Raw genomic sequence first — 57,671 nt, forward strand, 5'->3', positions numbered from 1 at the left:
AAGAGGTAGTATCTGTCTTACCGTTCATAAGTCCTCGTAAAAAGTTAATATAACGCACAGCACAGATGTAGGTAAGCGGATTATCCACGATGTCCGCTTTGCAACCCGTATTCCCCATAGCTTTTACAACCTGCACACGGATGTGCAGAAAAGCCGTTAGTAATGAGTTTTGGGCAAAGCCCAAAACTTGAAGCATAAAATCACACACGGATGTGTGATTTTATGCCCATGGATGCCGGTAAAAGCTGCAAATACCCGATGTTTTAGGCGGTAAAATGCCGCACATAAAACATCTTGTTTCAAGTCCCGGCACGGAGGTCGGAAAAGCCGTTAATAATCAGTTTTGAGCTATGCTCAAAACTGGAGTTCAAAACCGCACAGGACGTGCGGTTTTGAAACAAACTCGAAGCATAAAACCGAGCAGGAAGCACGGTTTTATGCCATGTTCCCGTCCGGTTCACCTTTTCCCATACACTTTCCGACCCGTACACGGATGTGCAGCTTTATGTCCGCCATGGACGGCGGAAAGGCCGATTATCCGCGATGTTTTGCAAAGCAAAACTCGTCGCATAAAACCGAGCAGGAAGCACGGTTTTATGCCATGTTCCCTTTTTAAACATTATATCCCATTTCTTCTAAAAAAACAAAGTTTTGGGGAAAGTTTTTTTAATTTCTTTTAAGGAAGGGAAGAAGCGCTAGGGGGCGAAGTGCCGCCGAAGGCGTACCGCCGTGCGCTTGGAGCTTGGGCTTTCGGCGGTATGGAGCGGATGCGGAAGCACGCAGCACCCGGCGGGGCGCTCGCCCCGCAGCGCCCTTAAAAATCGGCATAATAAAATGACATATGCACAATCCGGTATACAGCCGGGTGTCGGTAATGCGAGTTTGCGGGCGGTATCAGCGGAAAATATAGCCCGAATAGCGGTAGAATCTAAAGTTTTGCGTATCTTCGTCATATTGGCAGTTTGCTTCAAGAATGTAGAGGCGGGCGTCCCCTGCGGGAATGATAAAGGGTTCATCGTTATTCGGCATATTGAGCATAAAATCGGTAAGGTTGTATTTTTTTTCGTCCAAAACGTGGATGAGCTTTTCGCATTCAACGCCCGAATATTCGTAAAGCCGCTCTAAAGACGAATAGGAGGATATGTCGATTTTTGTGTTTCGGGCGATGTATTCAAAGGTTTTATAGCCGGAATCGGAAGGAGATGGGGTTTGAAACCCGAATTTTTCCTTAAAGTTTTTTTTGTGCGGCGCATATTCTTTTTGCATTTCGGAAGGAAGGGCGTTATAGGCGCTTTTTATGGCTTCTTTTTTTTCGTCGGGAATTTTGTCTATGACGGCTGCCGCGGGTACGGCAAAAACGCCGTCCGTATAATAGCCATAGCTGTGAAGGAGTTTTTCGAGCCTTCGGTGCTGTTCAAGGTCGGGAATGCGTTTTATGTGAAGGGGCGTGAGGGTTGAAACAAGGCAGAGGGCTGCAATCAGGATAAAAAATGTCGGCGCATATTTTCCGTCTTTTATAAAGGTGAGGACGATAAAATACAAAACCGAAGCTATGTACAGCATTCCGGCTAAGCGCGCGCTTGTTAATCCGTACGCGTGGAAGCGTATGGCGACTGCGATAATTTGCGCGATTATGCAGGGTATGAGGACAAAGTTTGCGATTTTATAAAAAAGCGAAACCGCGCGGTTTTCGCGGCTTTGGAGCAAAAAATAAAAGGCGATGTAAAAAAAGCTTGCAAAGGATACAAAGGGGTTTATTTGGCCTGAAGGCATTTTTTGTTGTATGAGGATTTTCAGTAAATATGCATATAAAATGAGCATAAGAAGGGCATAGAGGGGAAAAAGCGCATACAAAACGATTGCCCGAAACGAGCGCGGAACGGTGATGTTTTTTTCGTCGAGCTGCAATAGGGATAAAAAAACGGTAACCGCAACGACGGATTGCGAAAAGGTAAAAGAGATTATAAAATATTCGTCAAGGTTTATGGAAAAAATCAAAGTGTTGAAAGCAAAGCCGCAAAGGATAAGGCCTGCAAAAACGGCGAAGGCGGTAACTTCGGCAAAAAAGAAGGATGCAAAAATATGGGGAAAAATTACCTTTTTGTTCGATTCGCTTATGCACAAAAAAATGCAGAGGGCAAAGAGGGCGAATGAAAGCCCCCAAAAGGCGTAAAAGGTGTTTGGCGCGGGCGTATCGTTGAAGTTTTTCGTGAGGAAAAAAAAGGGAATCCACAAAAGAGCGGCGGCCGAAGCTGAAAAATCCGATATTTTTTTAGGCAGAGAAAAACGCAGGGCGGCAAGGTTTACCGCGCTTGTTGCAAAAAAACACAGGACGGAGGCTAACAGCGCTTGGAGGGGTATTGTTGAAGAACGGTATACAAGGGTGCCGTCGTCTGCAATATAGTTTTGTCTGAGAACAAAAACCGCTGTGTTTATAAAAATCAAAAAACCGAAAGAAACGGGATGAGGAAATCGTTTTACGCCGGACAGGATGTTTTTGAATCGGCGGGTAAGGGAGGCGGCAAAATCGGCTCTCGGCCTTTGGGGTGTACTCATGATTTTATTGTATGCGCTTTTATAAGCTTTGTCAAAGGATGTTCGGCACGTGTGTTCGGTTTATGCGGCCGGCGGATATGTTTGACCGGCGACGTTCGACGGCTGTTTGCCGCGTGCTGCCGCTTGTCCGGTGCTGCCGATTTTTCCTGCTGTGTGCACTTTTACTCGGTACTTTTATTATTCGGTGCTGCCTTTGCCGCCGATGAACGTTTTTTAACATTTTTTTATTTAATTAGCGGCTGTAATATTGACTGCCGTCGATTTTTTACATATTATGTCGGAATATTACAGTCGGAACAACTAAGGAGTTTATATGCTGGTAAATATGAGCACAATACTTCGCACGGCTCAAAAAAAGCATTTTGCCGTGCCTGCTTTTAATGTAAGCAGCAGTATGCTTTTAAGAGGAGTTATGGACGCATGTGAAGAAAAACAAGCGCCCGTAATCATTGCAATTCATCCCGATGAGCTTTCTTTTGTGGGCGGCAGTTTTATTGCCTGCGTTCGCGAAGAGGCGCATAAAGCTTCGATTCCCGTGTGCATTCACCTTGACCACGGCGCTTCGTTCGAGCAGATTATGTACGCGATCGGCTGCGGCTTTACGTCGGTAATGATAGATTCGTCCACTACGTCTTTTGAAGACAATATTGCCGTAACGAAAAAGGTTGTGGAAGCCGCCCGTGCGGTAAACGTATCCGTTGAAGCCGAATTGGGAACAATCGGTGCGACCGGCAACGGCGGCGAGGCGGGAACCGAAAATATTATCTATACGAATCCTGCTGACGTTGTTGCTTTTGTAAAGGCAACAAAGGTTGATACCCTTGCAATTGCAATCGGTACCGCCCACGGTTTATATCCCAAAAGCAAAAAACCGAAACTCCGCCTCGATTTGTTAAAAGAAATTACCGCAAAAACGTCGATTCCCCTGGTTTTGCACGGCGGTTCGGACAATCCCGACGAAGAAATCGCCGAAGCGGTGCGTTTAGGTGTTGCCAAAATCAATATATCGAGCGATATAAAGTCGGCTTTTTACAAAAAATGCAGAGAAGTACTCGAAGATAAAACCCTTAGAGAACCGAATGCAATTTACCCGCCCTGTATCGAAGCGATGAAAAAAGTGATTTATCATAAAATCGAACTTTTTAACGCCGGCGATAAGGCGAAATATTATAAATAAAAAATATTATACATAAAAATGCGGGGAATAGGCGGTGGCTATCCGTATGGCCTCTATCATACTGATCTCGCTTGCCTTTCCCGTTCCCGCTATATCGAATGCGGTTCCGTGGTCTACGGATGTGCGTAAAATCGGCATACCGCCGGTTACGGATACGGTGCGCTCAAAATCCAGTGTCTTTGCCGCAATGTGCCCCTGGTCATGGTACAGAGAAAGCACGCTGTTGAATTTTCCCTGCAATGCCAAATGGAATACCGAGTCTGCTCCTATAGGCCCGCATACTTTATAGCCTTCGGCGGTCAATTCATTTACGGCAGGTTCAACCTCGGTTACTTCTTCATTTCCGAAAAGACCGTGTTCCCCGCTGTGCGGATTTAAGCCTGCAACCGCCATGGTTCCCTCGGTTACGCCGAGACTGTTCAGCATCGCATAGCAGCGTTTAACGTAATCTTTTATGCGTTCTTTTTTTACCATATCGCAGGCGCATCGAAGCGATACGTGGCGCGTCAAAAAGAAAATCCGTAAACCGCGTACTTCAAACATCGTAAGCGGGTCTTTCGTCCCCGTAAGGTCTCCGAAAATTTCGGTATGTCCGATAAAGTTCACTCCGCCTGCCTTTAATGCTTCTTTGTTAATCGGCGTTGTTGCAACGGCAGCAACCTTTTTTTGCATGGCAAGCTCAATGCTTTTTTCTATATATTCAAAGGCGGCTTTTCCGCACATGCCGCTTACCTTGCCGAAAGCGAATTTACTCATATCGATATTATCGATAGGAAACAAATTCAGTATACCCTGTTCATAGCGGCCGTCTTGGGGATTTTGTACTGTGTGAATGTGTAAGGGTAGTCCCGTAATGCGTATTGCCTGTTCCATAACGGCCGTGTCTCCGATTGCAAGGCAGCGCGCCGCACTTTGTGTTTGGGAATCGGCAAATGCTTTTGCAGCGATTTCAGGTCCTATTCCTGCGGGATCTCCTATCGGAACGGCTATAATCGGTTTTGTCATATATTTCTCCTTGATTTCCCGTTCGTTCAAATACATTCAATATTATTTTTTTGTACGATTATGTTCAGTTTAAGTTTTTTCCTTTTGAGCGTCAAGTTTTTTAATGAGCGGATATTATACAGTGTAGTGAAAAAAGCAAAAAAAAAGGACTGCCCTTAAAGCTTTTGCTTTCCGGACAATCCCGTTTGAAAAAAAGAAGCGCTTAGCGCGAGTAGTATTCAACCACGCTCTGGATGTGTCCGACGGGCTGAATATCGCCTGCTAAGGGCAGGGCATTTACCGTCGCCGAAAGGGCTTCGGTATCGACGGTGAGCCAGGAGCCTTTTGCACCCTGATTAACCGTCAAATTATGCCGGATAAGGTTTTGAATACCTTTTTTTTCTTTTGTCGTGATAACGTCGTTTACACTTACGCACATTGAGGGAATGTTCACGGGTTTACCGTTTATAAAAAAGTACGCATGTGAAACCATTTGTCTTGCTTGTGCACGGCTGACGGCGAAACCCATTCTGTAAATCGTGTTATCCAAGCGCTGTTCCATTAAAGAAATCATGTTGTCGCTTGTAACGCCGTGCAGTCTGTTTGCCTTTTTAAACAAATTTCTAAACTGACGTTCCGAAATACCGTAAGCAAAGCGGAATTTCTGCTTTTCTTTTAATTGCTCTCCATAAACAGACGTTTTGCCCCGTTTTTTAAGGCCGCGTTCTTTTCCGGGACCGTTCGGCTTGCGGCTTAACAATTTATCGTACTTGGGGTTTCCGTAAATGTTTAAACCGAGCCTTCTGACTGTTTTTCCTTTAGGCTGTCTAATCGCCATGTTTCACCTCATAAAAAGATAGACTTTGATTATACGGTAATGCGTTTTTTTTGTCAAGCAAGCGATTGACGGTGAGTGATTGTGAACAAGTGCCGATTGTATTTTATGTTTTACCCTAATAATCGAATTGCAGTTTTAAAACAATTTCTCCACTTATTTTTTGTAAAGCGGTATTTTTCAGTATGCATTCGATATGGGTATCAGCACTTGTATGGAGTCTACAATTTTTCGGTGTAAAAACGAGGGTGGGGCTTACCTTTAGTTTAAAAGTATGTGTAAAAAATGCCGGGCTTTTTTGTTTTGCGGGCGTATAGGTACAAGACGCATACACAGTACTTTTGCAGCGAACCGTATCGGAAAACATAAGGGCTATTGCAGCGCTATGGGTCGTTTCGATTTTTGTAAGTACGGCCCTTGATTTTAAGTCCAATACACAAGCTGCGCTGCCCTTCCATCGGCAGTTTACATTTGTAAAAAGGGGATAGGTGCAGTCTATACGGAATTCCGGTGTTAAAAAACCGTATTTTTGCGGACTGTAAATATCGACAGGCGAATACGATATGTGCAATGTACATACCGACATGTCCGTTTTTAGCGCCGCTTCCGTTTTTATCGACATTTTCCATGCGTTTTTTTTAAAAGGAAATGTTCCGCTTTCTTCATACCGCAGCCCGATTGAAGTTCCCGCGCGTAAGAATTTTACGGCTGAATCGGAAACAGGGATAGTAACGGCGGGATTAAAAAAAAGTTTTATACGGTCCGTTTCAAACGTTCCGTTTTGTTTTAAAAACCTGTGCGAACAAAAAAAAGCGCCGCCGGTATACGACAAAAGATTAAATTGCAGTGCCGTATGGGTTTTTACAAAATAAGCGGGTTTTCCGTAGGGACTTTCCGCAATGCCGCTTGTAAGAGAAAACCGATTTTGCAAGAATTTTACCGCCAATTCCTGTATAATGCCGTTTGTATAAAAAGAAGCAAAGGGAGGGTACGGATAAAACCATGTGTTATTGTGCTTTGCTTCAATCCGCGTTCTTTTCCATAAACATGTCCATTGCAATTGAATGTCGGATTTAAAATACCGGTGTGAGGTACGAACTTTAAACGGGAATATACATCCTGCTCCGCTCGATAAAATAAAGGGCGGCTTTTTTGGGTTTATGCCGTCAAATTCCGTAAAAAATAAAAGTTTTCCTCCGGGAAATGCACATTCGAATGCAAGTGCCGCAGGTAAAAGGTTTTTTGTATGCGTTTTTGCCGTAAACACGGGCTTCGTTTCGGTGTATTTTGCTAAGGGCTGAGGAAACGCCGGTGCCGGTGTTATAAAATCGCCCCATAAACCGCCCGCCGATACATTGCCCGCCCGGATTGTCAGCGTATCGAAAAAACTGCATGTGCATGCAAAAACGCTGTTTTTAGGCGAACATGCGGGTATCCGCATTTTTACCGAAAAGCGGATGTCCCGTACCGCCGGTTTTTGCACCGGTTTTCCGCATATGTGCATGCACAGGGTACAAAAAATAAAAAAAGAGAGTATGTGTTTCATACTCTCTCTTATAGGCTTAATTTATGAATTTTTAAGACTTTTTTAGGGTTTTTCTTAAAATATTTTCAACCCTTTCCAAAATGTTACCGTAAGGGTTTTGAAGAATTGGTAACATAGCTTTGGGTGGTGCTGAAATGATCGATCAATTTTATTCTGCTGTTCCAATATTCGGCTTCGCTTTCGGTGGTATAGGGACCCACTCTCAAGCGGTAATAGGTTTTTCCGCTTTTATCCTGATGAGTAAATACTTCTGCCGGAATTTTTTCGTCGGCTAAAATGCTGCGGGCATGTTCGGCATTATCTTTATGTGTAAAAGATGCGGCTTGTACCCAATAACGATCCGCCGGTGCTGCCGGTTTTACCGGTTTTGTCTGTACCGGTGTTTTTGCAGCGGTCTTTTTTGTTTGGGCGGCAGGCTTTTTGGGAGGAGCGGCTTGAACCGCAGGTTTTTTAGGAGCGGGCGTTTCAATCGGAACCACCGTTTTTACGTCCTGTGCGGCTTCCGTTCCCGGCGGTGTTTCGATAGGGCGTTGTTCGGGAAATTTTGAAGCACCGGTAATATCGATTGTCGTAACCGTATCCTTTGTATATACGGTGGTATTATTACTGATAACCGTAAGGTCGCTGCTTTGCAAGGGTACGGAAGCTGCGCCTGTCGATGTTCCCGTATCGGCAATTAGGGGTTGCGGCGGCACGGGGGATATCGGGTTTTCTGCCGGCTGTGCCTGTGTTTCTTTTTTAGGAGCTTCCGTAAAAACCGACCCTGCGGCTTGGGGGGTAAGAATCCATGTGTTTTCGTTTTGTGCTTGGATGGGACCCGATGCCGAATTCAAAGGTTTTTGCGGCTGATACAAAAAAACGGCGGTGCCTATAACAATCAATAAAAAGATACCTACCGCAGCGCTTACCCATAATATTCGTTTTTCTTCCATAAAAATACTATCCTTTATATATAGAGGATTGCAAAACGGCTTCTATTTTTTCTTGTAACCGTTTTTTTGTTCCGCAGTTTCCTACTCTATATATATCGGCATTTTGTTTTTTACATTTAGTAAAGATTTGCCTTTGTGCATAAAAACGTTCGATAATATATTTAAAATGCAGGTTGTCGCGTTTTTTTACCCGCATAAAACGTATAAAAAAAGGGGCGCTGATATACAGTATACAATCGCAGTCGCGTACAATAGGAATCTTATACAAAAGGGCAGCATTGACTATAAAGCTTGTATCGGGTTTTTCCGCAACGGCTTTTCTGATTTCAGCTTCTACAAGCGGGTGTACAAAATGTTCAAGTTTTATAAGTTTTTGCCTGTCGTGAAAAACGATTTGTCCCAAATGCTTTCTGTGAATGCTGCCGTCCGTATGGGTAAGACCGATGCCCGCCTCTTGTGCGTCGTTTTCAAAAAGAGCAATAATTTGTTTTTTGTGAGAATCCAAGATTTCGTGAGCGATACGGTCGGCATCTAAAATCTTAAATCCTTTTGATTCTAAAATATCCGCAGCGACATTTTTACCGGCGGCGATGGGACCGGTGAGTCCGATAATATATCTTTTTTTTTGTTCGCAGTTACCGCTTGTATCGTTTATCAATGAAAACCGCCCCAATTCGAACCGTATTCAACGCTGACTTTCAGCGGAACCGAAAGCAAAACGGCCGCTTCCATTTCTTTTTTTAACAACGCTGCCGTTTGTTCCGCCTGCGATTCGGCGCATTCGACGATAAGTTCGTCGTGTACTTGCAGCAAAAGTTTTGCACTCGGAATTTCGTTTTTCAGCGCCCTGTCGACTGCAATCATTGCCGTTTTTACAATATCGGCAGCCGAGCCTTGAATGGGTGTATTGACGGCAATCCGTTCGGCGCCCGCTTTTTCGGTTTTATTTTTACTGGTAATGCCTGCAATTAAGCGCCGGCGTCCCATAATGGTTTCCACATAGCCGGTTTGCTCGGCTTTTTCTATCGTTGTGTGTATAAATTCGCGGATACCCGAATATGTAGCGAAGTAAGAATCTATAAATTCCTGTGCCTTTGAACGCGGAATACCCAATTGATTTGCCAACCTAAAGGCGCTCATACCGTACATTACACCGAAGTTAATGGTTTTAGCGGTGCGCCGTTGTTCCGCGCTTACCTGTTCCGGTTCGACGCCGAATATAAGAGATGCGGTTTCGCGGTGAACGTCTTTTCCCTGTTTAAATGCCGCACACAGATTCGAGTCTTGCGATAAATGCGCCAATACAACCAATTCTATTTGTGCGTAGTCGGCCGATACAAGACAGCGCCCTTGCGGGGCGGAAAAAGCTTCGCGGATACGCCTGCCCGACTCTTCCCGTATGGGAATGTTTTGCAAATTCGGATCCCGGCTTGAAAGTCTGCCGGTTGCGGTACCGGTTTGAATAAAGGAAGTATGTATTCTGCCGTTTTCATCGGCAAGCAGGGGAAGGGCGTCTACATAGGTCGATTTTAATTTGGTCATCATTCTGTATTCGAGGATTTTTTGGGGGACCGGATCCCATGCGGCGAGTTCTTCCAAAACGGCGGTATCGGTTGAAAAACCCGTTTTTGTTTTTTTTGTCGGCTTGAGTTTTCGTTCGACAAAGAGAACTTCCTGCAATTGTTTTGTGCTGGCAATATTGAATTCATGGCCGACCAGGGTATAAATATCCCGTTCGACTTTTTCAATTTGATTTTTTAGTTCTATCGAAAAATCGGCGAGTTTTTCTTTTTCGATTCTGATACCCTCGATTTCCATCGCGGTTAAAATCGGTAAAACGGGGGTTTCAAGCGAGTAAAATAAAGTGCTTAAACCCGATTCGTCGAGTCTGGGTTTAAAAAATGCCCATAGCTGCAAGGTAAGGTCCGCATCTTCGGCGGCATAAGAACAAGCTATGTCGAGAGGGACATCCGCAAAGGTTGCCCCCTTTGATACGATATCGGAAAACTCTATGCCTTTGAGTCCCAGTTTGCGCTCGGCGAGGGCTTCAAGCTTAAAAGATTCTCTGTCGGGCTGTAAAAGCCATGCGGCAAGCATAGTGTCGTATATTTTGCATAAGGGGATTTTTCCCTTACCCATGCCGTTCGAAAGTAAAACTTCCGCATCATATTTTCCGTTATGCATAATAAGCACTATATCCGGATTATAAAAAAGACGCTCAAGTTCGGATAAAGCGCTTTGTTTTGCTATCATTTCACCGGCCAAAAGCATATCCGAAGTTTCAAGCGGGATATAATAAGCTTTACCGGCTTCAAGTGCAAGGGAAAATCCGACTAAACGCGCTTTGTGGGCATTTAGACTGTCGGTTTCGCAGTCAAAGGCAGCCGTTTTTATGCTGAGAATAGTGTCTATAATTGTCGCCAATTCTTCATCCGTACGCACAAGACGGTAATCGCCCGAATTTTTTACAACCGTTTGCGCTTCCGGTTCATCGAAAACAACCGTACTTTCGGCATTCGGCAGGCTGTTATGTGCCGCAGTATTTTGCGCCGCACCGTCGTGCGGCATATTAAGAGCGGAGGGTGTATCGGGAATGTCCGCAGTCTTTGCTGCAGCGGTTGCATATTGCTTTGCAACGGAAAAGGCTCCGTGTTCGTTGAGCATGCGCGCGGCTTCGGCATAGTCTATGTGCTTTAGTTGTAAGCTTTCAAATGATATGTCAAGGGGAACGTCCGTGCGCAGCCGAATTAAACTTTTTGAAAAAAATGCGCTTTCTTTACCCTTTCGTATTTTATCTCCTACGGAACCGGTCAGTTTTTCGGCTTGTGCATAAATACCGTCCAAACTTCCGTATTCGGTTAAGAGTTTTTGTGCCGTTTTTTGTCCGATGCCCGGAACGCCGGGTATATTGTCCGCCGAGTCGCCGGTTAAAGACAGTATATCAAGCATGGCCGCCGGAGGTACGCCCCATTCATCCAGTACTTGTTTTTCACCGATAAGTTCCCAGCCCCCCGTTTTGTCGCTTTTCATCATAAGGGTGGTGTCATCGATGAGCTGCATTAAATCCTTATCGCCGGATAAAATACGGCAACTGCGTTTTTCCGCTTTGCATCGGGCGGCAAGCGTTGCGATAATATCGTCCGCTTCAAAACCGTCGCAGCGTAAAACGGGAACGCCGAGTACGTGTAAAATTTCTTCGATGAGCGGAATTTGTGCGTGCAAATCTTCCGGCGTTTTGGCGCGGGTTGCTTTATATTCGTCATATATTGCATGTCTGAAAGTCGGAGTTCTCGAATCGAAGGCCGCTGCGACAAAGGCGGGGTTACAATTTTGTAACATATTAAAAAAATTACGGAAAAAGCCGAATACGGCGGATATGTTTTGTTTTTTGTCGTTTATAAGCGGCCGGTTTATAAAGGCAAAGTACGATCGGTAAATAAGGGCATAAGAATCTAAAATATACAAGGTGTTGTCTGACATCATATTCTCCGACTACAGACTAGCACGGATCGGGATGAAAGACAATAAGCTTTTATCCGTGTATATTGATTAAAGATGCCGTTTGTCCCGTAGACGCATAAATGGATTGCTTTTTTTTATACGGATTTTGCAAACCTTGTATTTTTGAACGTACCGAGTTTATATGCATACGCAGTGCCGTGCGGTTTTTTTCGTTTTGCAAAAGAATTTGTGATTGTAATTTTGATAAATCCGCTTGCAAAACGGGAATGTCTCCTTCATTTTCGCTGCGGATATCTTTATACAAAGCTTCCATAGGTTTAATAACTTTTTGCAAATCGGAAATATTGCCGATTATTTTTTGTTCGAGTTCGGTATGTGCAAGGAGTTTTTCCATATCTTCTCCGGCAATGCTCGATTCCTGTTTTTCAAGGACGGTTAAGTATTCGCGAAATTTTGCACGCTGCTCTATAAGCAATTCTTTTAACCTGCGCAGTATTGCAACTCGTTCGTTTAATTCTTTTTCATCTATATGTGTGTTCATAATATTTATCCGTTTATATCCAATGCGGGGTGTGCGCTCGGATCTGCCGAAGGCGTTTCCGTTACCGCTATCGACCACGAACCGAACAGTTCGTTCATCATAGTACGGACGGAATGCAGCTTTTCGCGGCTGTGATTTATACATATATCCATCAATTCGCGGTTAAAAAAACTGTATAAGGCCATGAGGTTGCGTGCAATTTCGCCGCCCTTTTCCATATCGAGAGAAACCATCAATTCCGTAATGATTTCCTGTGCTTTTACCAAATTGTTATGAAATTTTTCAATTGAAGCGGCTTCAATCTTTTCTTCATTTGTGAATAAGGATATGGCGGTATCAAGCCGGCGCAAAGCTTCTTCATAGAGCATCAGGAGCAGCTTGCCTTGACTTGCTGTCTTTACCCCCGTTTCTTTGTATGCGCTATATGCTTGTGTATATGCCATTACATCCCCTCCGCGATTTGACGGTACATTACTCTGGTATATTATCGGCATTTTAGTTTTTCATCTTTACACTATTATATCAAATTCCGTAAGAATTCACTCGACTAAAGTGCCGGAATTGCGTATATTTAAGGAAACGTTGGTTACACAATGAGGGTGTAATCCGTATTTTTTTTTGCAAATGAGGTTGCCATGAACGATAATAATGATCAAGACGATAAAAAAAACGGCAAAGATCCCTTTGATTTTTTTAAACTGTCTACCGATCCCGATCGGAATGATAAAGATCATAACGATAAGCGCCCCCGTATTCCTATTTGGCTTATTTTGTTGGCTTTTTTTATCGGCGTAAGCCTTTTTAATTGGTTTTTTGTTTTAAGAAACGATTCGGCTATAGATTTTTCCGAATTTAAACGTTTGATACAAAACGGACAAATAGTTCGTGTCGAAATCGGGGAAACCTATTTTTTGGGCTTTACTAAAGATTCGGCGGCGGCTTCGGGGGCGGAACGCAACAATCTTCCGTCTTTTTTATTCGCTCCCGGCAGTACTTCGGGAACCGTGTATAAAACGGTCGGTATTCTTACCGAAGATTTTTTAACCTTGCTTGATGAAAAAGGTATTGCTTATAAGGCGGTAAAAAATCAGCGCAGCATTATTTTGCAGCTGTTGTTTAATTTGATTATTCCCGTCGGTATTTTATTTTTAATGTACCGTTTTATTTTTAAGCGTATGGGCGGCTTGGGCGGAAGTATTTTTTCTGCAGGCCAAAGCCGTGCCGCCGCAGTTGAAGAGGGGAAGGTTACAACCCGTTTCAGCGACGTTGCCGGCGTGGATGAAGCAAAAGAAGAATTGGTTGAAGTGGTAGACTTTTTGAAATCTCCGCAAAAATATACCGAAATAGGCGGAAAAATTCCCAGAGGCGTCCTTTTGGTAGGTCCGCCGGGTACGGGTAAAACCTTATTGGCGCGCGCCGTAGCGGGCGAAGCCGGTGTTCCCTTTTTCCGCATTTCGGGTTCGGACTTTGTTGAAATGTTTGTCGGCGTCGGTGCTAGCCGCGTGCGCGACCTTTTTAAGCAGGCGCGCGAAAAAGCACCCTGTATTGTTTTTATCGACGAATTGGACGCTATCGGTAAAAGCCGTATTAATTCCATCAGCGGAGGCAACGACGAACGCGAACAAACGCTCAATCAGCTTTTGGTTGAAATGGACGGTTTCGATAACACAACCGGGTTGATTCTTTTGGGTGCGACAAACCGCCCCGATGTCCTTGACCCCGCTCTTTTGCGCCCCGGCCGTTTTGACCGGCAGGTTGTGGTTGACCGCCCCGACGTGCAGGGACGCGAAGCGATATTAAAAATCCACGCTAAAAACGTAAAGTTGGACGATTCGGCCGACCTTTCGGCAATAGCAAAGATTACAAGCGGCTGTTCGGGCGCCGACCTTGCCAATATAATAAACGAAGCGGCTTTATTGGCCGTTCGCTGCGGGCGGAAAAAAGTTAGCATGACCGATTTAAGCGAAGCTGTAGAAAAGGCGACAATCGGTCTTCAAAAAAAGTCAAAGGTTATAAGAGAAGAAGAGCGCAGAGTCATTGCCTATCATGAAACCGGACATGCCATTGCCGCCAATTATACCGAAGGCGCCGATAAAGTTCATAAGGTAACCATTATTCCGCGCGGAACTTCAACTTTAGGCTATACGTTTCATATACCCGAAGACGATAAACACATTATAACCGAAAAGCAGCTTTTAGCCGAAATCGATGTTTTATTGGGCGGAAGAGCCGCCGAACAAGTTGCCTTCGGAGTGGTTTCGACCGGTGCTTCTAACGACTTAATGAGGGCGGCCGATATTGCACGCAGTATGATAGCCGACTACGGAATGAGTTCCAAGTTTAAAAACGTCGCTTTAAGTAAACGCGGAGCCGGTTATTTGGGACATTCGGATCCGCAATTGGTACGCGAATATGCCGAATCGACTCAGCAATATATCGATGAAGAAATTGCACGAATTATCGATACGCGGTATGAAGTTATTGTTGCGATGCTTACGGAAAAAAAGACCTTATTGGAATATATTGCAAACAGACTCTTGGAAAAAGAAACGATAGAACAGCAGGAGTTTGACGATATTATAAAGGCCGAAAACGAACTTGTAGCAAAAACCGCTGCCGCAAAAAAATCGTCCGGCACAAAAAAGGATTCAAAAACCGTAAAAACGGCAAAACCGCGTTCAAAAACAACTGGGGCATAATATATGGATTTTATTCCCGAATCCCTTGTTGCGCGCGTAAAAAATTTTGTACGGCGTTATGCAATCGCTTGTATCCTGTGCTTGTGTATTGTTGTTTTTGCTTTAGCGGATTCAAGTTTAATTTCCGTGCGTAATATACGTAATATTTTGTCCAACGCCGCGCCTCTTTTACTTTCTTCTGCCGCAATGGCACTGTGCTTATTTGAAGGGTATATAGATCTTTGCGCAGGCTCTTGCGCCGTTTTTGCGGCGGTTATTGCAGGTTCGTTTATGCAATCGGCGGATACCGCCGGCAGGTTTTTTTCCGCTCTTCCGCCGATGCCTTTGTTTATTGCACTGCCTGCCGTTCTTGTCCTTTTTTTTGTAATCGGTATGTGCAACGGGTTTTTTATAAAACGCCTTTTTTTGCCTCCTTGGGCTGCAACTTTGGGAACGGGTGCTTTGCTGTCCGCTTTAACCCGTGTATATTTGTATGACACGAATTCATCGTTAAAAGTTTTGGAAGGTTTTACTCGCAGTTACAATCTTTTCGGAACCGGATACATAGGGGCGAGTCCCGTATATTCGATTCCGCTCCCACTTATTTTTTCTTTTGCGGTTTTTACAGCCCTGCTTGTTGTGTTAAAAATATTTTTGCCCGATTTAGACCTTCCGCCGCTGCATAAGGACAGGCCGCTTTTATGGCCTGCCCAGCCTAAAAGTTTAACATTAAAGCAAACGATGCTTTTATACGGTATTGTATCTTCACTTTTTGCCTTAAGCGGGTTGATGGTTTCGGCGCGCAGCGGCAGTGCGTCCGCTTTTTCGGGAACGGAATTTATTATGCCCGCTCTTACCGTTTGTGTTATTGCTTCTTTATCGTTTTTCGGCGGCACGGGTAATTGGACAGCCCTTGTCGTTTCCGTTTTTATTTTCAGCGGTTTTACTTATGCGGCGGATTTTATCGGCGTAAACCGCTTTTTGTCTTCCGCCTTTTGTGCTCTTATTCTTTTGATTTCGACGGCGGCCGATGTACGCACAAGGAGAAAAAATGCACTTTAAACTTCCCGAAACCCTTTTACTGGGAGCGGCGACGGCCGCAACTCAAATCGAAGGCGGCGACACAAATAACAGTTGGTACGATTGGGCGCTTTTACCCGGCCGGATTGCCGACGGTACAAGTCCTCTTCGCGCCGACGACCACTACAACCGCGTAGATGAAGATATTGAACTGATGAAACGCTTAAGCCTTCAAACCTACCGTTTCGGTTTGGAATGGAGCCGTATCGAGCCGGAGCAGGGCAGGTTTGACGAAAAAGCGATAGAGCATTACCGCAGTGAATTACAAAAACTGAAGGCCGCCGGCATAAAGCCCTTGGTAACCCTGCACCACTTTACAAATCCGCGCTGGTTTGAAAAAATCGGCGCTTTTGAACACCCCGATTCGCCGCGCATTTTTTTGAACTTTGTCCGCTATACGGTTGAAAAGCTTGCAGATTCGGCCGATGAATGGATAACGATAAACGAACCGAATGTATATGCGGTAAACGGGTATTTTTTCGGAACCTGGCCGCCGGGCAAAAAAAACGATATCAAAGCGTTGTCTGCCGTATACACGAATATGGCGGCCTGTCACATCGCATCTTACCGCGAAATACACCGCATAAGACAAAAAGCCGGTTTTGCCCGCGATACGACGCGGGTCGGCTTTGCCAACCACTTGCGGATTTTTACGCCGCGCTGCCGTTTTAATCCCCTGCACCGCATATCGGCCGCCTTTATGGAGCACTCTTTTCAAAACGCTTTAACCGCTGCCGCAATGACCGGGAAGACCTCATGGCCGGTAAAAAAACTTCCCGCCTCGGTTGACGGCGTTGCGCTCGGAGGCGGCCGCTTTTACGATTTTATCGGTATCAATTACTACAGCCGCGACGCGGTAAGTACGGGCAAAAACGGCGTATTTAAAAACGTGCCGCACAACGACTTGGGCTGGGAAATATATCCTGAAGGCTTGCGCCTTTTATGTGAGCGCATGTACCGCCTGTATAAGGCCCCGATTTACATTACCGAAAACGGCACCTGCGATGAGGCCGACTCGTTCAGAAGCCGCTTTATTTACGAGCACTTAAAGATCCTGTGCGAATCGGCTTTGCCTGTGGAACGTTATTATCATTGGTCGCTTATGGATAACTTTGAATGGGCTGAAGGAGAACGGATCCGCTTCGGTTTAATCGCCGTAGATTACGAAACACAAAAGCGCACTGTCCGCAAAAGCGGCGATTTTTACGCACACATCATTCAAAACCGCGGCGTAACCGGGGATATGTATAAGACTTACGTGGAAAACTCGCAGTATCGGGTGTAACTAAAGCTTTAGTCGGGTTTCTGGCATATTTTTTCTTCTTATTTCATCCAAATAACTGTATACGGTAACAGCGGATATACCCATCTTTTCGGCAACTTTTTCAACAGCACCCTTTACTAAAAATACGCCTTTAGTGTCCATAAATTCAATAAGATTAAGACGCTCTTTTTTTGTTACCCGCTTTTCTCCGGACATACTGATAATCCGATCAAGTAAATCATTAAAAACATCGCTAACGCCGGAAATATCCTCTATGTCCACGCCCGATTCAAAAAGATCCGATTCAGGTTTTATAAAACTGTAAAGCAGATCCATAGATGCTTCTATTGCTGTGATATCTATATTTATACACAAAGCCCCTATTGCTTTATCTGCATTATTGCGTATTAATACGGTACTTGATTTTATTTTTTTCCCATTTTCCAAGGTAAATGTATAATTACATCTTTGGTCATTTTTTAAAGACGGAGATAATAGAACTTCTGTAATTAAGTGATCAAACGATTGCCCAATTTGCCTTCCTGTAACATGATTGTTCATTACAAAAACAACGGAACTTTTTGGCATAGTGAGGTCGTGTAATACGACTTCACAATTTTTTCCGAAAGTTTGCCCAATCATTTTTGCTATCGGTAAAAACCGTTTAAGTTCATCGTTTTTCATTTTTCCCTTTGTCATTTAAGTGATGATAACAAACGATGGAATTGATGTAAAGAGGTTTTATTGTGATTTTCCTCGACATGCAACATCAATTTCTTCTACAATTCGGTTGTTTTTTACGAGAATTGCTTTATCGTAAAGATTGACGGTCGGACAAATATGGCTTGGGATAACTTCAACTTTGTCACCGATTTTGACTTGCTCATTAAAAGCTCGATTGATTATAACACCGTGTTCATCAAAAAGAGCTGCAATGGTTACGTTTTTGGAATTTTTGATGCGTCCAAAACCGTTTGTTGCACAAATACCAATGTCGCGGTTTTGACTTACCAATGCTTTTGCACCTGCATCAATAACTACTCTTTCTTTATTGGGTTTTGATATAACAGTGGCGAGAACTGTTGCCGCGCAATGCGAAAAATCCTCTATGGCAGAGGCCTGACCTACGTCAAAAAAAATATAGGTTCCTATGCGCAGTTCTGTAATGCCTTCTGTAAAAGCACCATTTAAAATCGAAGGAGTTGCTCCGACGCTTATAGTTTCAACTTCAACGCCCATGTCACGCATCAGCTTTGCCGCATGTAACGTACGAAGATATGCATTTTCTGCAAGTGAAAGACATTCGGTTCTGTTTGCTGCTTTATATGTATGACCTTCGTGTGAAAAAATACCTTTAATTATAACGTGCTTTTTTTTCATCGTATATTTAACTAAATGGATGAGGTCTGTGTCTTCTATAATTCCTGAACGATTTTCACCTACCTCATATTCTATAAGTACTTCTAAAGGTTCTTTTTCCGTAGAAAAAACTTGCTCGATTTGATCGACCTGAGCTGTATTGTCAATACCGATTCGTAATTTTTTCACCAGTGGCCGTAAAGCTTTCAGTCGCTCATATTTAAGAACACCGACAATTTCATTTGCAATAAAAATATCTTGGATACCGTATTTTGCCATAACTTCCGCTTCACCTATTTTTGCACATGCAATACCCGTTGCTCCATATTTCATTTGCAATTTTGCAAAGTAAGGCATTCTGTGTGTTTTAATATGAGGACGCAGCGATACACCTTTAGAATCGGCTAGTGCTTGTGTGCTTTTTATGTTGTCAAGTACAATTCTTTCATCAATAATTAATGACGGAGTGTCTATTATGTCGTATAATTTATTATTCATAAAATTCTCCTTTTGTATAATAAATTCTATATATTGTCAATAATATGCTATAAATTAAAAAAAATCAACATAATTTTATATATAATTAAGAAAAAATTATATTTTTTGATTGACTTTTGGATAATGTGATATATAATAAAAATGGGGTGAAAATTATGAATTATCAGTCTGTTATTAATTCTGTAATTAAACCATATGAGCAGCGAATTATCGAAATAAGTGATGAAATTTGGAAACTTGCTGAAACAAAATTTGAGGAATATAAATCCCAAAAATTGTATTGTAGTTTTTTGGAAGAGTTGGGTTTTTCAGTTGAAATGGGGATCGGAAATCTTCCTACGGCTTTTCGTGCCAAATACGGGACGCAGGGGCCGACCATCGGTTTTTTGGGAGAATTTGATGCACTGCCGAATTTAGATCAAAAAGCTTTTTCAATTAAAAAAGAATCCTCTGGTGGAATGACTACGAATGGACACGGCTGCGGACATAATTTACTGGGAACGGGAACCCTTGCTGCGGCAATTGCTATAAAAGAGCAAATTGAAACAAAAAAAATCAAAGGCCAAGTAATTTATTACGGATGCCCGGCGGAAGAGGGCGGTTCAGGGAAAGCTTGGATGGTGAGAGAACATTGTTTTGATGATGCTGATGTTATTTTAACTTGGCATCCTTATCCGCATAACATGATATTAGGCGAGGTCTTTCTTGCTTCAATTCAGGCTGTCTTTAAATTCGATGGTATTGCGGCACATGCAGCTGCATGTCCTCATCTGGGGCGGAGCGCACTTGATGCCGTTGAATTGATGAATGTGGGGGTCAACTTTTTAAGAGAGCATGTTATTCCTGAAGCAAGAATACATTATGCAATTATTGATTCCGGCGGTAAATTTGCCAATGTTGTTCAGCCTCATGCAGAAGTTCTTTATCAGTTACGGGCTCCAAAGATGAAAGATGTTAACGATATATATCAAAGAGTACAAAGGATTGCAAGGGGAGCCGCTTTAATGACGGATACAAAAGTTTCGGTTCAATTTGACAGATGCTGTAGTGAAATTCGTCCGAATAAAGTTTTAAATGAATTGCTCTATGAACAAATGGAATTAGCCGGTATTTGTCCGATTGATGAACGGGACATTTCATTTGCAAATAGAATACGGAGTGCTTTAAAACCGGAAATGATTGGGACTGATGAAAGGGATTTATGTAAGTATTATGGAGAAAAAGGAACTGTGTTGGCTGCGCGGCTTGAAAAAAAAGCGATATGTGATTTTTTATATCCGCTAAATCCTATTTCAAACGCATGTTTCGGTTCAACGGATGTAGGTGATGTTAGTCAAATAAAACCGGTCGGTCAGATCAGCATTGTTTCTTATGCAAAAGATACGCCTGCCCATTCTTGGCAGCTTGTTTCTCAGGGGAAAGCTCCTCTTGCGCATAAAGCGTTATTACATGCAGGAAAGGTATTGGCCGGCACTGCCATGAAACTATTGTGTGAGCCTATGGAATTGGACAGGGTCATTAAAGAATTTAATGCCAGTAGTTCAAAAGAACCTTATCTATGGCCTATTCCTAAAACAGCAAAACCGCCAATTCCTAAAAAAAACATAAAAAAGGTATAAAAAACATGAAAGTTATTAAGCAAGTTGAAGGATTAAAACCGAATGGACATTATGCTTTAGCCATAGTTGATGGGGAGTGTATTTATGTTTCCGGTCAGTTTTCCGTTAGTTTGGAAAATGGAGAAAAAGTTTTTGGAACAGTTGAAGATGAGGCCAAGCGCGTTTTATCAAATATTGATAAAATTTTGAAAGCTGCCGGTTCTTCTGCTGCAAAAATTTTAAAATCTACTGTTTACGTAGATGATTTAAAAAATTGGGACAAAATTAATGATATTTACAGCAGTTTTTTTAAGAATCACATTCATGCACGAACTATTATTTGTGTTAAAGAGCTTCATTATGGATTTAAATTAGAAATGGATGTTATTGCCGGTTTCTAATTTCAATTCAATAATAAGAATAAATAGGAGGAATATTTTGGAAGCTAAAAAGAAAAAAATTGTGGTTCCACATACGCTGGCGATTATTGTGGTTGTTATGTTTATGGCATCGATATTAACTTATATCATTCCTGCCGGTAGTTATGATCGCACTAAAAATGAAGCCGGACAAACGATTGTACTTCCTGAAAGTTTTCATTATGTTGACAGAACTCCGGTTAATCCCCTTTCTATTTTTTCTCATGTATTTACCGGATTAAACAAAGCAAAAAATGTTATATTTGTTTTACTTTGTGCCGGCGGAGGAATGGGGGTACTGCTTTCTACCGGAATGTTCCAGGGTATTGCAGGTTCTGCATGCCGGAAAGCTCGAGGTAAAAATAAAGAATGGCTTGTAATTTCTCTTCTTATGTCTGTTTTTGCTTTACTCTGCATTCCGATAAATTTAAATTTTTTTATACCATTTGCTTCGTTAGGGGTGTTGGTTGCACTTAGTTTAGGATTGGATGCCATTGTCGGCGTATCAATAGTTATGTTAGGCGGTGCTGTCGGATTTTCTTGCGGTGCAATGAATATATCCAATACGGGAACAGCACAACAAATTGCAGAACTCTCTTTATTTTCAGGTATGTGGTTCCGTCTTGTTTCGATGATTCCTTTTTTGCTGGTCAGTATTCTGTATGTACTCAAATATGCAAAGGAAATCAAAAAAATGCCCGAAAAAAGTGTAATCTATAATGTTAAAATAGATTTTGCTTTTGAAGAAAATGATGAAACCCGATTTATAAAACGACATATTCCGGTTGCAGTTGTTGCTTTAATAGGAATCGGTTATATCATTTATGTTTCCATTTTTGGAAAATTGTCAAATGAAATAGTTGCAACAACATTTATTTACATGGGCTTTGCTGCAGGGCTTGTATACAGGATGCCGATCAATACAATCTGTAAAGAATTTATGAATGGTGTTAAAAGTATGGCGGCTACATCAATGATGATCGGATTTGCATATGTTATCGGTGTTATCCTAACAAAAGGAAATGTTATAGATACTGTTGTTCACGGGTTGGCCAATGTCCTTTCGTATGTACCGAATATACTTAAAGCTCCGGCAATGTTTATTATGCATATTATTATTAATCTGTTCATTACTTCAGGTAGCGGACAGGCCGCCGTATCTATGCCGATTTTCGTACCGGTGGCTGATTTGGTCGGTATTTCTCGACAAACAGCCGTATTGGCATTTAATTTTGGGGATGGATTTTGTAATAATATTCTTCCGCATGCTGCAGCGACAATGGGATTTGTCGGTGCTATCGGAATCCCATTTACAAAATGGTTTAAATATGCAATTAAACTTTTTGTTGTTTGGGTTATAGTAGGAATAATTCTATTAATGATTGCTTCATTAATTAATTATGTCTGAGTAAAATATTTATTTACAGAATATAATATTCAAAATACCCCCTCTCGAATTTTTTGCTTTAATTTTTTATATGAATTCGAGGGGGATTTTTCTTGATTGTTTAATTCGGTATTACAGACAAGTGATAACCAGCTTGTTTTCCTCCATATTTCCCTTCACATTTTATAAAATAACAGGTTTCCGGTCTATTGCCGTACGGATGCAAATGTTGACCGGTTACAACACGAATACCTTTATAAGAATATAAACTATAAAACAAAAGAAGGGCAGGGTAACGGTTCCTGCAATAATTCCGCTTATAAGCAATTTTTTATTTGTTTCCGGTTTTTTTATTTTAGGATTTTCAAATTTTTCCAAACCGATTAAAATTAATTTTACGGATAAAAATAAATAATAGATAAGAAAACAGAGTAACACTAACATACCGAAAGTTGTTTTTTCATTCTACCTTCCTCGGCGTTTGCCCTATGCCGGCAGCAAACTAGCGGTATAAAAGGCACAAATAAAAACAATCCCGTGCCCGTTCCAAAACATATAATTTCCCTATGGAAATCATTTTTCGTCCGTTTTCCGCATTTTTTAAATCATCTTTCGTCCATTATTGAAGATTGCGGTTTACAAGTTGACCGTAAAAAACGGACTGGGCATATCGGGATGTATCCGGTAAGCCGTATTTTTATATAAACCCTTCCGGTTCGGACGCTTCTTTAAAGTACAGGTATTTAAAAGGATGTATGTTAAGCGAATTGGAAAACCAGCCGCCTAAAACGCCCGTATCGACGGCATTCAAAGACACCGGATGCGATACGGGGAGCACAATTCCATCATCCAATAAAAATTGTTCGGCTTCGGCAAGCTTTTTATACCGCTCCTTTGCATCGTCTGTAAGCGCCGCTTTTTCCAGCAATGCGTCAAAATAATCGCTGTGCCATTCGGTTTCGCGTAAAGAAGAGCCTCCTCTGAATAATTCCAAAAAAGCAAGGGGGTCTGCAAAATCTCCTATCCACGTATAGATAAACAAATCCGCCGTACTTTCACGAATGCTTTCCAAATACCGCGCCGGATCTGCCGTTTCGATTGTAACATCAATGCCGATATCTTTAAGAGAATCGCAAATAAGGAACGCTTGTTTTTTAACGTATTCAAAGTCGGGCACCGCCAGTTTAAGAACGGGCTTTTTTTTATTTTTTGCGCTACTGTCAAAAGCAAGCGCTTCGGCAAGCAAAAGTTTTGCCTCATCCGTATCGTAATCCGTAATGCCGTATATATGAGGATAGTTTTCCAAAGGTAAAATCAAGGTTTCGGCAGGTACAAGATTGTTTTGCCGCAGTTTTTCCCACGGAATAGCCGAAAGAACAGCTTTGCGCATAAGCGGTATATTCCACGGATATTGCGATGCTTTGAAAAAAAAGAATTCGGTTCCGAACTGCGGATATACGAGAACATGTTCTTTATCGTATATTTTTTCCGTATTAAGGAAGCCGCTTATCCACGGAGCCTCTCCCGTATTAAAGGCAAGCGTGTTTTCGTTTTTATCGCTGCTGTTTATAATTCGTATGGAGGGGATGGCGACGTTTTCAGCGTCAAAATAAAAGGGATTTTTTTCAAGCAGCAACATAGCCGTCCCCTGTGCTTTTACTATAAACGCGCCGCTGAATACGTTTTTATCGGTATGTGTAACGGCAAAAGCATGGTGGCATAAAATCTTCGAAAAATGTTTTGTCGGTGTATTCATATACACTGTAAGAGTTTTTGCATCTTTAACTTGTATACCGACTTCTTCCGCTTGCCCCTTGCCGTTTCGGTATAATGCAGCTCCCTTTATACAATCCAAAAGCGATGCAAACGGGGCCTTTGTTTTCGGATTCAAAAGCGTAAGCCAAGAACGCTTAAAATCCTGCGCTTCTATAGGCTCGCCGTTACTGAAATATATGTCGTCGCGGAGTATAAAAGTCCATTTTTTTTGATCGCGTGATATACGGAACGTTTTTACCGCTGCGGGAACCGGCTCCAGTGTCAACGGGTCATACGAAAACAATCCTTCATATAGACCGTTTAAAATTTGCGCTTCGGAACTGTAATTGGCCTTGTGCGGGTTTAAATTATAGGCATGTACGGAATCTATAATCACCAATTCTTTTTGTACGGCCGGATTAAAGTTCGTTTGAGGAAAAAGATTGTTTGGAGTAAAAAAGCACAAAAAGAGCGGCAATGCGCCCGCATAAAAAAGCGGTTTTGCTTTTTTATACATGTTGTATTCCCAGTTTTTCCATTTGTGTTTGTTCCGACATATACGCACTGTATTCGGCTTTACGCTGATTTATTTTTATAAGCGTATTTTTTACCGATGTCAATTCTATTTGAATCCCCTTTATTTTGTTCCGATTTTCCGCGTGTACGGCCGTTTTAAAAAACTCGTCAAAACCTTCCAATGTCATTTGGAGTATATTACACTCCGAAAGCTGACGCTGTACATATTCAAAAATTGCATGTTCTTCCATGTTTTCTATTTTTTGAATATTTACCGATTGTTTTATGCCGAAAGAAGCGTATAAACGGCTTCGTTTAAGTAAATTGTCCATAAACGAAGAATAGTCGATACTTTGCGTTTTTGCCGTATGAGTAAAAGCGTCATTGACTTTTAGTTTGTATTCGATAGGTTTTTCCGGAATATTAAATGCTTTCCTAAAAGCCGTTTTCAGCTTTGCCCAAAGTCCCCTATATTCACTTTGTAAAAGATGGTGATTTTCTTCAATTTTGGGAGCAATCAGCGTATATTGCGGTGCCAAGGCAGAAAAAAGTTGACAGGAGGTCAGTAAAAGCTGCTTTGTATTTATTTTCGGACGTTTTTGTTCCGTTTCCTGTTCTTTAATACGTAATTTGTTTAATACGGCTTGCCGCTTGTCCTCTTTATCCGGCGAAGTTTCTTCATGCACGATTTCTTCTATCAATTCGGTATAAAAGGGCTGTTTGCCCATTGCCGATAAAAAATGCTCTTTTATAATGTGTACGCCGTTTTCCGAAGTTAAAGAACTGCGTTCGGCGGCAAAATTTTTGCCGTTTAGAACTTCTTTGCGTACTTTGATTTTATATAATTCTCTTTTAAAATCCGTTACATCTTTTAAAATCGTGTTTATTCTTGCAAGGCTCTTTGATATAAAGTTTGTAGAATCATTAAGAACACCGACCGATAAACTGTCCGACCCCATTTTAATCGATGTAAATATTTCGCCTAAAACTCTGCTGTTTTGCTTTGCAGTAGTACTCATAAGCGAATTCCAACTGATATAATTATTTAATTGAATAAGTTTTTTTATGCGGTCCATCGTTAAATTTTCAACGGAAAATTTAAAATAATTGCATAAAAACTCAAGAGAACTTTCGTACTCCGAAAGACGCAAGCCCAATACGGCGGCACGGTCGCCGTCTTTAAATTCGCTTTCATCAGGCACCGTTATTTCAGTGAGTTTTTTATCGAGCTTGTACGGATCCGGTTGAATAAAGCCTTTTTTTAAAAGCATAGACAAAACCGTATTAAAGACGGCACGATAATTTCGGTATTCGTCTACCAGTTTCGGCAGGGCGCAATTGTCATACCAAGCGGTTTTTGCATCTGCTGCGGCGTATAATTCGTTTTCAAAGTCCGTAGAAACACTCATGGTATGATTATCGGCATTTTTTATACCGCAAAACAGTAAAAGTGCCGCAAATTCTTATAGACGTTTTTATAGACGCTTCTTAAACCGACCGCTTTGACCATTCTTTGTTTTTATGATATACTGATAGGGTATGAGTAAAACTAAAGCCAAACCTCCTTTTAAAGTCAATCAAAAAATCGTATACCCGAGTCAAGGCGTCGGTAAAATCATTGAAATTAAAGAAAAAGTTTTCAACGATACCAAGCTTTTGTACTATGTAATGTATTTGGATGTTTCCGATATGACCATCATGGTTCCCGTAGATCGCTGCAGCGAATTGGGAATCCGCGCTATTGTTTCGGCGGATGAAGCTTTACAGGCATTGCAGACAATAAGCGAAGATTTCGAACCGATTACGTCAGATTGGAAGCTGCGCTATCAAATGAACCTTGACTTATTAAAAAAAGGAACGATCAGCGATATTGCAATGATTGTCCGTTCTCTTTATCATCGCAGCAAGGTTAAAGAGCTTCCGATATTGGAGCGTAAACTTTACGATTCGGCAAAAAAACTGCTTGAAGACGAAATATCGTTTGCCTTGGACAAACCTTTGGAAGAAGTCGAAGTTTTAATTCACGAAAAATTGGAGCCGGCCGGACTTCAAAACGATGTACGCCGCGGAGCTGCGTCTTTAGCGGATTTGAATGATGACGACGAGTTTTTAAACGATGATGAAGACGGCATTATGCCTGCCGATGAACATGACGATGACGACGACGAAGAATAAGGACTGATTGTGGACGCAAAAACGGTTGCCCTCATTTTAACTGCGGCGGGAACGTCTTCCCGGTTTGCCGCCGATGAAAAAAAAGAATACAGGGCCTTGTCATCTTCTTTGTTTCCCGGTCAAAAAGACGGCACCGTTTTGTCATGCAGTGCCGAATCCTTTTTGTTTGCCGTAACATCCGATACGAATTACGTCTTTATAAGACTTGTTATAACCCTGCCGCCTCAAAAAAACGACAAAACCTTCGGCGAACAAGCCCTCAGAGCAAGCCCCTTTGTCGCCGATATGCTCAATATTTTGAATGTAACGCCCGAATTTATACACGGCGGAGAAACCCGCCGCGAATCGGTTTTGTTTGCACTGGAACACCTTGCAAAAGAAAATACGGCACTGAAAACTCCCGATTTGGTATTGATTCATGATGCTGCCCGTCCCTTTGTCAGTCCCGAAATTATCAAAAACGTTTTGGAACTTGCAGCACAAAAAGGGGCGGCCGCACCGGGTGTTCCGCCGGTAGATACCTATAAGGAAATAAGCGCCGACAGTATGCGTATTGTCCGTCATTTACCCCGTTCCCTTTTAACGGCGGTTCAAACACCCCAAGGCTTTTGTTTTGAAAAACTTTTGGATGCCCACCGCAAAGCATGCGCCGACGGCAAAACCTATACGGACGATACGGAAATATGGGGAATGTATGAAGGTGATGTATATTTGTGTGAGGGCGATCGTAAAAATATAAAAATAACGTATAAAGAAGACTTACCCGCATCGGCTTGCGAATCGAAAACATTTAAAATCGGCCTCGGTTCGGATACGCACAAACTTGTTCCCGGCCGCCCCCTTTTGATCGGCGGCATCCGCATTCCGTTTGACAAAGGCGAACAAGCCCATTCCGACGGAGACGTATTGCTTCATGCAATTACCGACGCCCTTTTGGGTGCTTCGGGTTTGGCGGATATAGGAGAATTGTTTCCTCCTTCGGATACTGCATGGAAAAATGCCGATTCGGCAGTGCTTCTTAAAAAAGCGTGGCAAAAAATCAGGAAAGCCGGATGGCAGCTTGAAAACCTTGATTGTGTACTGAGCATTGAACAGCCGAAAATGCTGCCGTGGCGTAACAAAATATGCGAAAAAATTGCTTCGATTTTGGATTGCGGCATACACAGAGTTTTTGTAAAAGCAAAAACCGCGGAAGGATTGGGCGATATAGGCGAGGGCCGCGCCGTTTCGGCTTTATGTACTTGTTTGCTGTATAGAGAATAAGGGATAAAAAACGGCCGTGTTAAAAATCGTTTTATTTTTAACACGGCGCATATGTTTTTGAAAAATAAACGTATACAAATAATCGTATACTGTGTCGATTATGCTACATATGCGGCAAGGCGGTCCATGCGCTGCGGATGCTGCAATCGGCGTAAGGCTTTTTTTTCGATTTGACGGATGCGTTCCTTTGTTAAATTGAATACATCGCCGACTTCCTTTAAAGACATGGAAGAACTGCCGTTTAATCCGAAACGATAGCGCAAAACATCGGCTTCTTTCGGGGTTAAGGTATCCAAAACATTGTTTATATCTTCTTTCATGGTGATATTGATTGCCGTTTGTTCCGGATTTTCGTATTGGGTATCTTCCAAAAACTCGCCGATACTTGCACTGTCCTGATCCGCCGGACGTACTGCCGAATCCAACGAAATCATATCGCGTGAAATATGAATAATTTCACGTACATGGGTGCTGTCCATGTTCAGCATATCGGCAACTTCGGCAATTTCTTCTTCTTCACTTTTGTTTCCGCCGAGTATTTTGCGTGCTTTTTCTATTTGCACCAATTCGTTTGCACGGTTAAGCGGCAATCGGATGGGGCGGGATTTTTCACAAATTGCTTTTAGGATGGCTTGACGTATCCACCAAACCGCGTAGGATATAAAATGATAGCCCTTGGTTACATCAAAGCGTTCTATCGCCGTCAAAAGGCCGATATTGCCTTCGCTTATAAGGTCGGTTAAATCCAAGCCGCGATTTTGATATTTTTTTGCAACATTAACGACAAAACGCAAATTAGCATTTACGATTTTATGTTTTGCAGCCTCATCTCCTTGGGCGGCTTTTACGGCCAAGGCGTTTTCTTCTTCCCTTGTCAAAAGGGGGATTTTATTTATATCTTTAAGATACAATGCAAGTACGTTATCGTGATTGCTCATATTAATCTCCTATGCAGGCACGGCATATTCAAGCCGGGACCATTGTCTATATTCAATATATATGCAATAATCATGCCATCTTTTTTTTGTTTATAGTTTTTTTGTAATTCTTTATAATACAAGATATTAAATATTTATTTTATGCCGTGTTACGGTTTTGTTTTACACCGGATATTTTAAACCGAGTCAAAATAACACAGCCTCCGTTTTTGCTGCAATACTGTCGCTTTTTGACTCATAAAACAGAAAAGGACAAAAAATACGGCTTTACGGCATATCGGAAGTACTGTATACTTAAAAAAACATCAATCGGTGTTGCCGTACAGGAGGATGTCATGGCGGATGATTTTTCTTTTGAAATTACAAAGCAGATAGGAGAAATTTCAAAAAGCAAATCGGGTTGGGCTTTGGAATTGAATATGGTGTCGTGGGGCGGCCGGGAGCCGAAATTCGATTTGCGCAGCTGGTCGCCGGATCATCAAAAAATGGGAAAGGGGCTTACATTAACCGCAGAAGAACTGCAATCGTTAAAGTCGCTTTTAAATGCTATGAATCCGTAAAAGATTCGAGAGGGCGCCCCTTACGCATAGCGAGGGCATAGAGCATCAATTCCAGTTCGGCCGTTTCGGCGTTTTTTCCGGTTTGACGGATATTCATATCGGTACGGGCTATGAGGGCAAGACATGCGGCCGTATCGGCATTGTTCCAAATACGGGAAGCGGAAGCGTACTGTTGCTGCATTTTTTTACTTGCAAAGCCGTTTATCTTTAAATCAAAGTCGGTTGTTTTTCCTTGCCTCTGCAAATTGTGCCAAAGCTGCAGTTTTCTAAAGCAATAGGCAAAGCCCGCAAGCAGCTGTACGGACGACGATTCTTTTGAATGCCGTATGTACTGCAGTATTGTCAGCGCATCGCCGAACCGTTGGGGTTGATTTTTTGAAGTATCGCAAAGGGCGGCAAAAAGGGTAAATACCGATTCCTGCCTGTTCCGTGTTAATACGGCATCGACATCTTCAACCGTTATGCGATGATTTTTTTCAAAACAAAGTAAAAAGCGCGCGCATTCGGAACGGAGGGCTTGCGTATTATTTTCCACCAAATCCAAAATCGTATCAAGGGCGTTTTTTTCTATTGAAAATCCCGCTTTTGCAAACCAGTTTTCCAGCCACTTGGTTTTTTGCGATTCGAATAATTCCCAAAATACAATACGATTTTGTTTCGGAACGATATTTTCCAGTTTTTTATCAACCGAATTTTCGTCGGATTCCAAAATAAGCCATGCGGCATCTTGGTTTGGCTGCTGTTGTTTTTCCGCCGCCTTTGCCCAATCGCCAAGCAATTCTATATCGGCTTTTAATTTTATGTGCTCCGCATTTCGAACTACAATAAAGCGGGCGGAGGCAAAAAGAGATGCATTTTGCAATAGTGATATAATATCGGCAATACGGGAATCGTTCGCATAAAAAACATATTCATCGATTTGTCCGAACAAACGGCGTGCTTTTTGGCGGTATTCTTCAACCGTATCGCTTTTTTGTCCGAATTCACTTCCCGTAAAAAGCCAAAGCGGTGCTGCGGGCATTAATAATTCCTTATAATATTGGATAAAACGCCTAAAATTTTTACATTTTGGCAGTATATCGGCTTATAAGCGGCATTTTCGGCTTGTAACTTTATGCGCGCCGCTTCTTTAAAAAAACGCTTGAGTGTAACCGAGTCTTCAATCAAGGCGACGACAATGCTGCCGTTTTCGGCATAATTTTGCTGACGGATAACGGCAAGGTCGCCTTCCAAAATGCCCGCATCAATCATACTGTCGCCGCGGACAAAGAGGGCAAAGTAGCGTTCTCCTTCCCGTATCATTGAGCCGGGTACATATACGCTTCCGCTGTAATTTTCATCGCAAAAAACAGGCTGTCCTGCGGCAACCGTACCGAGTACGGGGATACGTTCGGGACGTCTTTGGTCGGTTTCGGAGTCGGCGATGAGTACTTTGAGCGAACGGGAGCGGCGCGCCGAGGGGGCCAAATAGCCTTTTTTGCGCAAAGCGCCGAAGTGATCCTGTACCGCTTTTACCGAAATGCCGAAGTGCTCACCCGTTTCACGGACTGTCGGCGGGCAGGAATTTATTTCCGTAAAGGATGTGATAAAATGAAGAACCTCTTGCTGTCGGCTTGTCAGTTCTTTCATATCGGCTTATTCTTCTTCAAATTTATTTTCAAAAAGACTTTCCAAAGCGGCGACGGCTTGTTCTTCATCGGTACCGTTTGCTTTTACGGTGATTGTCGTATTATAACCTGCAGCCATTGTGATAACACCCATAATTGATTTTGCATTTACAACCGTACCGTCTTTTTCCATTAAAACTTCCGAAGCAAATTTATTCGCTGTTTGGGCTATTAAAGCCGCCGGACGTGCATGTATGCCGGCTCTGTTTCTGACTGTTAATAGTTTTTCCGCCACAAGTATCTCCTTAAAGGGTCAATATAAATCGTCACTGCCGTAACAGGCAGACTGGGCTTCTCCGCTTTCTATCCATCGTAAAACGTTTTGGTTAAAGTCGCGTGCCGAATGGTATCCCATTGTTTTTAACCGTTCGTTCATTGCCGCCGTTTCCAAAATAATCGGAATATTACGTCCGGGTTTAACCGGAATTTCCAAGGCGGGAATCTTTACACCGAGCAGCTCTTCGGTTTTTTGGCTTGTACCGAGCCGGTCGTATACTTTATTTGCATCCCATTCTTCCAATTTTACCACCATTTGCACTTCTTTTTGTTCGCGTATCGCACCGACTCCGTACAATTGTTGAATATTAATGATGCCCAATCCCCGAACTTCCATGTGGTGGCTTATCATTTTATTTGCACCCTGTCCCAATAATACGTTTCCGTTTACGCAGCGTATGTTGACGATATCGTCTGCAACCAAACGGTGTCCCCGGTGAATCAATTCGAGAGCGGTTTCGCTTTTTCCGACACCCGAATCTCCGAGTATGATAATTCCTATTCCGTATACTTCAACCAAAACTCCGTGAATGCTTTTGCGCGGTGCAAAAATATCCGAAAACAAACGGAGCAGGCGGGTTGAAAAGTCCGTTGACTCCAAATCGGTTTGAAGAACGGGGCAGCCGGCTTTTTCCGATATATCGAGAAAATCTTGGGGAGGAATAAGGCTGTGGGTGAATACGCAGCAGGGCATATGGTATGAAAACAAACGATTTATCGGATCCAATTTGTTTTCGCGGACAATCTTTTCTAAAAAAGCCGTTTCGCCGCGTCCGAATACTTGTACGCGCTGAAAACCGAAAGATTCGTAAAATCCGGAAAGAGCAAGTCCCGGCCGGTTTAAATCGGGCAGGGTGATTGCTCTGCCCAAGCCGCTGCGTCCGCATAAACAGCGCAAATTAAGAGAGTTATGGCCTTCCAAGTCAAAATCGAGAAGATCGAGAACTGTAAAACTTTTTTCAGCCATAGCCGAACTATACACTTAACGGCAAAAATTTTCAACCGTTTTTCAAAAATACCGCTTAGCTCACAGGCATATAAGCGCCATATCTATGTTTTTTGTTGAATTTTATCCTTTTCTTTGCGTACTTTTTGGTCGAGCATATCCACCAATTTATTAAGTCCCGAGGCGAATTCGTAATCTTCAGTCGATATATGGGCGGTCATACCCCATCTGAAATTAACGGTGGTATCGAAAATATATTTTTTGTCTTCTTTTACTCTAAAGAGCAAATCAACTATTAAATCGTCTGCATACTTTATCCGTTCAAGTTTTTTGGAAATTAAATCGGATTGGTCTTTGTCCAGCTCAAAGCCTACTGCATTAATTGTGGTGTCCATATTATCTCCTTAAAACGGTTTCTTGCCGGCAGGGTTATCCGCAAACCGCAGGCTGCGGAACGGCACGAAAAACCGGACGGCCAAAACGCATCGGTTTTATTCGGCTTTATTATCACGGGATACTCTGCCGGCTCATGTAAAGTATACATCGTTTTTTACGAACGGTCAAATGAAGAATATATGTTAAGTTCCGAACGGTATTTTGCAACGGTACGCCGGGCGATGTTAATGCCTCTTTGCGCTAAAAGTTCGCTGAGTTTTGCATCGGAAAGCTTTTTTCCGCCTTTTTTTTCGTGCTCTTCAATAATGGCTTTGAGCAAATGCTTTGCCGATTCTTTCGAACCGGGAATGTTTTGTTCTTCGCCGCGCTTTGTTATATGAGGTTCGGTATCCGATTCGGCTTGACGAATCTTTTTTTTCTTTTCGTGTATGTTCGATGATACGGCGTTGGTAAAAAAATACTTAATTTCGAAAATGCCCCATTCACATTGTACATATTTACCGTTTGCAATGCGTGAAACGGTCGTTTCGTGTACGCCGATTTCTTCGGCTATATCTTTCATTCTAAGCGGACAAAGATGGCCGGGACCTTTACGGAAAAAAAGTTCTTGACGGATGACTATGGCTTGCATTGCCGAATGTATGGCCTTTGTCCGCATATGCAGCGTTTCTATAACCCATTGCGCTTGCTTAACCGCTTCGCCTGCGAATTTTCGCGACGAAACATCTTTGTTTTGTTGTCCGCTTAAATCTTCATACAGCGAGGAAATCCCTATTTGCGGAATATTGCCGCTTAAAAACTCGATAATAAAGGCAGAACCGTTTTCGTTTTTTTCTTCTTCGGTTGCTTTTCGTACTTCGACTTCGGGAACGACAAAATGCACACTGCCCGATGCCGCTTCAAATTGACGGCCGGGAAAGGGTTCCAAACTGCGGATAAAATTTAGTGCGTGTTCGGTTTCTTCAGACGAACAGGCAATACCGCGGCTTTGCAGGGCCTTGCATATAAGAGCCGGACGTTTTTTTTCTAAAACATCGAAATGCGACCGGAGTATCGTCAATGCCAAGGGCGGCGCTTCGGTGCTTATTTCCGCTTGAATAAAAAGGCTTTCCCGTAAATCGGAGCATGCCGTTCCGGGCGGATCCAAGCGGCGTATAATATCAAGCATTTTGGTTAACAGCGAAAGCGGATCCGTTGCAGTAAGCAGATTTTCAGGTTCGGAATTATTATATCCTCTGGGGTCGAGGTTTTGAATAATCCGCTCGCCTATGCGCCGTTCGTCATCGTCTAAATTAAGCAATGACAACTGGGCAAGTAAATGTTCTTGCAGCGATTCCGGCGGGGCGGGGGCGCTTTCCAAAAATGCCTGCCATTCGTCGCTTTCCGAGGCATTGCCGCTGCGTGGACTTAATCGTATTGACGGCGGCTCCCATGTCGGTTCGCGTGTAATTTCAATAGCCGGATTTTTTTCCGCCTCGGCATAGATATATTCACGCAGTTCTTCTGCCGGCATTGCCATAAGAGAAATCGATTGAATCATTTGGGGCGAAAGACGCATTTGCTGCTGCAAATTCTGCACATAATCAAGTCTTATACCTGCCACAAAATTCTCCTTTTCTCAAAATTAATATGCGGATAAGATTTGAACGTATTATCCGCCGTTTTTGTAGTATAGCATGTTTTAGCGTTTTTGAGGTATAATTAAAGCATGAATACTTTAAAAAAATATGCTTTAGCTGTTCCGGATATTTTGCTGCCGGTTGAAAACATTCCGCTTTCCGCTTGGGCTGTCGTTGCCTGCGATCAATATACCCAAGACCGGGCATATTGGCGGGAAGTCGAACGCATTGCAAAAGACAAGCCTTCCGCTTTTCATATTATTTTTCCTGAAATATATTTACATGACTTTTCCGACGAACAAAAAAAAGAATATATTTCGCGGATTCGAAAAACAATGACAGACTACCTTAAAGGCGGTGTTTTTGCTCCTCCGCTGCGTTCTTTTGTATATATTGAAAGAAAAACCGCTTACGGAAGGCTTCGGAAAGGCTTGGTATGCTGTATTGACTTGGAAGCATATGATTGGCGGCCGGAACAAAAAGCGGCGATACGGGCTACCGAAGCGACTATTTTGGATCGTATTCCGCCCCGTGTTGCAATCCGTGACGGGGCGCCTTTGGAAACGCCGCATATTATGCTGTTGGTAAACGATAAATCATGCTCTTTTATAGAAAAAACGGGGGAGTCTGTAAAGAAAAACAATACACCCTTGTATGATACCGATCTTATGATGGAGGCAGGAAGGATAACCGGGTGGCAGGTGTCGTCCGCCGCCTTCGCACATATGGAAAGAGCGCTTGATGGTGTCGCAGTTCAAAATACCGACAAGGACGGAAATGTTTTTATGTTTGCCGTCGGCGACGGAAATCATTCGCTTGCAACGGCAAAAACCGTTTGGGAAAAACTGAAAAAAAGCTGCGGTGCTGCCGAAAACCCTTCGGGAACATTGCCGATACCTGCCGGACTGGAAGAACATCCTGCGCGCTATGCACTGATTGAAATAGTCAACTTATACGATGAGGGGCTTACCTTTGAGCCGATACACCGCGTTTTATTTAATACGGATGCCGAAGAATTAAGCGGTTTTGTTCGTTCGAGGCTCGCAGGCGAACTTGAAGTATGTAAAACGGCTGAAGAACTTAAACAACGGGTGGAACAATTTTCGTCTTTCGGGTTTGTGTCGAAAAAAAACGGCTTTATCTTTCTTAAAACAAAAACGGACGCTCTTGCGGTAAGTGTGCTGCAGCCTGTTTTGGATGAATTTATCGCTTTAAAAGCTGTATGTAATAACGATGCACAAAAGATGATTGATTATATCCACGGAACGGATGAAGTTTTCCGGCTTGCAAAACAGGATAATACGGTTTCAATAATGCTTCCCCCCATACAAAAAGACAGCTTTTTTACAACCGTAGAAAAATGCGGTGCATTGCCTCGGAAAAGCTTTTCGATGGGAGAAGCGAGTGAAAAGCGTTTTTATATCGAGTGCAGAAAAATATAATCGTCTATATAAAATCACTATAAAATCAATGCCCGTCCGGCTTGGCGAACGGTTTGTTTCCATATATAATGTTTGTCAATAATATCAATAAACATTATTATGTATAATGTGCGGAGGCTACGGTTTTATGGAAACTATAAAGGCAAGTGATGCGAAAGAGAGCAGGGTGGGCTTTTTTTCTTCGATACGGACAAAGATGATTTTTGCGGTAATGCTTACCGTAAGCGTTCTTATTCTGTGCGCGTGTCTTATTGTCGGTTTGCAGATGAATAAGATAAACAGCGAACAATTCCACCGCTTTATGGAACAGCAGCTTTCGGTTGTTGCGCAAAACGTACGCGACGTTATACAAAATGCCGAACATGCGGTGCAATCTCTTGCCGACCATCCTCTCGTAAAAGGCGCCGACGACACTTTGTACAATTATTCAAAAGAAACGAAAGCGGTCGTTATAAAAAACACCAAAAAAAGTAAAACGGAACAAGATTTGGTCGATTTGTTTACAATTCTGGAAAAAAACTATCCCGAATTTGCCGAAGTGTACTTGGGGACAAAGTGGGGCGGCTACGCAACTTCGTCGCAAGGGTCCATGCAGGCCGGCTACGATCCGCGTAAACGCTCGTGGTACCGGCAAGCGTCCGAAGCCGGCGGCAAAACGATTATGACGAGTGCCTATCAATCGACCATAGGCGAGCCGGTTATCTGCGTGTCGAAAAAAGTCGTTTCAGATACGGGTGAAGATATCGGCTGCATGAGCATTGAGGTGAGCCTTGCCGATTTAACCGATTTTATTTCGGGCATAGCGTTGGGAAAAACCGGCTATGTTATGCTCGTGCAAGGCGACGGTACTATTTTAGCGGACCCGAAACACACTGAACTGAATTTTAAAACGCTTGAGGAAAGCGGCATCGACGCTTTTTTGCGCTTTGCAGGGATGAACGGCGGGGCTTTATCGGCGGAATTCGACGGCAAAAAATGGGACGCGCACATCTATTCGATGAACGATGTCGGTTGGAAACTTATCGCATGCATAGAACGCGCGGAAATATCCGATTCCGTGTACGGTTTTATACGCAATATTACGCTTATCGGTATCGGCATGTGCCTTATCTTTTTTGTACTCCTGCTCGTTTTGTCGGGCCGGCTGCTGGCTTTTTTTGATAAACTGCATGCGGTTCTTTCGAAAATCGCTTCGGGCGACATTACCGGCAGGGTTGCCTATAAGGGTAAGGACGAAATAGGCAGTCTTATTCGGTATTTTAATCAAACTATGGACAATATGGCGCTCATGTTCGAGTCTTTACGGCAAGAATCCGAAACGATGAAAGAAATCGGTGAAACCTTATCCGCCGACATGGCACAAAGCGCAAGCGCCGTACACGAAATTACCGCTAATATCGAAGGCATAAAACAGCAGGCACAAACGCAGGCTGCAAGCGTTAGCGAAACCGCTTCCACAATCGATTCGATTTTGCGTATTATTCAAAATGTAAACGCGAGCGTCGAAGCGCAGGCAAAATGCGTGGAATCTTCATCGGCGGCGATCGAACAAATGATTGCGAACATCGATTCGATCGGAAAAGTGTTTGAAGAAAACAATAAAACTATTCAGGATTTATATAATCAGTCGGTGAACGGCAAAGAAGGCGCAGCAAAGGCGAACGCGATTGTTATGAAGGTTGCCGAACAGTCGGGCCTGCTTATGGAAGCGAGCCAAGTGATTCAAAATATTGCAAGCCAAACGAACCTGCTTGCGATGAACGCCGCAATCGAAGCCGCCCATGCAGGCGAAGCTGGTAAGGGCTTTGCCGTCGTTGCCGACGAAATCCGCAAGCTCGCCGAAGAGTCGAACAGTCAGGGAAAACAAATCGGCACGGTTTTAAATGAAACGGCGGAAATTGTCGGGATGCTTACCGAATCGGGGCAGGCGGCCGAACAAGCTTTTAACGGTGTGTACGGTTTGGCCGAACGAGTCGCTTCTCAGGAACAGGCCGTCGTACAGGCGATGAGCGAACAGCAAAAAGCCGGTGCGGACGTTTTGCGCGCTATGCAGGAAATAAGCGAAATAACGACAACCGTTCAGTCCGGTTCGTCTGAAATTGTTGTCGGCGGAACCGAAATTTCAAAAGAAATGGCGCGACTGGGCGATTTAACCCGCGTTATAACCGACAGTATGAACGAAATGGCGCTCGGCGCCGTTCAAATCAATAATACGGTGCAGGAAGTCAACGAAGCTACTCAAAGGAATAAGGGCAGCATAGAAGCGCTTGTTGCCGAAATTGCAAAATTTAAAGCATAAAAATTGTTTTTCTGCCGGTTTTAGGTTATAATGTATGTATAATATAATACCGAAGCATAGACATTGCAATTATGGAGGGTAACCATGAAAAAAATCATACCGGCAGTTTTAGTGCTGAGTGCATTATTTTTCTCGTGCAATCAGGCAGTAAAAAACGAATACGCAACCGTTCTCGTCGATTTGGACGGCTCGTCTTCGGGCGCAAGGGCGATAGACCAAAACGGCCTTCCCTTTCTAAAAGATACCCGCATAACGATAGAAACAAACGGACGTTTAAGCGGCTATTTTGTAAAAGAGCTTAAGGCGGCCGAGCCTAAAAACGCCGTATTGCATTTTCCCGTCGGAGACACGATACACATGTGCGTAAAAGCGTTTAACGAATCGGGAATTTGGAGCGGCAGCACAACCTTTACGGTTGAAGAAGGCTCAAACGCCGTGTCAGTTAAGCTGAATAAAACCATATCCGGCGCCCAAGCGCTCAGTTTTTCAATATCGAAATTTCACGATGCGTTAGGAATGCCGAGTGCCCGTCTTGACTTGTATAGCGGAAACAAAAAAATCGACAGCAAAGACAAGATTTTGGCGCCTCCTTCATTTTGCCGCGACGCTAAGGGAAGGATATTTGTTACCTATTTTTATGCCAATGGAGGTCGTAATGTTCTTGACCTTGTCCGCTACGATTCGGAAGGAAACAATCCGAAACGATTGATACCCGGAGAGCAGGGAAATTCCGTTTGGCTTTTAACAAGCGACTTAACAACGGGAAAAGTGTATGTACTCAACTACAATAAAAACTTGTATGAAGTAGGGGAAGAAGAGCTTGAGACTTATCCTTCTTCGAACTGGCCTTTTGTTGATATGGGGGTTCTTTATAATTTTGACCTTATACACTGCATCGCCGCGCACGGCGGACAGCTGTTTGTGCTCGGAACAAAAACGGGAGAAACAGACACCGAACTCTATGTGTATGATATAGAGAACTTTGCCGTTCCGCCGTCATTTCAGCTAAACAATGAAGCAGATAATGATATCGATGATCCGCCTTCAGGCAGTACATATACCGATATGTTCGTTACGGACGGCGCCGTCTACCTTTTGCGCAGCGACTATGCCGACGATCCTGACAGCGATGTGTATTCAAAAGGCGCCCTTATCAGGTACGATTACGATAAGGACAACAAAGAGATTGACGACAAAAAAGAATTCGGTACCAGCGGCGAAGATGCGGATGAAGAGCCCCATATTGTGCTTACCCCCGACACCTCTTTTTACGGGCCGCTTAAATTTATCGGTTTCGACGATGATGTTTTATACATTGCCGACGACGGCGTAATCTTTACGTATTCAAACGAAGTGCTGTACGTTACGGCAAATAAAAACCGCATTGCCTCTTTTAACACGGCTACAGAATCGCTTTCGTTTACCGACACAAGCGTAACGTGGGAAAAAGAAATGCTTTGAAAGCTCAAAACATTGTTGTGGAAAAAGGCCGCTTCAGCTACCGGAGGTTTTGACTATTATGCGGTAATCGGAAAACCGCTTTTGACATTCCGCCGCATCGGTATTCCTGAAAATTACCTATTTCCAGTGAGTACGGACAGGGCTCTTTACTTTTTTTTTGAAGTATGATATTGTTTTATATCTGGATCTTCCGGTATGCCGGCGTGGTGGAATGGTAGACACGATAGACTCAAAATCTATTGCTCGCGAGGGTGTAAGAGTTCAAGTCTCTTCGCCGGTATAAAAATCGGAGTTTTAATTTCTAAAGCTTCTTTGTTTTTTCTTCCAAAAACAGACGGTGTTCTTCGTCCAAATAGGGCGAAAGTCGCGTGCGCACTTCTTCGTGGTAGGCGTTGAGCCAGTCAATTTCTCTCTGCGACAAAATGCCGGGCACAAGGGGCCTAGTGTCTATCGGGCAAAGGGTAATCGTCTTAAAGCGGTAAAATTCTCCCGACTCGGTTTTTTCCGCCGGAACGGTTACAACAAGATTTTCGATGCGGATACCGTATTTTCCCGCCGCATAGTAGCCCGGCTCGTTTGAGGTAACCATACCGAGTTTTATCGCTTCGTTGATATAGCGCTTTGAAATCGACTGCGGCCCTTCGTGTACGGGCAAAAGATAGCCGACCCCGTGTCCCGTTCCGTGATTGTAATCCATGCCGCGCTCCCACAGGGGAAGGCGGGCTATCGTGTCGAGGGAAAGGCCTGTTGTGCCCGCTTTAAATTGAGCGAGGGCAAGGCGGATATGAGATTGAAGGACGAGGGTGTAGCTTTCTTTTTCCTGTGCGGTAAGGGGGCCGAGCGGAACGGTGCGCGTAATATCGGTGGTGCCGTTTATATAGTGACCGCCGCTGTCCAAAAGTAAAAAGCTTTTCGCTTGTAAAACCGCGCTTCCCTGTTCGGCGGGGGCATAGTGAACGATTGCCGCGTTCGGCCCGTATGCGCTGATGGTTTCAAAACTCGCTTCGATAAAGTCCTTTCCTTCGGCTCTGAACTCCAAAAGCTTTGTGCTCACATCGTATTCGCTGATTCCCGCTGCGGCATTATTTTCAACCCATTTAAGGAGTTTTACCATTGCAGCCCCGTCTTTTTCCATTGTGTCGTCAAGGTTTTGTAATTCCGTCGAATTTTTTACCGCTTTTAAAGCCGAACTTATGTTTAAGCCCTGCACAATGCGCGCTTTTATTTTTGAACGCACATAGACGTTTGTCCGTGCGCCGTCAAGATACACCGTTCCCTCAAGTTTTTCGGCTTCCGAAAAAACGGATTCGTAAGGAGCGATTGTAACCCCTTCTTTTTGCAAAAAGGCGCGCACGTGTTCATTGATTTGTTTTTCGTTTATAAAAAGAACGGCCCGCGTCTTATCAATCAAGGCATACGAGATAAGGACAGGATTGCAGGGAATATCGTTTCCGCGTATGTTAAAAAGGTAACAGATGTCTTCGCAAGAACCGATAAGGGTTGCGTCCGCCCCTTTTTCGGCGAGGCCCGCCCGTACTTCGGCGATTTTTTCGGCGGCACTTTTTCCCGCATATTCGTTACCGAGAATAAAGGCTTCGCTTAATACGGGTTCGGGGCGATCCTTCCAAATATCGCCTACAAGGTCGCGCCCGGTAACGAGTTCCATGCCCTCAAGCTCTTTTTGCATAGCCTCGTAGTTTTGAAGGGAAACAACCTTTCCATCCATGCCGATTTTGGCGCCCGCCTTGAATTCGGATTTAAGAAAGGCGTTCAGTGTCGGAACACCGGGTTCTTCCATTTTGAACAGTGTTATGCCGCTTCCTTTAAGCTGATGTTCGGCTTGCAAAAAATAGCGCCCGTCCGTCCACAAGCCCGCCTTGTCTGCGGTTACAAGCAGGGTACCCGCCGATCCGGTAAAGCCGGACATAAATTCGCGGGTTTTATAGGGTGCCGGCAAATACTCGTTTTGGTGCGGGTCGGATGAGGGAATAATATATGCGTCAAACTCGCATTCTTTCATTTTTTGCCGCAGGGCGGCAATACGTTCGGGAATATTCATACTAACCTCTTTTAACCGCTGTTTTTCATTTTAGCCGCGATGTTTTTGATAACCGCGCCTTTATAGCGGTTATCAAAAACTCGAAGCAACCCAAAAGGCCTAACGGCCTTTTGGGTTGCTTAAATGCCGGCGAAGCGGGTTTCAACCTTTTCTTTTACGTAGGCGATAAAGTTTTCAACCTTCATAAGCTCTTGGGGGCGGCCGTCGCGGAAACGCACGGCAATGCTCGCAGTTTCGGCTTCTTTTTCGCCTGCAACCAGCATATAGGGTATTTTTTTTAGCTGGGCGGTTTTTATTTTGCCGTTTATGCGGTCGCTTCCGAGATTTATATCGCAGCGGATACCGGCCGCTTTGATTTTTTCGAACACTTCTTTTGCGTAAGTCTCGGCCGCAGGAGAAACGGGAATAACGACCGCCTGCTCATATTGCAGCCATGCGGGAAGGGCGCCCGCGTAGTTTTCAATCAAAATGCCGATAAAGCGTTCCAAAGACCCCAAAACCGCGCGGTGAAGCATAACCGGATGGTGCTTGATGTTATCTTCTCCGACATATTCGGCATTTAAGCGTTCCGCCGACGGAAGCTGGTAGTCGACTTGGATCGTACCGCATTGCCATCCGCGGCCCAAAGCGTCTACAAGGGTAAACTCCAGTTTAGGGCCGTAAAAAGCGCCTTCTCCGGGCTGTAATTCGTAACTTAAGCCCGCTGCCTTTGTCGCGTCTTCCAAGGCTTTTTCGGCCCTGTCCCATACCTCGTCGGTACCGACGCGCAATTCCGGCCGCGTTGAAAATTTAACGAGAATCTTATCTTCGCCGAAGCCGAAATCCTTATACATATCTTTTAAAAGGCGGCAAAAACGCGCCACTTCTTCGCCGATTTGTGCTTCCGTACAAAAGATGTGCGCATCGTCCTGCACAAAGCCGCGTACGCGCATAATACCGTGAAGGGCGCCGGAAGCTTCGTTTCGCGTGCAGGAGCCGAATTCGGCCATGCGCAGGGGCAAATCCTTATAAGAGCGTATGTGCTGTTTGAAAATCTCAACGTGTCCGGGGCAGTTCATCGGTTTAAGGGCAAACAAGCGCTTTTCGCTTTCGGTTATAAACATATTTTCCTGATACTTTGCCCAGTGACCCGAACGTTCCCACAAAGAACGCGGCATAACGTAGGGGGTTTTTACTTCCACATAACCGTCCGCTTTGATTTTTTCGCGCACGTAATCTTCAATTATGCGGTACACCGTCCAGCCGTTCGGGTGCCAAAAGATTTGCCCCGGATTTTCTTCGTCTATATGGAAAAAATCCAACTGCTTGCCGATTTTGCGGTGATCGCGCTTTTCGGCTTCTTCGAGCATCGTAAGATAGGCTTTTAAATCGTTCGGCTTTTCAAAGGCCGCCGCGTAAATGCGGGTAAGCATGGGACGTTTTACGTCTCCGCGCCAATAAGCGCCTGCAGTTTTTAAAAGCTTAAAAGCCTGGGCGTTTATTTCTTTGGTATTTGCGACGTGAGGGCCGCGGCATAAGTCGGTAAAATCGCCGTTGGTGTAAATCGATATTTGTTCGTCTGCAGGTAAATCGTTTATAAGTTCGATTTTATAGTCTTGTTCCGCGAACAACTTCAAAGCTTCATCGCGGCTTACGACTTTTTTTACAAAATCGTGCGGACTTGATAAAATGCGCCGCATTTCTTTTTCGATTTCGCCCAAATCTTCTTCTTGAATGGGGCGGCTCAAATCGAAGTCGTAATAAAATCCCGTGTCGATTGCAGGCCCGATGGCGACCTTGGAACCGGGAAAAAGCTTTAACACCGCTTCGGCCATAACGTGCGCCGTACTGTGGCGGATAGTATAGAGTTTATCGTTTTTTTGCTCGTTTTCCATAATAGTACAGCATATAGCGTTCAAGAAGGAGTGTCAACGGTGTAATATCTTGCGCTCTTATTCCATATTCCGTATAATTTATATGATGATTGTATTTCCCGATTATACACATTCTTCGGTAAACCTGATATCTTCGGTGCTTAAATATGCAAACCGGTGTACATACCACACAAGTTTACCGGAATTGGATGCTCTGTTCGCGCAAAAATCATACCGCAATATCGTATTGTTTTTATTTGACGGTATGGGACTTGAGGTGCTGAATCGGCATTTGGATTCGACGGCTTTTTTACATAAACACGTGCTTTGTCCGCTTTTTTCGGTTTTCCCGCCTACAACGACAGCGGCTACAACTTCCCTTGAAAGCGCATTAACGCCTGCGGAACACGGATGGCTGGGGTGGACACTGTATTTTCCGTCGCTTGATGCAAATGTAAACGTGTTTCCCAATACTTTTAAAGATACGACCCTGCAAGCGGCACCGTATCATGTCGGACGCAAGGATATTCCTTATAAAAGCGTATATGAACACATCAATGCACAAACTTTTTCCGGTACTGCACAAAAAGACGAAAACGCGGCACACGATATGCAGGCTTACAGCGTATCGCGATACGGAACGAATGTAACTAAAACAGCTAAAGGAATGTTCGATGAAGTATTTCGTCTTTGTTCGCTGCCGGGAAAAAAGTATATTTATGCTTATCATGAGCAGCCGGATAAAATTATGCATATAAGCGGCACCTACGGTTTTTTAGCGAAAAACTGTGTACAAAATATCAATCGATCCGTACAGCGTTTTTGCCGCCGATTAAAGCAAAACCCTGCGGCGCGCGATACATTGGTACTTGTTACGGCGGATCACGGTCATATTCCGGTGCGTAATACCGAACTGACCCGATATCCGGATTTGGAGCACATGCTCAGACGGCGGCCTTCTATCGAAGCGCGGGCGGTAAACTTTTTCGTCAAACCCGAATATCTGAACGAGTTTCCTACACTTTTTTCTTCGTTTTTTAAAACAGTGCTGCCGGTAAATCTTTTCGGCACAAAAAAATTGCCTAAAGCCGCCGGACAGCGTTTTGAAACCGCCGATGCCGAATTTATTTTATTTTCCCGAAAAGAAGCGGCGGAAATGAATCTTTTCGGACCGGGAAAAGAGCACCCGTCTTTAGCCCATTCGTTGGGCGATTATCTTGCCGTTGCCTGTTCGGATTTGACCCTGGTTGACAGCCCGAAGTCGAATCATTTTAAAAGTCATCATGCAGGTTTAACGGCCGAAGAAATGATTGTTCCCCTCATCGCTCTTCCGTAGTGCGTTTTCGGAACAAGGGAGAGGTTGTAGAAAAAACAGGATTTTGTCGGTGTAAAGACAAAAATACGTTTTCTTTGTATACTGTAAGCGCAGGAGAATACAATGTTTTTATTCGGAAAAAAAGAAAATGATATGTTTTATAATTCGCAGGATGATTTTTCAAAAAATACATCTTCGGTTTCTTTTTCGGAGGCCGAAGATTTTATACGTGAAAATTCTTGCGGTGTAAAAATTCTGGGAACAAACGACTCTCTTTGTTCGGCAATAAAAGAAAAAGTCGATGCCGCATTTGTACAAAACGGCAGCGAAGAGCGGGCTTTGCATATCGATGATTTAAATATTATTGCCGCTTATGGAGTTATACATTTGCCCGCCCTTGTGATAGACGGGAAAGTTGTTTGTACGGGGCGCGTTCCGGAAAAAACCGAAATCGCTTCGTTTATAAAAAAGCGCAGATAAAACGAAAAAAAACGTACATTTTTGCGCGCTTGTGCAAAAGGAATTATAATGCGGACAAAACATAATAAAAAAAAGCGGTTATTTGTCGTTTGCGCCCTTATACTGGCCGCAGGCGGCTTGATTATACGCTTTGCACTGCCTAAAAAAAATAAAAAAACGGAACTTCCTCCGATTATAGTAAAAAAAGAAGTTTCTTCAAATAAAATCGAAATCGACGGCTATATAGAAGCTGCACAAGTACAAACCCTGCAAGCTCCGGGAGAAGGAATCGTTGAAACCGTTGCGGTAAAAGAAGGAGGCAAAGTACGTGCAGGCGATTTATTATTTGCCCTCGACAGTACGGTTCAAGAATACAACCTCGCACAACAAAACTTTGCTTTTCAGCAAGAAGCGGTGAACGGCCCGTCAAAAAAGCTTAAACTTATGGAACAGCAAAAAAAGCTTTTGGAAAAACAAATCGCCGACAGAAAAGTATACGCCCGTTTTGACGGAACCGTTGCACTTTTAAAAATCAGAGAAGGCCAATATGCCAAAGCCCAAGATAATTTCGGCACCTTGATAAACCGCGAATATTTACAGTCAACCGTCGAAGTAGTCGAAAGCGATGCATCCCGTCTTAAAGTGGGACAACGTGTGCAACTGAAATTTCCGGCTCAACCGGACTTAAAAGTCGAAGCCGAAATTACCGCATTCCCGTCGGTAGCGCGTATCACCGAACGCGGGGCCGCCGTTCTCGATACAAAAATCCGCATAAACGAGCCTCCGGAAAGTATTTTACCCGGTTATTCTTTTTCGGGATTTATTGTTGCCGGCGAAGATGAAGAGATTTTAACCATACCGCAAAATGCGGTTCGCTATAAAGAAGGCGTTCCCTTTGCCGATAAAATTGCAGACGGCAAAACCGAAGAAGTTGAAATAAGCGTTGAACCCTACATACGCGGTTTTCTAAAAATTACATCGGGCTTAAGCGAAGGCGATACGCTTAAAGATCAAAGCGAAGAAGGTTAAAAAGCGGCAGTAAGTTTATGTTTGAAGATTTTATAAATGCTTTGCAAAATTTCAAGACAAACAAAACACGTACCTTTTTATCTCTTTTGGGAATCGTTATCGGCGTTACGGCGGTGGTTATCGTTACGACAATGGCAAGTTCTTTGGATGCAAGTATGAAAAGAATATTCAGCCGTTTTACTTTAGATATGATGATTCTTGAACATTGGCAAATAGCTCCGCGCAAACTGCCCTTTAATGAAGAGTTTCGCCGCGAATTGACGGAAAACGTCGACGGTATAAAAAATATTTTTTATTTTTACGATTTTAATGAACGCATATTGCGTACCAATTTTTCAACCGATGCGCGTATTTCCGCTTGCGAACAAGGAGCTATCGAAGCAAACCGGTATGAAATCGACTACGGTACATCTCTTTTACCGGCGGACTTTGCAAACGGAGCGCATAAAGTTGTACTCGGCAAAAGTATCGCCGAAACGCTTTTCCCTGAAGGCAATGCCGTAGGAAAAACAATTACGCTTAATACGAATAAAGCGAATTTTACGCTGACCGTTGCCGGCGTCTTAAAACACAAAGATGTATGGACGTACAGTCCTGACCGTACTATTTTTATTCCGCGTACTTTTGTATCAAAAAAAATAAAGCCCGTGCAGCGGATATTTCGTGCCGACATACAACTGATTAATGAAAACGATGCGGACAAAGTAAGCCGCCTTATACGCGATTATACGGATAAAAAAACGGGGGTACAAAACGCACTGTGGGTATCGTCTGCAAAAAGTATGCTGCAGGAAAACAATAAAATTCTGGTTATCGTAAACATCGTACTCACCTCGATTGCGGCTATTTCGCTTTTGGTCGGCGGCATCGGCATTATGAATATCATGATTGTAACCGTTACCGAGCGCAAACACGAAATAGGTATGAGAAAGGCGTTGGGCGCTTCAAACGCCGATATCCGTAATCAGTTTTTAGTCGAATCGGCAACCCTTACTCTTACCGGCGGTACTGTCGGCGTTATACTGGGCATTCTCATTTGTTTTTTTGTGATAAACTTTGTTTTTCCGAAAGATTTTGAATTCGTATTTGCCTTTAATTTGACCGGAACGATTGTGGCCTTTATCGTATCGGTTTCGACGGGTATTTTTTTCGGATTGAATCCGGCATTAAAAGCCGCCCACCTCGATCCGGTTGAAGCGCTCAGCGATTAAGGTATAAGGGCTACGACAAAAACCTTGTTTGCTTTTTAGCGGTTTTCCATAAATAAAAAAGCGGTGTCCGCATTTTTTCCGCAAGACACCGCATCTCTTTAGTTTTGCATGGATTTTAACATCCAGATTTCTTTTTCCAAGTGTTCGATAAGACCCGTCAAAATTGAATCGGTGGTCGAATCGTTATTGTCGGCAGCTTCGGTTCTGGTTACTTGCAGTTCTTTTGCCAAGTATTCAAAATCGGCAAGAACCATTTTAATTACTTCTACAGGAGTAAAGGTTCTTGCACCTTCTTCTTTGATGCCGGAAACTTCAAGGTATTCCTTCATAGTTGAAGGTGCTTTTTCGCCGAGTTGTAAAAGTCTTTCAGCTACCGCATCGTAAGCTCCGGTCATTTTTTCATAGTAGCTTTCCGTAAGCTCATGGATGGGTCTGAATTCCAAACCTTTTACATGCCAATGATAATTATGCAGTTTTACATATAGTACCGCAAAATCCGCCGTGTGAACAGACAATCGCTTTGTTACGTTACTCAATTAATTACCTCCGTACAATATCCTGCCGGATATTTGATAAAGTTAGATACTGATAATATAACCAAAGAAAAGCGGATCGTCAACTAAAATGTTGTTCGGTAATCTTTTGCAAAGTTTGTTGTAAGAGTTCAAGCTGCGTACGCAAATCCTGTACTTGTTTTAAACTTGACATAATTTTAGACTGCATATACACATCGGTAAAAACACAGTCAAACACAATGTCTGCGACGGCAGAAAAAGTGCCCACATTCATACTGTAATCGGTCGGTATCGATATGTGTGATATGAGGCTTTGCAAGTTTTGCAGCAAAGCTTGAATGTTATTCATCGTTTCCGAAACCGAACCGAGTTTATAGTGCTTTATCATATCAACGATAAAGCCGCCGCCGAAAATATCGATAAAACCCCAGTTGCGCGCACTTTTAAATTGTTTTTCCGCGCTGTCTATAAGGGGAAAAAGGCGGTTAAGAACGGCTTGGGCATCACGTATTTTTTCAAGGTTTTGTTCGTTTGTCATAGCTTATAATAGCATGGAAGGAAATACAAACACAAGGGAAATATCGGTTTTTTACACACCTTCCCTTGTTCTTTTTTCATCGTATTTTTCCGGGAAAGATACGATGAAAAATAATGAAAATATTTCTCTTGACGCATTTAGAATTCAGCTTTATACTTAAACAGTTAAAAAATAACTTAAAAAATATTAAAAAGTTAAAATATTACTGTTTTTTTAGGAGCTTGATATGGAAATAGGTTTTATAGGATTGGGGATAATGGGAAAACCGATTGTAAAAAATATCCTCAAAAAAGGATATAAGGTTTTATGTTACGATATCAACTCGAAACCCGTTGAAGAACTGGCGGCCTTAGGAGCCAAAGCGGCACAAAGTATTACAGAAATTGCAAAAACAGTTGATATAGCCTTTACAATGTTACCTGCTTCAGCCCATGTAGAAGAAGTTATTTTAGGCAAAGACGGTTTATTGGAGCATATAAAAAAAGAAGCCGTTATTTTTGATCTTTCCTCGATAGATCCCGATACGGCAAAAAAAATCGGACAGCTTTGCGATGCTAAAAGCGTATATTTTTTTGACAGCCCTGTAAGCGGCGGCGAACCGAAGGCAATTGACGGTACCTTGGCGCTAATGACCGGAGGAAATAAAAATATTCTTAAAAACATATATCCCATCCTTAATACCTTTGCGGAAAAAGTTACTTGGGTCGGAGAAAACGGTGCCGGTTCTACAGTCAAGCTTGCAAATCAAATAATCGTCAATCTCAATATCGCCGCTGTATGCGAGGCTTTTTGTCTTGCAGCTTCCTGTTCGATCGATCCGAAAATTGTCTATGAAGCTATACGCGGAGGTCTTGCCGGCAGCACTGTCTTGGAAGCAAAGGCAGAAAAAATGTTTACGCGGAATTTCAAAGCCGGCGGCAGACTCGATATAAATCAAAAGGACATCGGAAATGTCCTTAAAACATCGCATAAAAGCGGAGCTGTCTTGCCCTTGACGGCACAACTGTACGAAATGATGATTTCACTGCAAAAGTCGGGATTACAATCGGAAGATCACAGTGCAATTTTAAAATATTACGAAAAAATATCCTGTTTGGAAGTAAAAACAGGGAAATAATAGGAGGAATAACATGGTACAAAAAAAAGGTAGTTGGATTTGGATAACCGTAGCGGTTATCTGCGTTTTGTTTTTCGGTTTTCTATCACGAATGGTCGATACCGATTGGGGAAAAATCGATGTTTCATATCTTAAGATTATGACTCAAGAACAAGAAGTGATGACGGCAAAGTTATACCGACCGAAATTTGCAAACAGTGAAAATCCTCTTCCGGGTATATTGGCTTTACATGGTTATCAAAGTGACAAAGAAGCTCCGAGTACCTTCGGAATGCTTGAACTGGCAAAAAGAGGATTTGTTGTTTTATCTATCGATCAACTCGGACACGGTTACTCACAAGGAGAAGTAAACGATAAGACAAAAAGTGGAGCCAATAACGGCTATGCGTACCTAAAATCTTTGCCCTTTGTCGATAAAGAAAATTTGGGTATTTTCGGACATTCAACGGGAGGAATGAATTCGATAGCCTTAGGAAATTGGAATCCGGATCACAAAGCGATTGTAGGATTAAGCGCTTCTGCCGGAAATCCCGACTTGCATAATTATATGATGGTACAAGGACTTTATGAAGAAATAGGCGGCTACAGAGAAAGGACATGGCCTGTTAAAGATCTCGGAAGTCATCCTAAAAGATTACAAGCATTCGGATTTCCTGAAAACAGCCATATTGAGTGGAATAAAACTTACGGTAATTTCGCTGACGGTTCCGCCCGCCGAATTGAACTTGTTAAGGGTACCCATTTGGGAGTTATGGTAAACAAAAAAGCGAATGCGTCTGTATGTGAATGGTTTCACCAAGCACTCCAAAAGCCCGATAATCCTTATTTTTTTGATCCGTCAAAGCAAACCTATATGTATAAAGAGATTTTCGGTTTTATCATGCTGCTTTTTACATTGTCTCTTATTATCCCTTTAACAAACCTTTTACTTGCATCCTCCTTTTTTTCTTCAATCGCACGTAAAGGTCAAATAAATGCGTATCCTGAAAAAACGAGTATGTGGTGGTTTGCGGCAATCGTAAATATTATCTTAACGGTCTTTTGTTACCCGTTTTTCGCAAAAAGAGGAGGACCCGGTACAAAAATCATTCAATATTTTCCGTTTGCAAGAATGGAAATGACAAACGGTATTACTCACTGGATGTTTTTCAGCTCACTGATTGCTGTCGCTGCGTATATTATTTGGAAAATCGTTACAGCCGGCAAAAATAAAGAAAAAGTAAATGCATGCCGTATGGAATATGCTTATTCGGAAAATAAAACCCTTTGTTTACACGATATAGGCAAAAATATATTATTTGCAGGTATCCTTGTAGGCTCTATGTATGTACTTACGATTATGTGCGGATTTTTCTTTAATACCGAACTCAGATGCCTTTGGCCCTTTATGAAAGCCTTTGATTTAAGAAGAACAGCATATGTATTTGTTTATTTTGTTCCCGTTTTTATGTTTTTCTTTGTAAACAACGGAATATTCCTTTTCGGACAAAATAAGCTTAAAGAATACGGCAGCGAAAAGAAAACGGTTTTATTTTGGTGGCTTTTAAATGTTATTTCTTCTGTCGGCGGTTTAATGATTTTGTGGCTTATCCATTTTATCCCGAATTATTTGCAAATCGGTCCGGGGCTTGATGTTTTGGGCTTAGGTGCTTATGCCGGAAGATGGATGATGATGCTTAATGTTATGATTCCTCAATTTATCATAATTAATTTTATTCTTGTTACCTTGTACAGAAAAACACGTCGAATCTATGCAGGTGCTTTTGTCGGAACTTTTTTAATTTTATGGTTCCAAGCAGCCGGACAGGTTATCGGGAGGTTCTAAATGATACATTTGCTGTCCCACATTCTTACGGAATCGGATCCGCCCTTTCCGAATTCTCCGACAATGCGGATAAAACCCTTTGCACGTATGGAAAACGGCGATGTTTGCAATACTTCAACGGTTGAAATATTCAATCACTTCGGAACTCATATGGATGCTCCCAAACATTTTTTTGATAAAGGAGTATCCATATCCGAAATTCCCGTTGATTTTTTTATTTTTAATAATCCGTTGATTCTTGATATTCCTTTGGATGCGGGACAGCTCTTAACCACTGAAATGATACTTCCATTTAAAGACAAAATCGCACTTTGTGACTTATTGTGCATCCGCTCGGGATTTGCCGAAAAAAGAAAATCGGATCCCGATACGTATTCAAACAAAGGGCCGGGGTTATCCGGTTCTTTATGTAAGTATTTTATGGATGAATTTGATAATATACGGTGCATCGGAATTGACTGGATAAGCGTCACTTCATATCCGAATTTGGAAGACGGAATTCTTGCTCATAAATACCTTATGGGTACTTTTCATAACAGATACATAACCGTCATTGAAGAGTTGAATTTGGAAAACGTATATAGAAAATCCCTTGATAAAGTTATTGCTTTACCGCTTTTTATTAAGGGCATAGACAGCGCTCCCGTTACCGTTATAGCATTTGAAACTGATTCGGAGAAAATAAAATGAATTGTTCGAGTAAATCACACATCTCTTTTGCAGATATTTCGGAAAAATTACCGGAATATGACAAAGATACCGTTACAGAGCTTTTACAAAAAGAAGTTCAAAAAAACAATCGGAAAATAGTAGTCCTTGACGATGATCCGACGGGTGTTCAAACAGTCCATGATGTTTCCGTATATACTCGTTGGGATAAAGAAAGTATTACGGCAGGATTTTTAGAAAAAAATCCGCTTTTTTATATTCTTACGAACTCTCGAAGCCTATCAGCGCATGAAAGCGAAATTTTACACCGTGCCGTCACGCAAACAATCATCTCCGTATCTAAAGAATTAAAACGGGATTTTTTGCTCATAAGCCGCAGCGATTCAACCTTACGGGGACATTATCCTCTGGAAACGGAGATAATGCGCGAAGTTTTCGAATCGAAATTGAAGCATAAAATAGACGGTGAAATTTTGTGTTTCTTTTTTAAGGAGGGCGGCCGTTTTACTATCGATAACACGCATTATGTTCAATACGGAGATAATTTGATTCCTGCAGGACAAACGGAATTTGCACAGGATAAAACTTTCGGATACAGCGCCTCCGATTTATGTAACTATATTGAAGAAAAAACCAAAGGACGATGTAAAGCCTCCGATGTAGTTTCCATATCTTTGGCTGATTTAAGAACACTGCAATTTGAAAAAATAGAAGCACAGTTAATGAGCGCACGGAATTTTCAAAGAATAGTTGTCAATGCTGTGGATGCTTTTGATGTAAAAGTTTTTTGTATAGCTGCATACCGTGCAATAGCTAAGGGTAAAAAATTCATTTTCAGGTCGGCGGCCGCACTGGTTAAAGAAATGGGCGGAATTGCGGATCGCCCGTTATTAACGCGAAAAGAACTTAATATACAAGACGATAATTGTGCAGGTTTGATAATCGTCGGTTCTCATACACAAAAAACAACGGAACAGCTTTATACCCTGCTTGATACGGGAAAGGTTACAGCCGTTCCTTTTGATTCCGACCTTGTGTTGAAAAAAGAATTGCTGCAAAAAGAAATAGAACGTGTAACAAATGAAGTTGAAAAATCCATAAAGACGGGAATAAGCGCAGCTGTATTTACAAAACGGAAACTTTTATCGATTACAAACGATACCAAAGAAGCCGCGCTTCAGCGGTCGGTGGAGATTTCTCATGCATTACAAAGTATTGTATCGCATCTGAACGTAAAACCGGCTTTTATCATTGCGAAGGGAGGTATCACATCAAGCGATATAGGAACAAAAGCGCTTGGAGTGCGGAAGGCAACCGTTCAGGGGCAGCTTTGTCCGGGAGTGCCCGTTTGGCAACTAGGTCCCGAATCGGTATTTCCCGGCATACCCTACGTTATTTTCCCCGGAAATGTAGGCGGAACAAACACTTTACAAGAAGCATACGAAAAACTCATGTAAGTGTTGAAAATATAAAAAAAATACTATAACCTATTGCAAAGAGGATACGCATACCGTGAATGAAAAATCCGTTTTAACCGATATTGCATTACGGCAAAATCGATTGTCTGAAGTACAGAAGATGATAGCATCTTATTATCTTGCAAATCCGCAAACGGTTGCTCAAATGACTCTAAAAAATATCGCACAAGAGCTGTTAATCAGCGAAACGGCTGTGATACGGTTTATAAATAAAATAGGTTACAAATCGTTTAAAGCTTTTCAAATCGCTGTTTTAAAGGATGCAAGTATTCTTGAAAATGCACATAAGGAAAATGCATTAAAAATAGAAGACGGATATTCCGAAATTAATTCACATGACGGAACAGCGGAGGTAAAAAAGAAAGTTATAGTATCGGCAATAAAAGCTATTGAGGCACTTCATAAATTTGTTGACAATTCGCAAATAGAAAAGGTAAGTAATTCATTTTTACAGGCAGAGCATATTCTTTTATACGGTTCGGGCGGGTCAAGCAGTATTGCCATGGATGCTCATCATAAATTTATGCGCTTAGGCTTACCGGTTATTTACGAAGAAAATTCCCATTTTGCCATTATCAGGTCTTCCCACTTAAAGAAAAAAGACATTGTTGTATTGATTTCACATACGGGAGAAAGCAGGGAAGTTCTTGAGTGTGCAAAAAATGCCAAAATTAATAATGCCCTTATTGTGGGAATAACAAGTTACTCGCAATCTTCTCTTACAAAAGCTTCCGACATTACCTTACACAGTGCGACTAATACGTTACCTTACTATACGGATGCAATGGTATCAAGACTGCTGCAATTAATAATATTTGATATGATTTTCATAAACTGCACTTTATTACTCGGAACGAAAGGCAAAAATGCGGTCGAAACATCCAGACGTGCAATCAGATATGCAAAAAATAAACATAAATAAAGTTTTTCTTTTTAACAGATGATTAAAGGAATATTATTTGCAGCAAAATAATCACGATATTCATCTTGTATACCGTCATCGGTAATTATTATATCAAACTCCGAAACTTCTGCAAAATAAGTAGAACGAACTCGTCCAAATTTGGAACTGTCCGCTACCAATATTTTTTGCTGCGCCGAATTTATTACAGCTCTTTTTGTTGGAAGTTCATAATTATTTTCGCAAGTAACACCAAGATCCAAACTGATGCCGCTGGCTGCTATAAATGCTTTTGTTGCTCTGTTTCTGTTAATTAATGTAACAGCCTCCGGACACTCAAACATTTTAGAATTTTCATGAAAATATCCCCCGGCAAAAATAATCGTATTATCCGGTTTATTACATACATGCATAAGTGCAGTAAGAGTATAACACAGAATTGTCAGTTTTAAATTATCCGATATATTACGGGCAATAAAGCCGCACGTAGATCCCGTATCAAGTATTATACTGTCATTATCAGTAATTAAACTCGCCGCTTTTTTCCCGATTCTTTCTTTTTCTTCGGTATGCACTTTTTCTGCAGAGGTTACGGAATAATCATATATGTTATTTTGAATATTTTCTCCATTATATACGACAACACCGTTTACCAAGGACACAATTTTTTTATCTTCAAGAAATGAAATGTATTTTTTTGCTGTCGTGTAAGATATATTAAGATCATTTGCCAACTTATTTAATAAAAGAATTTTCTCTTTTTTTATTAACTCCAGCAAATTTTCTTTCTTATTATCGAATTTGCTCAAAACCGCTCCTCAATACTACATCATAATCATACTGAAAGATAATTTCAAGAATCTCTGTAAAATTTTAAATACGCTTTTATGCTACAAGCAATCGGTAAACCTTATTTACATTACACTATACCGCTTTTAAAGGAAGCAGGGAGTTTTGAATAAGAATTCTCAAAACTCCCTCTTAAAATCTATTTCATTACGGCAAAAGAATTTTTTTCATCATAAAATGTTTTTGCATTCGCTTTATCTATAAGCTTTGTTCCTCCGTCAATATATTCGGGTACGTTCTTTTTATCTTTCAGCATAATGGCCGTTTCAATAGCTTTGCGTCCCAAAACGGCAGGATCATTCATAGCCGTACCGTCATAGCGTCCGTCGATAATCGCTTTAACAGCTTCCATTAGACCATCGACACCCACAACGTATACTTTTTTCTTTGCCTGCTCAAATACTTGTAAACCTCCGAGTGCCATATCGTCATTATGTGCATAAATAAGATCTATGTCCGGATGCGCCTGTATTATATCTTGAGCGGCTTTGACCGCATTTGCGCGAATATAATTACAATAAGGCGATTGTATAACCGTTATGTTTTCTTTATCAACAACAGAATGAAAACCGTCTCGACGAGCCATCATAACCGAGCCGCCGGCATCTCCTTGCAATTCCAATATTTTCCCTTTTGCTTTACCTTTGCCGCCCAACAGTTTTACTGCCAATTCACCGGCCAGCTTTCCCATTGCTTGATTATCTCTTCCGATAAAACAATCAACTTTATCGTTTACAGGTCTATCAACTGTAATAACGGGAATGCCGGCTTTTCTGGCTCTTTCCAAAGCCGGTTTTACACCATCGGGATCAACCGGATTAATAATTAATGCACTGACGCCTCGGTTTATTAAGTCCAAAATATCATTATTTTGTTTTTGGATATTATTTTGTGCATCCAAATAGATAAAATCGATATTATTTGCAGCGGCAGATGCTTTTGCTTCATCCATCAATGCTACATAAAAAGGCGAATCCAAAATACATTGAGAAAAACCGATGGATTCTTTTTTACCAGCTCCAAAGATTGACATCATAATCAGTACAGCAAACAACAAAATCATACATTTCTTTTTCATATAATCCTCCAAAAATATTTTCCGACTTTTTATAAAACCATACGATTTTATACGTTTACATTTCGCCTCCTAGTTTTAAAATTTTTGCAACCTTTCCACTATAATAAGTGTGAAAGCAAGATTCTTTTGCAACGCAAAATATCTTGATAAACAGCAACCCTAAGCATTTTTCCAGCTCAGATTTTCTTTCTTGTTATAAAGTTATTTCCAATCAACGCGACAAGAATGATTAATCCTTTCACAATTTGCTGAAAATAAGAAGGAACACCCACAAGATTTAAAATATTGGTAATAATACTTAAGAGAAAAACACCACCGAAAGTACCCCAAACTCCTCCGATTCCTCCTGATAAACTTGCTCCTCCTATAACGGTCGAAGCAATAGCATCGGTTTCTATACCGATTCCCGCGTTCGGTTGTCCGGTAGATAACCATGATGCAAGCATTACGCCGGCAAAAGCGGATAATAAGCCCGAAAAAATATATGCAATAGATTTATTTCTGTTTATCAAAATACCGGATAACCATGCGGCTGTATTATTTCCCCCAATAGCATAAAAACTTCTTCCTAGCGGTGTATATTTTAATAGAAAAGCTGCTATACAGGTTATAACGATCCAAACTATACCGCTGAACGGAATTATATCAAATAAAAATCCGCTACCCAAAAATCTGAAGGAATCACTTAATCCGAAAACGGGTTTTCCGTTTGTTAAAAGTAAAGCAACCCCTCTCAAACTGATCATCATTGCCATAGACGCAATATAATCGGGCAGTTTAAATCGAGTCACAATAGAACCTGTCAAAAAGCCGATAAATGCTCCCAATGCAATTGCGGCACTCATTGATACAAAGGTTGAACACCCCAAATTCTTGGCCAGAATTGAAGAAATCATTCCTGCAAGAGCCACATTCGATCCGACGGAAAGGTCAATTCCTCCCGTTATAATTACAAATGTCATACCTAAGGCAACAATACCTCCGACAGCCGATTGCTGCAATAAATTAAAGAAATTTTGCCATGTTAAAAATCTTGGGCTTAAAATAACGGCAATAAGTACAAAAAATAATAAAAGTATAAAAAGATTATATTTTTTTATAAATTCAAATAGATTAATTTTTTTTATGGCATCCATGTTATATCCT

General features: G+C 42.4%; 54 protein-coding genes and 1 tRNA gene (1 of these 55 running past the window's edge). 25 read left to right on the plus strand and 30 right to left on the minus strand.

The annotated features are described in order from the left end of the window. Positions 1–184: hypothetical protein (locus H0R92_RS08890; protein ID WP_432963414.1), on the minus strand; the 184-nt coding region annotated here is incomplete at its 3' end. Positions 185–343: 159 nt separating this feature from the next. On the opposite strand from H0R92_RS08890, the gene H0R92_RS08895 reads away from it, so the two are divergent. Then, positions 344–616 carry a hypothetical protein gene (locus tag H0R92_RS08895; protein ID WP_432963417.1) on the plus strand — a complete coding sequence of 91 codons (273 nt, stop codon included), beginning with the start codon at positions 344–346 and terminating at the stop codon, positions 614–616. A gap of 278 nt (positions 617–894) precedes the next feature. On the opposite strand, the gene H0R92_RS08900 is transcribed toward H0R92_RS08895, so the two are convergent. Beyond that, positions 895–2,556 carry a DUF4153 domain-containing protein gene (locus H0R92_RS08900; protein WP_432963420.1) on the minus strand — a complete coding sequence of 554 codons (1,662 nt, stop codon included), beginning with the start codon at positions 2,554–2,556 and terminating at the stop codon, positions 895–897. Positions 2,557–2,881: 325 nt separating this feature from the next. Between H0R92_RS08900 and H0R92_RS08905 the strand changes: the two genes are divergently transcribed. After that, positions 2,882–3,733, plus strand: a complete 852-nt coding sequence (locus H0R92_RS08905) for a ketose-bisphosphate aldolase (RefSeq protein ID WP_432963423.1) — start codon at positions 2,882–2,884, stop codon at positions 3,731–3,733. Between the two features lie 6 nt (positions 3,734–3,739). Here the strand turns inward: H0R92_RS08905 and pdxA are convergent, their stop codons facing one another. The 8 genes from pdxA to fliS all read right to left on the minus strand — a co-directional run bounded on the left by pdxA (position 3,740) and on the right by fliS (position 12,476). Then, positions 3,740–4,738, minus strand: coding sequence for a 4-hydroxythreonine-4-phosphate dehydrogenase PdxA (pdxA, locus tag H0R92_RS08910; protein WP_432963426.1), 999 nt, complete (start codon positions 4,736–4,738; stop codon positions 3,740–3,742). A gap of 202 nt (positions 4,739–4,940) precedes the next feature. Then, positions 4,941–5,555, minus strand: a complete 615-nt coding sequence (gene rpsD / locus H0R92_RS08915; RefSeq protein WP_428770116.1) for a 30S ribosomal protein S4 — start codon at positions 5,553–5,555, stop codon at positions 4,941–4,943. 115 nt (positions 5,556–5,670) lie between these two features. After that, on the minus strand, positions 5,671–7,098 hold the full coding sequence (locus tag H0R92_RS08920; RefSeq protein WP_432963430.1) for a hypothetical protein: 1,428 nt from the start codon (positions 7,096–7,098) through the stop codon (positions 5,671–5,673). An 83-nt stretch (positions 7,099–7,181) separates the two neighbouring features. Beyond that, positions 7,182–8,030 carry an SPOR domain-containing protein gene (locus H0R92_RS08925; RefSeq protein WP_432963433.1) on the minus strand — a complete coding sequence of 283 codons (849 nt, stop codon included), beginning with the start codon at positions 8,028–8,030 and terminating at the stop codon, positions 7,182–7,184. A gap of 7 nt (positions 8,031–8,037) precedes the next feature. After that, positions 8,038–8,688, minus strand: coding sequence for a dephospho-CoA kinase (coaE, locus tag H0R92_RS08930; RefSeq protein WP_432963436.1), 651 nt, complete (start codon positions 8,686–8,688; stop codon positions 8,038–8,040). Continuing rightward, the gene (gene polA, locus H0R92_RS08935) at positions 8,685–11,510 is read right to left on the minus strand and encodes a DNA polymerase I (RefSeq protein WP_432963750.1); all 2,826 of its coding nucleotides are present in this window, start codon (positions 11,508–11,510) and stop codon (positions 8,685–8,687) included. Before polA ends, coaE begins: the two co-directional genes overlap by 4 nt. 52 nt (positions 11,511–11,562) lie before the next feature. Continuing rightward, complete coding sequence (locus tag H0R92_RS08940; RefSeq protein ID WP_432963439.1) at positions 11,563–12,033, minus strand: flagellar biosynthesis protein FlgN; 471 nt, start codon at positions 12,031–12,033, stop codon at positions 11,563–11,565. Between the two features lie 5 nt (positions 12,034–12,038). Continuing rightward, the gene (fliS, locus tag H0R92_RS08945) at positions 12,039–12,476 is read right to left on the minus strand and encodes a flagellar export chaperone FliS (protein ID WP_432963442.1); all 438 of its coding nucleotides are present in this window, start codon (positions 12,474–12,476) and stop codon (positions 12,039–12,041) included. A gap of 192 nt (positions 12,477–12,668) precedes the next feature. On the opposite strand from fliS, the gene ftsH reads away from it, so the two are divergent. Genes ftsH through H0R92_RS08960 form a run of 3 tightly spaced genes read left to right on the plus strand, consistent with a single transcriptional unit; the run spans position 12,669 to position 17,076 of the window. Further along, positions 12,669–14,732: an ATP-dependent zinc metalloprotease FtsH gene (gene ftsH / locus H0R92_RS08950; RefSeq protein WP_432963445.1), complete on the plus strand. Its 2,064-nt coding sequence runs from the start codon at positions 12,669–12,671 to the stop codon at positions 14,730–14,732. A gap of 3 nt (positions 14,733–14,735) precedes the next feature. Further along, positions 14,736–15,773, plus strand: coding sequence for an ABC transporter permease (locus tag H0R92_RS08955; protein ID WP_432963448.1), 1,038 nt, complete (start codon positions 14,736–14,738; stop codon positions 15,771–15,773). Continuing rightward, a complete protein-coding gene (locus tag H0R92_RS08960; protein ID WP_432963451.1) occupies positions 15,763–17,076 on the plus strand; it encodes a glycoside hydrolase family 1 protein in 1,314 nt (437 codons plus the stop codon). The genes H0R92_RS08955 and H0R92_RS08960 overlap by 11 nt, the downstream gene beginning before the upstream one ends. On the opposite strand, the gene H0R92_RS08965 is transcribed toward H0R92_RS08960, so the two are convergent. Next, positions 17,077–17,754, minus strand: a complete 678-nt coding sequence (locus tag H0R92_RS08965) for a helix-turn-helix transcriptional regulator (RefSeq protein ID WP_432963454.1) — start codon at positions 17,752–17,754, stop codon at positions 17,077–17,079. A 42-nt stretch (positions 17,755–17,796) separates the two neighbouring features. Then, complete coding sequence (locus H0R92_RS08970) at positions 17,797–18,912, minus strand: alanine racemase (RefSeq protein ID WP_432963457.1); 1,116 nt, start codon at positions 18,910–18,912, stop codon at positions 17,797–17,799. Positions 18,913–19,037: 125 nt separating this feature from the next. On the opposite strand from H0R92_RS08970, the gene H0R92_RS08975 reads away from it, so the two are divergent. Genes H0R92_RS08975 through H0R92_RS08985 form a run of 3 tightly spaced genes read left to right on the plus strand, consistent with a single transcriptional unit; the run spans position 19,038 to position 22,337 of the window. Then, positions 19,038–20,531: an amidohydrolase gene (locus tag H0R92_RS08975; protein WP_432963753.1), complete on the plus strand. Its 1,494-nt coding sequence runs from the start codon at positions 19,038–19,040 to the stop codon at positions 20,529–20,531. A 5-nt stretch (positions 20,532–20,536) separates the two neighbouring features. Beyond that, positions 20,537–20,911 (plus strand): RidA family protein, encoded by a 375-nt coding sequence (locus H0R92_RS08980; protein WP_432963460.1) that lies wholly within the window; start codon positions 20,537–20,539, stop codon positions 20,909–20,911. 37 nt (positions 20,912–20,948) lie between these two features. After that, positions 20,949–22,337 (plus strand): YfcC family protein, encoded by a 1,389-nt coding sequence (locus tag H0R92_RS08985; protein ID WP_432963463.1) that lies wholly within the window; start codon positions 20,949–20,951, stop codon positions 22,335–22,337. A gap of 216 nt (positions 22,338–22,553) precedes the next feature. Here H0R92_RS08985 and H0R92_RS08990 read toward each other — a convergent pair whose 3' ends face one another. From H0R92_RS08990 to H0R92_RS09000, 3 genes are all read right to left on the minus strand, one after another. Further along, entirely contained in the window at positions 22,554–22,694 is a 141-nt protein-coding gene (locus H0R92_RS08990) for a hypothetical protein (protein WP_432963466.1), read from the minus strand. A 319-nt stretch (positions 22,695–23,013) separates the two neighbouring features. After that, complete coding sequence (locus tag H0R92_RS08995) at positions 23,014–24,588, minus strand: peptide ABC transporter substrate-binding protein (protein ID WP_432963469.1); 1,575 nt, start codon at positions 24,586–24,588, stop codon at positions 23,014–23,016. Beyond that, positions 24,581–25,996 carry a hypothetical protein gene (locus H0R92_RS09000; protein ID WP_432963472.1) on the minus strand — a complete coding sequence of 472 codons (1,416 nt, stop codon included), beginning with the start codon at positions 25,994–25,996 and terminating at the stop codon, positions 24,581–24,583. The genes H0R92_RS08995 and H0R92_RS09000 overlap by 8 nt, the downstream gene beginning before the upstream one ends. A 130-nt stretch (positions 25,997–26,126) precedes the next feature. On the opposite strand from H0R92_RS09000, the gene H0R92_RS09005 reads away from it, so the two are divergent. Beyond that, on the plus strand, positions 26,127–26,762 hold the full coding sequence (locus H0R92_RS09005) for a CarD family transcriptional regulator (RefSeq protein ID WP_432963475.1): 636 nt from the start codon (positions 26,127–26,129) through the stop codon (positions 26,760–26,762). Between the two features lie 9 nt (positions 26,763–26,771). Next, positions 26,772–28,025 (plus strand): 2-C-methyl-D-erythritol 2,4-cyclodiphosphate synthase, encoded by a 1,254-nt coding sequence (gene ispF, locus H0R92_RS09010; RefSeq protein ID WP_432963478.1) that lies wholly within the window; start codon positions 26,772–26,774, stop codon positions 28,023–28,025. Positions 28,026–28,123: 98 nt separating this feature from the next. Here ispF and H0R92_RS09015 read toward each other — a convergent pair whose 3' ends face one another. Then, positions 28,124–28,963: a sigma-70 family RNA polymerase sigma factor gene (locus H0R92_RS09015; RefSeq protein ID WP_432963481.1), complete on the minus strand. Its 840-nt coding sequence runs from the start codon at positions 28,961–28,963 to the stop codon at positions 28,124–28,126. Between the two features lie 335 nt (positions 28,964–29,298). Between H0R92_RS09015 and H0R92_RS09020 the strand changes: the two genes are divergently transcribed. Next, complete coding sequence (locus tag H0R92_RS09020; protein WP_432963484.1) at positions 29,299–29,523, plus strand: YdbC family protein; 225 nt, start codon at positions 29,299–29,301, stop codon at positions 29,521–29,523. Here H0R92_RS09020 and holA read toward each other — a convergent pair. From holA to rpoN, 6 genes are all read right to left on the minus strand, one after another. Continuing rightward, positions 29,510–30,544, minus strand: a complete 1,035-nt coding sequence (gene holA, locus H0R92_RS09025; protein ID WP_432963487.1) for a DNA polymerase III subunit delta — start codon at positions 30,542–30,544, stop codon at positions 29,510–29,512. The genes H0R92_RS09020 and holA overlap by 14 nt on opposite strands. After that, positions 30,544–31,152, minus strand: coding sequence for a transcriptional repressor LexA (gene lexA, locus H0R92_RS09030; protein WP_432963490.1), 609 nt, complete (start codon positions 31,150–31,152; stop codon positions 30,544–30,546). Before lexA ends, holA begins: the two co-directional genes overlap by 1 nt. 6 nt (positions 31,153–31,158) lie before the next feature. Beyond that, on the minus strand, positions 31,159–31,425 hold the full coding sequence (locus tag H0R92_RS09035) for an HPr family phosphocarrier protein (RefSeq protein ID WP_432963493.1): 267 nt from the start codon (positions 31,423–31,425) through the stop codon (positions 31,159–31,161). A gap of 18 nt (positions 31,426–31,443) precedes the next feature. Further along, complete coding sequence (gene hprK / locus H0R92_RS09040; protein WP_432963496.1) at positions 31,444–32,433, minus strand: HPr(Ser) kinase/phosphatase; 990 nt, start codon at positions 32,431–32,433, stop codon at positions 31,444–31,446. Positions 32,434–32,516: 83 nt separating this feature from the next. Beyond that, on the minus strand, positions 32,517–32,807 hold the full coding sequence (locus tag H0R92_RS09045) for an HPF/RaiA family ribosome-associated protein (protein ID WP_432963499.1): 291 nt from the start codon (positions 32,805–32,807) through the stop codon (positions 32,517–32,519). 155 nt (positions 32,808–32,962) lie between these two features. Further along, positions 32,963–34,411, minus strand: a complete 1,449-nt coding sequence (gene rpoN / locus H0R92_RS09050; protein WP_432963502.1) for an RNA polymerase factor sigma-54 — start codon at positions 34,409–34,411, stop codon at positions 32,963–32,965. Between the two features lie 105 nt (positions 34,412–34,516). Between rpoN and H0R92_RS09055 the strand changes: the two genes are divergently transcribed. The 4 genes from H0R92_RS09055 (at position 34,517) to H0R92_RS09070 (ending at position 39,909) form a co-directional block, all read left to right on the plus strand. Next, entirely contained in the window at positions 34,517–35,869 is a 1,353-nt protein-coding gene (locus H0R92_RS09055) for a DUF1015 domain-containing protein (RefSeq protein WP_432963505.1), read from the plus strand. A 127-nt stretch (positions 35,870–35,996) separates the two neighbouring features. Beyond that, positions 35,997–38,168 carry a methyl-accepting chemotaxis protein gene (locus H0R92_RS09060; RefSeq protein ID WP_432963508.1) on the plus strand — a complete coding sequence of 724 codons (2,172 nt, stop codon included), beginning with the start codon at positions 35,997–35,999 and terminating at the stop codon, positions 38,166–38,168. Positions 38,169–38,252: 84 nt separating this feature from the next. Then, a complete protein-coding gene (locus tag H0R92_RS09065; protein ID WP_432963510.1) occupies positions 38,253–39,629 on the plus strand; it encodes a hypothetical protein in 1,377 nt (458 codons plus the stop codon). A 197-nt stretch (positions 39,630–39,826) separates the two neighbouring features. After that, positions 39,827–39,909: transfer RNA gene (locus tag H0R92_RS09070), tRNA-Leu, on the plus strand. A 21-nt stretch (positions 39,910–39,930) separates the two neighbouring features. On the opposite strand, the gene H0R92_RS09075 is transcribed toward H0R92_RS09070, so the two are convergent. Then, positions 39,931–41,688 carry an aminopeptidase P family protein gene (locus H0R92_RS09075; protein WP_432963513.1) on the minus strand — a complete coding sequence of 586 codons (1,758 nt, stop codon included), beginning with the start codon at positions 41,686–41,688 and terminating at the stop codon, positions 39,931–39,933. Positions 41,689–41,807: 119 nt separating this feature from the next. Next, on the minus strand, positions 41,808–43,562 hold the full coding sequence (thrS, locus tag H0R92_RS09080) for a threonine--tRNA ligase (protein WP_432963516.1): 1,755 nt from the start codon (positions 43,560–43,562) through the stop codon (positions 41,808–41,810). A gap of 82 nt (positions 43,563–43,644) precedes the next feature. Between thrS and H0R92_RS09085 the strand changes: the two genes are divergently transcribed. The 4 genes from H0R92_RS09085 to H0R92_RS09100 all read left to right on the plus strand — a co-directional run bounded on the left by H0R92_RS09085 (position 43,645) and on the right by H0R92_RS09100 (position 47,555). Continuing rightward, positions 43,645–44,877, plus strand: coding sequence for an alkaline phosphatase family protein (locus tag H0R92_RS09085; RefSeq protein ID WP_432963519.1), 1,233 nt, complete (start codon positions 43,645–43,647; stop codon positions 44,875–44,877). A 102-nt stretch (positions 44,878–44,979) separates the two neighbouring features. After that, entirely contained in the window at positions 44,980–45,336 is a 357-nt protein-coding gene (locus H0R92_RS09090; protein WP_432963522.1) for a thioredoxin family protein, read from the plus strand. A 48-nt stretch (positions 45,337–45,384) separates the two neighbouring features. Beyond that, complete coding sequence (locus H0R92_RS09095) at positions 45,385–46,344, plus strand: efflux RND transporter periplasmic adaptor subunit (protein WP_432963525.1); 960 nt, start codon at positions 45,385–45,387, stop codon at positions 46,342–46,344. Between the two features lie 17 nt (positions 46,345–46,361). After that, positions 46,362–47,555, plus strand: a complete 1,194-nt coding sequence (locus tag H0R92_RS09100; RefSeq protein WP_432963528.1) for an ABC transporter permease — start codon at positions 46,362–46,364, stop codon at positions 47,553–47,555. 98 nt (positions 47,556–47,653) lie between these two features. Here the strand turns inward: H0R92_RS09100 and H0R92_RS09105 are convergent, their stop codons facing one another. Next, positions 47,654–48,091, minus strand: coding sequence for a Dps family protein (locus H0R92_RS09105; RefSeq protein ID WP_432963531.1), 438 nt, complete (start codon positions 48,089–48,091; stop codon positions 47,654–47,656). A 79-nt stretch (positions 48,092–48,170) separates the two neighbouring features. Continuing rightward, a complete protein-coding gene (locus H0R92_RS09110) occupies positions 48,171–48,608 on the minus strand; it encodes a hypothetical protein (protein WP_432963534.1) in 438 nt (145 codons plus the stop codon). A 13-nt stretch (positions 48,609–48,621) separates the two neighbouring features. Here H0R92_RS09110 and H0R92_RS09115 point away from each other — a divergent pair, with 13 nt between their 5' ends. The 6 genes from H0R92_RS09115 to H0R92_RS09140 all read left to right on the plus strand — a co-directional run bounded on the left by H0R92_RS09115 (position 48,622) and on the right by H0R92_RS09140 (position 54,619). Next, positions 48,622–48,768 carry a hypothetical protein gene (locus tag H0R92_RS09115; protein WP_432963537.1) on the plus strand — a complete coding sequence of 49 codons (147 nt, stop codon included), beginning with the start codon at positions 48,622–48,624 and terminating at the stop codon, positions 48,766–48,768. A 66-nt stretch (positions 48,769–48,834) separates the two neighbouring features. Next, positions 48,835–49,725, plus strand: a complete 891-nt coding sequence (locus H0R92_RS09120) for an NAD(P)-binding domain-containing protein (protein ID WP_432963540.1) — start codon at positions 48,835–48,837, stop codon at positions 49,723–49,725. A 13-nt stretch (positions 49,726–49,738) separates the two neighbouring features. After that, positions 49,739–51,550, plus strand: a complete 1,812-nt coding sequence (locus H0R92_RS09125) for an alpha/beta hydrolase family protein (protein ID WP_432963543.1) — start codon at positions 49,739–49,741, stop codon at positions 51,548–51,550. Next, positions 51,551–52,240: a cyclase family protein gene (locus tag H0R92_RS09130; RefSeq protein ID WP_432963545.1), complete on the plus strand. Its 690-nt coding sequence runs from the start codon at positions 51,551–51,553 to the stop codon at positions 52,238–52,240. After that, a complete protein-coding gene (locus H0R92_RS09135) occupies positions 52,237–53,676 on the plus strand; it encodes a four-carbon acid sugar kinase family protein (RefSeq protein ID WP_432963548.1) in 1,440 nt (479 codons plus the stop codon). Before H0R92_RS09130 ends, H0R92_RS09135 begins: the two co-directional genes overlap by 4 nt. Before the next feature lie 55 nt (positions 53,677–53,731). Beyond that, on the plus strand, positions 53,732–54,619 hold the full coding sequence (locus tag H0R92_RS09140) for a MurR/RpiR family transcriptional regulator (protein ID WP_432963551.1): 888 nt from the start codon (positions 53,732–53,734) through the stop codon (positions 54,617–54,619). Positions 54,620–54,630: 11 nt separating this feature from the next. On the opposite strand, the gene H0R92_RS09145 is transcribed toward H0R92_RS09140, so the two are convergent. The 4 genes from H0R92_RS09145 to H0R92_RS09160 form a co-directional block, all read right to left on the minus strand. Beyond that, on the minus strand, positions 54,631–55,407 hold the full coding sequence (locus tag H0R92_RS09145) for a DeoR/GlpR family DNA-binding transcription regulator (protein WP_432963554.1): 777 nt from the start codon (positions 55,405–55,407) through the stop codon (positions 54,631–54,633). A 179-nt stretch (positions 55,408–55,586) separates the two neighbouring features. After that, the gene (locus H0R92_RS09150; protein ID WP_432963557.1) at positions 55,587–56,525 is read right to left on the minus strand and encodes a substrate-binding domain-containing protein; all 939 of its coding nucleotides are present in this window, start codon (positions 56,523–56,525) and stop codon (positions 55,587–55,589) included. Positions 56,526–56,701: 176 nt separating this feature from the next. Further along, complete coding sequence (locus H0R92_RS09155; RefSeq protein ID WP_432963560.1) at positions 56,702–57,661, minus strand: ABC transporter permease; 960 nt, start codon at positions 57,659–57,661, stop codon at positions 56,702–56,704. Position 57,662: 1 nt separating this feature from the next. Next, positions 57,663–57,671, minus strand: partial view of a sugar ABC transporter ATP-binding protein gene (locus H0R92_RS09160; RefSeq protein ID WP_432963563.1) — the end only. It continues 1,485 nt past the right edge of the window; the window shows 9 of its 1,494 coding nt (coding positions 1,486–1,494); its start codon lies off the right edge, out of view; its stop codon occupies positions 57,663–57,665.

Origin of the sequence: Treponema sp. OMZ 840 (assembly GCF_050937815.1) — a bacterium.
In the GTDB taxonomy this organism is placed as follows: Bacteria; Spirochaetota; Spirochaetia; order Treponematales; family Treponemataceae; genus Treponema_C.

What these genes read in the sequence shown, in the direction of transcription:
- H0R92_RS08920 (WP_432963430.1), bottom strand. Translation starts at nt 7,098, where the DNA reads ATGAAACACATACTCTCTTTTTTTATTTTTTGTACCCTGTGCATGCAC.
- H0R92_RS08900 (WP_432963420.1), bottom strand. Translation starts at nt 2,556, where the DNA reads ATGAGTACACCCCAAAGGCCGAGAGCCGATTTTGCCGCCTCCCTTACC.
- thrS (WP_432963516.1), bottom strand. Translation starts at nt 43,562, where the DNA reads ATGGAAAACGAGCAAAAAAACGATAAACTCTATACTATCCGCCACAGT.
- H0R92_RS09130 (WP_432963545.1), top strand. Translation starts at nt 51,551, where the DNA reads ATGATACATTTGCTGTCCCACATTCTTACGGAATCGGATCCGCCCTTT.
- H0R92_RS09005 (WP_432963475.1), top strand. Translation starts at nt 26,127, where the DNA reads ATGAGTAAAACTAAAGCCAAACCTCCTTTTAAAGTCAATCAAAAAATC.
- hprK (WP_432963496.1), bottom strand. Translation starts at nt 32,433, where the DNA reads ATGGCTGAAAAAAGTTTTACAGTTCTCGATCTTCTCGATTTTGACTTG.
- ftsH (WP_432963445.1), top strand. Translation starts at nt 12,669, where the DNA reads ATGAACGATAATAATGATCAAGACGATAAAAAAAACGGCAAAGATCCC.
- H0R92_RS09085 (WP_432963519.1), top strand. Translation starts at nt 43,645, where the DNA reads ATGATGATTGTATTTCCCGATTATACACATTCTTCGGTAAACCTGATA.
- H0R92_RS09110 (WP_432963534.1), bottom strand. Translation starts at nt 48,608, where the DNA reads ATGACAAACGAACAAAACCTTGAAAAAATACGTGATGCCCAAGCCGTT.
- holA (WP_432963487.1), bottom strand. Translation starts at nt 30,544, where the DNA reads ATGCCCGCAGCACCGCTTTGGCTTTTTACGGGAAGTGAATTCGGACAA.
- H0R92_RS08905 (WP_432963423.1), top strand. Translation starts at nt 2,882, where the DNA reads ATGAGCACAATACTTCGCACGGCTCAAAAAAAGCATTTTGCCGTGCCT.
- H0R92_RS09090 (WP_432963522.1), top strand. Translation starts at nt 44,980, where the DNA reads ATGTTTTTATTCGGAAAAAAAGAAAATGATATGTTTTATAATTCGCAG.
- H0R92_RS09120 (WP_432963540.1), top strand. Translation starts at nt 48,835, where the DNA reads ATGGAAATAGGTTTTATAGGATTGGGGATAATGGGAAAACCGATTGTA.
- H0R92_RS08960 (WP_432963451.1), top strand. Translation starts at nt 15,763, where the DNA reads ATGCACTTTAAACTTCCCGAAACCCTTTTACTGGGAGCGGCGACGGCC.
- H0R92_RS08965 (WP_432963454.1), bottom strand. Translation starts at nt 17,754, where the DNA reads ATGACAAAGGGAAAAATGAAAAACGATGAACTTAAACGGTTTTTACCG.
- lexA (WP_432963490.1), bottom strand. Translation starts at nt 31,152, where the DNA reads ATGAAAGAACTGACAAGCCGACAGCAAGAGGTTCTTCATTTTATCACA.
- H0R92_RS08980 (WP_432963460.1), top strand. Translation starts at nt 20,537, where the DNA reads ATGAAAGTTATTAAGCAAGTTGAAGGATTAAAACCGAATGGACATTAT.
- polA (WP_432963750.1), bottom strand. Translation starts at nt 11,510, where the DNA reads ATGTCAGACAACACCTTGTATATTTTAGATTCTTATGCCCTTATTTAC.
- H0R92_RS08995 (WP_432963469.1), bottom strand. Translation starts at nt 24,588, where the DNA reads ATGTATAAAAAAGCAAAACCGCTTTTTTATGCGGGCGCATTGCCGCTC.
- H0R92_RS09100 (WP_432963528.1), top strand. Translation starts at nt 46,362, where the DNA reads ATGTTTGAAGATTTTATAAATGCTTTGCAAAATTTCAAGACAAACAAA.
- H0R92_RS09060 (WP_432963508.1), top strand. Translation starts at nt 35,997, where the DNA reads ATGGAAACTATAAAGGCAAGTGATGCGAAAGAGAGCAGGGTGGGCTTT.
- H0R92_RS09125 (WP_432963543.1), top strand. Translation starts at nt 49,739, where the DNA reads ATGGTACAAAAAAAAGGTAGTTGGATTTGGATAACCGTAGCGGTTATC.
- H0R92_RS09155 (WP_432963560.1), bottom strand. Translation starts at nt 57,661, where the DNA reads ATGGATGCCATAAAAAAAATTAATCTATTTGAATTTATAAAAAAATAT.
- H0R92_RS09065 (WP_432963510.1), top strand. Translation starts at nt 38,253, where the DNA reads ATGAAAAAAATCATACCGGCAGTTTTAGTGCTGAGTGCATTATTTTTC.
- H0R92_RS09115 (WP_432963537.1), top strand. Translation starts at nt 48,622, where the DNA reads ATGGAAGGAAATACAAACACAAGGGAAATATCGGTTTTTTACACACCT.
- H0R92_RS09000 (WP_432963472.1), bottom strand. Translation starts at nt 25,996, where the DNA reads ATGAGTGTTTCTACGGACTTTGAAAACGAATTATACGCCGCAGCAGAT.
- H0R92_RS08970 (WP_432963457.1), bottom strand. Translation starts at nt 18,912, where the DNA reads ATGAATAATAAATTATACGACATAATAGACACTCCGTCATTAATTATT.
- H0R92_RS08940 (WP_432963439.1), bottom strand. Translation starts at nt 12,033, where the DNA reads ATGAACACACATATAGATGAAAAAGAATTAAACGAACGAGTTGCAATA.
- H0R92_RS08925 (WP_432963433.1), bottom strand. Translation starts at nt 8,030, where the DNA reads ATGGAAGAAAAACGAATATTATGGGTAAGCGCTGCGGTAGGTATCTTT.
- H0R92_RS09015 (WP_432963481.1), bottom strand. Translation starts at nt 28,963, where the DNA reads ATGAGCAATCACGATAACGTACTTGCATTGTATCTTAAAGATATAAAT.
- H0R92_RS09095 (WP_432963525.1), top strand. Translation starts at nt 45,385, where the DNA reads ATGCGGACAAAACATAATAAAAAAAAGCGGTTATTTGTCGTTTGCGCC.
- H0R92_RS09045 (WP_432963499.1), bottom strand. Translation starts at nt 32,807, where the DNA reads ATGGACACCACAATTAATGCAGTAGGCTTTGAGCTGGACAAAGACCAA.
- H0R92_RS09020 (WP_432963484.1), top strand. Translation starts at nt 29,299, where the DNA reads ATGGCGGATGATTTTTCTTTTGAAATTACAAAGCAGATAGGAGAAATT.
- fliS (WP_432963442.1), bottom strand. Translation starts at nt 12,476, where the DNA reads ATGGCATATACACAAGCATATAGCGCATACAAAGAAACGGGGGTAAAG.
- rpsD (WP_428770116.1), bottom strand. Translation starts at nt 5,555, where the DNA reads ATGGCGATTAGACAGCCTAAAGGAAAAACAGTCAGAAGGCTCGGTTTA.
- H0R92_RS09075 (WP_432963513.1), bottom strand. Translation starts at nt 41,688, where the DNA reads ATGAATATTCCCGAACGTATTGCCGCCCTGCGGCAAAAAATGAAAGAA.
- H0R92_RS09055 (WP_432963505.1), top strand. Translation starts at nt 34,517, where the DNA reads ATGAATACTTTAAAAAAATATGCTTTAGCTGTTCCGGATATTTTGCTG.
- H0R92_RS08955 (WP_432963448.1), top strand. Translation starts at nt 14,736, where the DNA reads ATGGATTTTATTCCCGAATCCCTTGTTGCGCGCGTAAAAAATTTTGTA.
- H0R92_RS09135 (WP_432963548.1), top strand. Translation starts at nt 52,237, where the DNA reads ATGAATTGTTCGAGTAAATCACACATCTCTTTTGCAGATATTTCGGAA.
- H0R92_RS09150 (WP_432963557.1), bottom strand. Translation starts at nt 56,525, where the DNA reads ATGAAAAAGAAATGTATGATTTTGTTGTTTGCTGTACTGATTATGATG.
- pdxA (WP_432963426.1), bottom strand. Translation starts at nt 4,738, where the DNA reads ATGACAAAACCGATTATAGCCGTTCCGATAGGAGATCCCGCAGGAATA.